Annotated in this window: 53 protein-coding genes (2 of these 53 only partly in view); 32 read left to right on the top strand and 21 right to left on the bottom strand. The window is 62.7% G+C overall.

Going from position 1 to position 56,136, the window contains the following annotated elements:
* The 3 genes from J7655_RS14500 to J7655_RS14490 all read left to right on the top strand — a co-directional run.
* Positions 1–4, top strand: partial view of a K+/H+ antiporter subunit F gene (locus J7655_RS14500; protein WP_017361639.1) — the final stretch only. It extends 266 nt beyond the left edge of the window; the window shows 4 of its 270 coding nt (coding positions 267–270); its start codon lies off the left edge, out of view; it ends in the stop codon at positions 2–4.
* A 12-nt stretch (positions 5–16) separates the two neighbouring features.
* On the top strand, positions 17–355 hold the full coding sequence (locus J7655_RS14495) for a Na+/H+ antiporter subunit G (RefSeq protein WP_004423845.1): 339 nt from the start codon (positions 17–19) through the stop codon (positions 353–355).
* A gap of 73 nt (positions 356–428) precedes the next feature.
* A complete protein-coding gene (locus J7655_RS14490) occupies positions 429–833 on the top strand; it encodes a hypothetical protein (RefSeq protein ID WP_230925044.1) in 405 nt (134 codons plus the stop codon).
* Here J7655_RS14490 and J7655_RS14485 read toward each other — a convergent pair.
* Positions 830–2,443, bottom strand: coding sequence for an NAD(P)/FAD-dependent oxidoreductase (locus J7655_RS14485; protein ID WP_230925043.1), 1,614 nt, complete (start codon positions 2,441–2,443; stop codon positions 830–832). The two genes, J7655_RS14490 and J7655_RS14485, sit on opposite strands and share 4 nt — an antisense overlap.
* A 101-nt stretch (positions 2,444–2,544) precedes the next feature.
* Complete coding sequence (locus tag J7655_RS14480; RefSeq protein ID WP_230925042.1) at positions 2,545–3,216, bottom strand: COG3650 family protein; 672 nt, start codon at positions 3,214–3,216, stop codon at positions 2,545–2,547.
* Positions 3,217–3,470: 254 nt separating this feature from the next.
* Between J7655_RS14480 and J7655_RS14475 the strand changes: the two genes are divergently transcribed.
* Complete coding sequence (locus tag J7655_RS14475) at positions 3,471–4,352, top strand: RluA family pseudouridine synthase (RefSeq protein WP_230925041.1); 882 nt, start codon at positions 3,471–3,473, stop codon at positions 4,350–4,352.
* Between the two features lie 54 nt (positions 4,353–4,406).
* Here the strand turns inward: J7655_RS14475 and J7655_RS14470 are convergent, their stop codons facing one another.
* The 5 genes from J7655_RS14470 to J7655_RS14450 form a co-directional block, all read right to left on the bottom strand.
* Entirely contained in the window at positions 4,407–5,441 is a 1,035-nt protein-coding gene (locus J7655_RS14470) for an AbrB family transcriptional regulator (protein WP_230927733.1), read from the bottom strand.
* Positions 5,442–5,456: 15 nt separating this feature from the next.
* Entirely contained in the window at positions 5,457–6,974 is a 1,518-nt protein-coding gene (locus J7655_RS14465) for a tripartite tricarboxylate transporter permease (protein ID WP_230925040.1), read from the bottom strand.
* Positions 6,975–6,976: 2 nt separating this feature from the next.
* Positions 6,977–7,432, bottom strand: coding sequence for a tripartite tricarboxylate transporter TctB family protein (locus tag J7655_RS14460; RefSeq protein WP_230925039.1), 456 nt, complete (start codon positions 7,430–7,432; stop codon positions 6,977–6,979).
* Positions 7,433–7,572: 140 nt separating this feature from the next.
* Complete coding sequence (locus tag J7655_RS14455; RefSeq protein ID WP_230927732.1) at positions 7,573–8,544, bottom strand: Bug family tripartite tricarboxylate transporter substrate binding protein; 972 nt, start codon at positions 8,542–8,544, stop codon at positions 7,573–7,575.
* Positions 8,545–8,588: 44 nt separating this feature from the next.
* Positions 8,589–9,854, bottom strand: coding sequence for an OprD family porin (locus J7655_RS14450; RefSeq protein ID WP_230925038.1), 1,266 nt, complete (start codon positions 9,852–9,854; stop codon positions 8,589–8,591).
* A 262-nt stretch (positions 9,855–10,116) separates the two neighbouring features.
* Between J7655_RS14450 and J7655_RS14445 the strand changes: the two genes are divergently transcribed.
* Both J7655_RS14445 and J7655_RS14440 read left to right on the top strand, forming a co-directional pair.
* Entirely contained in the window at positions 10,117–10,788 is a 672-nt protein-coding gene (locus J7655_RS14445; protein ID WP_230927731.1) for a response regulator, read from the top strand.
* The gene (locus tag J7655_RS14440) at positions 10,785–12,182 is read left to right on the top strand and encodes a sensor histidine kinase (protein WP_230925037.1); all 1,398 of its coding nucleotides are present in this window, start codon (positions 10,785–10,787) and stop codon (positions 12,180–12,182) included. Before J7655_RS14445 ends, J7655_RS14440 begins: the two co-directional genes overlap by 4 nt.
* Here the strand turns inward: J7655_RS14440 and J7655_RS14435 are convergent.
* From J7655_RS14435 to ygfZ, 3 genes are all read right to left on the bottom strand, one after another.
* The gene (locus J7655_RS14435; RefSeq protein WP_230925036.1) at positions 12,165–12,920 is read right to left on the bottom strand and encodes a substrate-binding periplasmic protein; all 756 of its coding nucleotides are present in this window, start codon (positions 12,918–12,920) and stop codon (positions 12,165–12,167) included. The genes J7655_RS14440 and J7655_RS14435 overlap by 18 nt on opposite strands.
* A 138-nt stretch (positions 12,921–13,058) precedes the next feature.
* The gene (locus tag J7655_RS14430) at positions 13,059–13,895 is read right to left on the bottom strand and encodes an HDOD domain-containing protein (RefSeq protein ID WP_230925035.1); all 837 of its coding nucleotides are present in this window, start codon (positions 13,893–13,895) and stop codon (positions 13,059–13,061) included.
* Between the two features lie 45 nt (positions 13,896–13,940).
* Positions 13,941–14,882 carry a CAF17-like 4Fe-4S cluster assembly/insertion protein YgfZ gene (gene ygfZ, locus J7655_RS14425; protein WP_230925034.1) on the bottom strand — a complete coding sequence of 314 codons (942 nt, stop codon included), beginning with the start codon at positions 14,880–14,882 and terminating at the stop codon, positions 13,941–13,943.
* Positions 14,883–15,071: 189 nt separating this feature from the next.
* Between ygfZ and J7655_RS14420 the strand changes: the two genes are divergently transcribed.
* Both J7655_RS14420 and J7655_RS14415 read left to right on the top strand, forming a co-directional pair.
* Positions 15,072–15,326 carry an FAD assembly factor SdhE gene (locus tag J7655_RS14420; RefSeq protein ID WP_147810491.1) on the top strand — a complete coding sequence of 85 codons (255 nt, stop codon included), beginning with the start codon at positions 15,072–15,074 and terminating at the stop codon, positions 15,324–15,326.
* Positions 15,310–15,777: a protein YgfX gene (locus J7655_RS14415; RefSeq protein ID WP_230925033.1), complete on the top strand. Its 468-nt coding sequence runs from the start codon at positions 15,310–15,312 to the stop codon at positions 15,775–15,777. Before J7655_RS14420 ends, J7655_RS14415 begins: the two co-directional genes overlap by 17 nt.
* Here the strand turns inward: J7655_RS14415 and nadB are convergent.
* On the bottom strand, positions 15,731–17,362 hold the full coding sequence (gene nadB, locus J7655_RS14410; protein ID WP_230925032.1) for an L-aspartate oxidase: 1,632 nt from the start codon (positions 17,360–17,362) through the stop codon (positions 15,731–15,733). The genes J7655_RS14415 and nadB overlap by 47 nt on opposite strands.
* Before the next feature lie 367 nt (positions 17,363–17,729).
* Between nadB and rpoE the strand changes: the two genes are divergently transcribed.
* The 12 genes from rpoE to pdxJ all read left to right on the top strand — a co-directional run bounded on the left by rpoE (position 17,730) and on the right by pdxJ (position 28,116).
* Entirely contained in the window at positions 17,730–18,311 is a 582-nt protein-coding gene (rpoE, locus tag J7655_RS14405) for an RNA polymerase sigma factor RpoE/AlgU (RefSeq protein WP_230925031.1), read from the top strand.
* A gap of 29 nt (positions 18,312–18,340) precedes the next feature.
* Positions 18,341–18,913 carry an RseA family anti-sigma factor gene (locus J7655_RS14400; protein WP_230925030.1) on the top strand — a complete coding sequence of 191 codons (573 nt, stop codon included), beginning with the start codon at positions 18,341–18,343 and terminating at the stop codon, positions 18,911–18,913.
* 15 nt (positions 18,914–18,928) lie between these two features.
* A complete protein-coding gene (locus tag J7655_RS14395) occupies positions 18,929–19,876 on the top strand; it encodes a MucB/RseB C-terminal domain-containing protein (RefSeq protein WP_230925029.1) in 948 nt (315 codons plus the stop codon).
* Positions 19,873–20,328 (top strand): SoxR reducing system RseC family protein, encoded by a 456-nt coding sequence (locus J7655_RS14390; protein ID WP_230925028.1) that lies wholly within the window; start codon positions 19,873–19,875, stop codon positions 20,326–20,328. Before J7655_RS14395 ends, J7655_RS14390 begins: the two co-directional genes overlap by 4 nt.
* A gap of 35 nt (positions 20,329–20,363) precedes the next feature.
* Complete coding sequence (locus J7655_RS14385; protein ID WP_230925027.1) at positions 20,364–21,788, top strand: DegQ family serine endoprotease; 1,425 nt, start codon at positions 20,364–20,366, stop codon at positions 21,786–21,788.
* A 143-nt stretch (positions 21,789–21,931) separates the two neighbouring features.
* A complete protein-coding gene (lepA, locus tag J7655_RS14380; RefSeq protein ID WP_169971060.1) occupies positions 21,932–23,731 on the top strand; it encodes a translation elongation factor 4 in 1,800 nt (599 codons plus the stop codon).
* Between the two features lie 6 nt (positions 23,732–23,737).
* On the top strand, positions 23,738–24,592 hold the full coding sequence (gene lepB / locus J7655_RS14375; RefSeq protein WP_230925026.1) for a signal peptidase I: 855 nt from the start codon (positions 23,738–23,740) through the stop codon (positions 24,590–24,592).
* An 88-nt stretch (positions 24,593–24,680) separates the two neighbouring features.
* Entirely contained in the window at positions 24,681–25,058 is a 378-nt protein-coding gene (locus tag J7655_RS14370) for a DUF4845 domain-containing protein (protein WP_074855621.1), read from the top strand.
* Complete coding sequence (gene rnc / locus J7655_RS14365) at positions 25,055–25,744, top strand: ribonuclease III (RefSeq protein WP_074855623.1); 690 nt, start codon at positions 25,055–25,057, stop codon at positions 25,742–25,744. Before J7655_RS14370 ends, rnc begins: the two co-directional genes overlap by 4 nt.
* Positions 25,737–26,636, top strand: coding sequence for a GTPase Era (gene era / locus J7655_RS14360; protein WP_104727095.1), 900 nt, complete (start codon positions 25,737–25,739; stop codon positions 26,634–26,636). The genes rnc and era overlap by 8 nt, the downstream gene beginning before the upstream one ends.
* A gap of 51 nt (positions 26,637–26,687) precedes the next feature.
* Positions 26,688–27,377: a DNA repair protein RecO gene (gene recO / locus J7655_RS14355; protein WP_147810478.1), complete on the top strand. Its 690-nt coding sequence runs from the start codon at positions 26,688–26,690 to the stop codon at positions 27,375–27,377.
* Positions 27,370–28,116, top strand: coding sequence for a pyridoxine 5'-phosphate synthase (pdxJ, locus tag J7655_RS14350; RefSeq protein ID WP_147810477.1), 747 nt, complete (start codon positions 27,370–27,372; stop codon positions 28,114–28,116). Before recO ends, pdxJ begins: the two co-directional genes overlap by 8 nt.
* A gap of 6 nt (positions 28,117–28,122) precedes the next feature.
* Here pdxJ and J7655_RS14345 read toward each other — a convergent pair whose 3' ends face one another.
* The 5 genes from J7655_RS14345 to rapA form a co-directional block, all read right to left on the bottom strand.
* A complete protein-coding gene (locus J7655_RS14345) occupies positions 28,123–28,911 on the bottom strand; it encodes a substrate-binding periplasmic protein (protein ID WP_230925025.1) in 789 nt (262 codons plus the stop codon).
* 67 nt (positions 28,912–28,978) lie between these two features.
* The gene (gene cmoB / locus J7655_RS14340; RefSeq protein ID WP_230925024.1) at positions 28,979–29,947 is read right to left on the bottom strand and encodes a tRNA 5-methoxyuridine(34)/uridine 5-oxyacetic acid(34) synthase CmoB; all 969 of its coding nucleotides are present in this window, start codon (positions 29,945–29,947) and stop codon (positions 28,979–28,981) included.
* Positions 29,944–30,687: a carboxy-S-adenosyl-L-methionine synthase CmoA gene (cmoA, locus tag J7655_RS14335; RefSeq protein ID WP_230925023.1), complete on the bottom strand. Its 744-nt coding sequence runs from the start codon at positions 30,685–30,687 to the stop codon at positions 29,944–29,946. Before cmoA ends, cmoB begins: the two co-directional genes overlap by 4 nt.
* A 98-nt stretch (positions 30,688–30,785) precedes the next feature.
* Positions 30,786–31,424, bottom strand: a complete 639-nt coding sequence (locus tag J7655_RS14330) for a lysoplasmalogenase (protein WP_230925022.1) — start codon at positions 31,422–31,424, stop codon at positions 30,786–30,788.
* A 140-nt stretch (positions 31,425–31,564) separates the two neighbouring features.
* Positions 31,565–34,408, bottom strand: a complete 2,844-nt coding sequence (gene rapA / locus J7655_RS14325) for an RNA polymerase-associated protein RapA (RefSeq protein WP_230925021.1) — start codon at positions 34,406–34,408, stop codon at positions 31,565–31,567.
* A gap of 166 nt (positions 34,409–34,574) precedes the next feature.
* Between rapA and J7655_RS14320 the strand changes: the two genes are divergently transcribed.
* The 4 genes from J7655_RS14320 (at position 34,575) to ccoM (ending at position 35,981) form a co-directional block, all read left to right on the top strand.
* On the top strand, positions 34,575–34,868 hold the full coding sequence (locus tag J7655_RS14320) for an aspartate-semialdehyde dehydrogenase (RefSeq protein ID WP_230925020.1): 294 nt from the start codon (positions 34,575–34,577) through the stop codon (positions 34,866–34,868).
* A 34-nt stretch (positions 34,869–34,902) separates the two neighbouring features.
* Complete coding sequence (locus J7655_RS14315; RefSeq protein ID WP_230925019.1) at positions 34,903–35,502, top strand: alpha-ketoglutarate-dependent dioxygenase AlkB family protein; 600 nt, start codon at positions 34,903–34,905, stop codon at positions 35,500–35,502.
* Positions 35,499–35,660, top strand: a complete 162-nt coding sequence (locus tag J7655_RS14310) for a hypothetical protein (protein WP_004423904.1) — start codon at positions 35,499–35,501, stop codon at positions 35,658–35,660. The genes J7655_RS14315 and J7655_RS14310 overlap by 4 nt, the downstream gene beginning before the upstream one ends.
* A gap of 204 nt (positions 35,661–35,864) precedes the next feature.
* A complete protein-coding gene (ccoM, locus tag J7655_RS20825; protein WP_017361612.1) occupies positions 35,865–35,981 on the top strand; it encodes a cytochrome c oxidase subunit CcoM in 117 nt (38 codons plus the stop codon).
* A 956-nt stretch (positions 35,982–36,937) separates the two neighbouring features.
* Here ccoM and codA read toward each other — a convergent pair.
* The 3 genes from codA to J7655_RS14295 all read right to left on the bottom strand — a co-directional run bounded on the left by codA (position 36,938) and on the right by J7655_RS14295 (position 39,726).
* Positions 36,938–38,173: a cytosine deaminase gene (gene codA, locus J7655_RS14305; protein ID WP_230925018.1), complete on the bottom strand. Its 1,236-nt coding sequence runs from the start codon at positions 38,171–38,173 to the stop codon at positions 36,938–36,940.
* 135 nt (positions 38,174–38,308) lie between these two features.
* Entirely contained in the window at positions 38,309–38,779 is a 471-nt protein-coding gene (locus tag J7655_RS14300; RefSeq protein ID WP_024307460.1) for a MaoC family dehydratase, read from the bottom strand.
* Complete coding sequence (locus J7655_RS14295; RefSeq protein WP_230925017.1) at positions 38,776–39,726, bottom strand: alpha/beta hydrolase; 951 nt, start codon at positions 39,724–39,726, stop codon at positions 38,776–38,778. The genes J7655_RS14300 and J7655_RS14295 overlap by 4 nt, the downstream gene beginning before the upstream one ends.
* Before the next feature lie 232 nt (positions 39,727–39,958).
* Between J7655_RS14295 and fadD2 the strand changes: the two genes are divergently transcribed.
* Both fadD2 and fadD1 read left to right on the top strand, forming a co-directional pair.
* Entirely contained in the window at positions 39,959–41,647 is a 1,689-nt protein-coding gene (fadD2, locus tag J7655_RS14290) for a long-chain-fatty-acid--CoA ligase FadD2 (RefSeq protein WP_230925016.1), read from the top strand.
* Positions 41,648–42,038: 391 nt separating this feature from the next.
* Positions 42,039–43,727: a long-chain-fatty-acid--CoA ligase FadD1 gene (gene fadD1, locus J7655_RS14285; RefSeq protein WP_230925015.1), complete on the top strand. Its 1,689-nt coding sequence runs from the start codon at positions 42,039–42,041 to the stop codon at positions 43,725–43,727.
* Between the two features lie 127 nt (positions 43,728–43,854).
* Here the strand turns inward: fadD1 and J7655_RS14280 are convergent, their stop codons facing one another.
* Complete coding sequence (locus J7655_RS14280; RefSeq protein ID WP_230925014.1) at positions 43,855–44,757, bottom strand: DMT family transporter; 903 nt, start codon at positions 44,755–44,757, stop codon at positions 43,855–43,857.
* A 533-nt stretch (positions 44,758–45,290) separates the two neighbouring features.
* Between J7655_RS14280 and J7655_RS14275 the strand changes: the two genes are divergently transcribed.
* Positions 45,291–46,595 carry a CitMHS family transporter gene (locus J7655_RS14275; RefSeq protein ID WP_230925013.1) on the top strand — a complete coding sequence of 435 codons (1,305 nt, stop codon included), beginning with the start codon at positions 45,291–45,293 and terminating at the stop codon, positions 46,593–46,595.
* A gap of 51 nt (positions 46,596–46,646) precedes the next feature.
* On the opposite strand, the gene J7655_RS14270 is transcribed toward J7655_RS14275, so the two are convergent.
* The gene (locus tag J7655_RS14270) at positions 46,647–47,792 is read right to left on the bottom strand and encodes a GGDEF domain-containing protein (protein WP_230925012.1); all 1,146 of its coding nucleotides are present in this window, start codon (positions 47,790–47,792) and stop codon (positions 46,647–46,649) included.
* A 358-nt stretch (positions 47,793–48,150) separates the two neighbouring features.
* Here J7655_RS14270 and hrpA point away from each other — a divergent pair, with 358 nt between their 5' ends.
* The 5 genes from hrpA to cyoB all read left to right on the top strand — a co-directional run.
* Entirely contained in the window at positions 48,151–52,194 is a 4,044-nt protein-coding gene (hrpA, locus tag J7655_RS14265) for an ATP-dependent RNA helicase HrpA (protein WP_230925011.1), read from the top strand.
* Between the two features lie 61 nt (positions 52,195–52,255).
* The gene (locus tag J7655_RS14260; RefSeq protein WP_230925010.1) at positions 52,256–52,519 is read left to right on the top strand and encodes a hypothetical protein; all 264 of its coding nucleotides are present in this window, start codon (positions 52,256–52,258) and stop codon (positions 52,517–52,519) included.
* The gene (locus J7655_RS14255) at positions 52,516–53,091 is read left to right on the top strand and encodes a DUF6436 domain-containing protein (RefSeq protein WP_230925009.1); all 576 of its coding nucleotides are present in this window, start codon (positions 52,516–52,518) and stop codon (positions 53,089–53,091) included. The genes J7655_RS14260 and J7655_RS14255 overlap by 4 nt, the downstream gene beginning before the upstream one ends.
* A gap of 756 nt (positions 53,092–53,847) precedes the next feature.
* A complete protein-coding gene (cyoA, locus tag J7655_RS14250; protein WP_230925008.1) occupies positions 53,848–54,765 on the top strand; it encodes a ubiquinol oxidase subunit II in 918 nt (305 codons plus the stop codon).
* 2 nt (positions 54,766–54,767) lie between these two features.
* Positions 54,768–56,136: the 5' portion of a cytochrome o ubiquinol oxidase subunit I gene (cyoB, locus tag J7655_RS14245; protein WP_230925007.1), read on the top strand. It continues 620 nt past the right edge of the window; 1,369 of the gene's 1,989 nt are visible here — the first part of the coding sequence; it begins with the start codon at positions 54,768–54,770; its stop codon lies beyond the right edge, outside the window.

Here is a 56,136-nt window from a genome sequence, read left to right as displayed (position 1 = left end):
TTAAGGGAGAATGCCCATGCCTTTCTGGCTGGAACTGTTGATTTGCGCCTGCCTGATCCTCGGCAGCCTGTTCGCCCTGGTCGGTGCCATCGGGCTGTATCGACTGCCGGATTTCTTCACCCGCCTGCACGGCCCGACCAAGGCCACCACGCTGGGTGTCGGCGGTACCCTGATCGCCTCGATGCTGTTCTTTGCGCACCATACCGGCAGCCTCAGCCTGCATGAGTTGCTGATCACCCTGTTCCTGTTCATCACCGCGCCGGTCAGTGCGCACATCCTGTCCAAGGCGGCGATGCAGCAGAAGGTCGAGTTGACCGAGCGTACCCATGGCCAGCCGTGGGACGATGATCACTGAGCCACTGTCAGGCGCTTCTCGCGCCAGGCGGTAATGTGAAGCGTTCGGTGCTGTGCTGTCTGTGGGCCGGGCAATGACTCGGCGACTGCTTGCCATGGCCGTATTGGCTGCCGCGCAAATGCTGCTGGCGTGGGGGCTTTACCGCATCGCCTTCGAGGCCTATCGGCAAATGTTCGGTGGGGTTCGCCGCGATATTGCCTATGGCCTGCAGCTAGAGCACGCGTTGTATCTCTTCGGCGTTCTGGCGGTGGGCAATGCGATTTGGCTGCTGAGTTGCCGTAGCCGGCGCAGCGGTCTGATCGGTTGTGGCCTCTGCGTGCTGATCTGGGCGGCATTCTGGGCCAACGCCTTCGCCAGCATGCCGTATCGCAGCCTGCTGGTGGTGGGGATCGGTACGCTGGTGTTGGCGATGCCGTTGCTGCTTCGCTTCAGAAGGCCCAGCCAGGTAGCTGACGCTCGGCCGGGCTCCACTGCTTAGTGATTCAATCCGAGCATGTCTTTGGCCACCGCTTCGGCAACACGAATGCCGTCGACCCCGGCTGAAAGAATGCCGCCGGCATAACCGGCGCCTTCACCGGCCGGATACAGCCCTTTTAGGTTGAGACTCTGCAGGTCGTCGCCACGGGTGATGCGTACCGGCGAGGAGGTGCGTGTCTCGATGCCGGTGAGCACGGCATCGGCCAGGTCGAAGCCCTTGATCTGCTTGCCGAAAGCCGGCAGTGCCTCGCGGATTGCTTCGATGGCAAAATCCGGCAGCGACGGTGCCAGATCGCCCAGTTTCACCCCCGGCTTGTAGGACGGCTGCACTTCACCCAGGGCGGTGGACGGCTGGCCCTTGATGAAGTCGCCGACCAGTTGCCCTGGCGCCTCGTAGTTGCGCCCGCCGAGTACGTAGGCATGCGATTCCAGACGCTCCTGTAGCTCCACGCCGGCCAGCGGGCCGCCCGGATAGTCCTGCTCGGGGGTGATGCCTACGACGATGCCGGCGTTGGCATTGCGCTCGTTGCGCGAATACTGGCTCATGCCGTTGGTCACCACGCGCTCCGGTTCGGAGGTGGCGGCCACCACGGTGCCGCCCGGGCACATGCAGAAGCTGTACACCGAGCGACCATTGCTGGCGTGGTGCACCAGTTTGTAGTCGGCGGCGCCGAGTTTCGGATGACCGGCGTATTTGCCCAGGCGCGCGCGGTCGATCAGCGATTGCGGGTGCTCGATACGGAAACCGACCGAGAAGGGCTTGGCTTCCAGGTACACGCCACGGGCATGCAGCATGCGGAAGGTATCCCGCGAGCTGTGACCGAGGGCGAGCACGACATGACGGCTGAGCAACTGCTCGCCACTTTCCAGCACCACGCCGGTAAGCTGGCCGTCGTCGATCAGCAGGTCGCTGACGCGCTGTTGGAAGCGTACCTCACCACCGAGGGCCTTGATCTCTTCACGCATGGTGGCGACCACGCCGGTCAGGCGAAAGGTGCCGATGTGCGGCTTGCTGACGTAGAGAATCTCGTCCGGTGCGCCGGCCTTGACGAACTCTTCCAGCACCTTGCGCCCATAGTGGTTGGGGTCCTTGATCTGGCTGTACAGCTTGCCATCGGAGAAGGTGCCGGCGCCGCCTTCGCCGAACTGCACGTTGGAGGTCGGGTCGAGCACGTTCTTGCGCCACAGGCCCCAGGTGTCCTTGGTACGTTGGCGCACTTCCTTGCCGCGCTCCAGGACGATGGGGCGCAGGCCGGCCTGGGCCAGGATCAGCGCGGCGAAGATGCCGCAGGGGCCGAAGCCGACGACGATGGGGCGCTCATCCAGCGGCGCCTCGGCCTGGCCAACCGGCTTGTAGGTGATGTCCGGCGCCGGGCCTACGTGCTTGTCATCACGCAGGCGGGCGAGCAGGGCGGCTTCGTCCTTCACTTCGCAATCGACGGTGTAGATGAACGGCATGTCGCCGAACTTCTTCCGTGCATCGTAGCTGCGCTTGAACACGCTGAAATTCAGCAGATCGGCATCCGTGATGCCCAGGCGCTGGACGATGGCCGGGCGCAGTGCATCATCGGCATGGTCGAGGGGCAGTTTCAGTTCGGTCAGGCGTAGCATGGGCAGTGTCCTGGTAGGCCGGTGGTGATCCGGCAAGGTGGCAAAGGGCGGCGATTGTACAGGATCACCGTCCCGCTGGCCCGTGCGTCCGGTCGGGCTCGTCAGTTGCGCATGGCACCGAAATGCGCGCAACCGCGCAGCACCTGGCCGTCGAGGCGCAGCTCGGCGCTGAGGTGGTTGACCGCGCCGCTCATGCCGTCAACGCAGCGCTGCGGTGCCAGCCACAGCTCGAGGCGCTGACCGTTGGCTTCGCTGCTGAAGTTGAGGCGGCCGTCCGGCAGCTGTTCTTCCAGGTAGGGCAGGGCCAGTGGCTCCTGATCGGGGCGGTTGAGCACCAGCCCCTTGCTGCCGACTTCCAGTTGCCAGAACGGCTCATTACCGCTGGCGCGCAGGCTCAGGCGCTTGAAGTTGAGATCGTCACAACCATGCCCCTCACCCTGCAGGCGGTAAATCTGGCTGACCTCGAAGCGGCCATCATGGCCTTTGCCCTGGCTGCCGCCCAGGCGTCCGGCCAGGTCGGCGAACAGGCTGCTGTGGCCATCGTTGCCGAGTTGTGTGACTTCACGCTCGATGCTGGTGTTGCCAGCATCGGCCAGCACGAAGCGGCGCTGTTCCAGGCAGGGCATGAACACCAACTGCCCATTATCGACCTGTATCTGGCCTTGCAGGCGGGTGGCCGGGGGCGGACCTTCCGGCTTGCCGGTGTAGACCTGGCAGGCAGCCAGAAGGGGGAGCAGGGCGACGCTGGTCAGCAGGGAGCGGGTGATGGACATGAGTCTCTCCAGATACGAGCGGCCACCATAGCTACAGCGCGACCTTGGCTCAAGCCGTGAGTATGAAAGTCGCGCAGCGACTTCCTCCCTGCTGTCCTTCTCCCTCTGGGAGAAGGTGGCGCGAAGCGCCGGATGAGGGGGCATACCACGCAGGCTTTCATTGTTCGGCTGCTGTTGCGGCATGCCCCGGCTTTGACTGAGCGGCACGAGTGCGGCCTAATTCGCCCGTCCAATCTCATTGAGCACCTTCTGCAATGCCCAGCCCTGCCATGCGCCCCAGCACCCTTCACCTGCCACAGGGTGATTGGGCGACGGTACTCGATTGTCTGTGCGATCACTTTCCTGCCATAGACCGCACCACCTGGCTGCAGCGTATGGCGCGCGGCCGGGTGCTGGATGCTGACGGTGCGGCCATCGATGCCACGCATCCCTATCGGGTCGGGCTCAAGGTGCGCTATTTCCGTGAAGTGCCGAACGAGACGCCGATTCCTTTCGTCGAGCAGGTGCTCTGGCAGGACGAGCACCTGCTGGTCGCCGACAAACCGCACTTTCTGCCGGTGATGCCGGCCGGTGAGTACGTCGAGCAAACGCTGCTGGCACGGCTGATCAAGCGTACCGGCAACCCCGATCTGGTGCCGATCCACCGCATCGACCGGCTGACCGCCGGGCTGGTGCTGTTCTCGGTCAACCCGGCCAGTCGTGGCCAGTATCAGGCGTTGTTTCGTCAGCGCGCGGTGGAAAAACGCTACGAGGCCATCGCACCGGCATTGGCGCAGTTGCAGTTTCCCTACCTGCACCGTTCGCGCATGGTCGATGGCGAGCCGTTCTTTCGCATGCAGGAGGTTGTCGGTGAGGCCAACAGTGAAACGCGCATCGAGGTGCTGGAACGCCGGGGTGAACTGTGGCGCTATCAATTGTCGCCAGTGACCGGGCGCAAGCATCAGTTGCGCGTGCATCTGGCCGGGCTTGGCGCACCTATCGTTGGCGATGACTTCTATCCGCAGTTGCTGGAGTCGCGCAATCAGCCGGATGACTACAGCAAGCCGCTCAAGCTGCTGGCGCGCGGTTTGTGCTTTGTCGATCCGCTGAGTGGTCAGGTGCGCGAGTTCGAGAGCCAATTGCAGTTGCGGTGGTAGCGCCGTTGCGTATGGCGTACCCAAGGCAAGATAAAAAAGCCCGCACGAGGCGGGCTAAGCGTGGCTCTTGCACCAGAGCTTGAATAAGGGTTCGGCGAGAAACATCACCAGAAACAGCCGCAGCACCTGCAATGCAGTCACCAGCGCTACCGAAAGCTGCAGGGCTTCTGCGGTCAGGCACAGCTCGGTGATGCCGCCGGGCATCATGCCCAGCATCAGTGACAGGTGGTCTTCGCCGGCCAGCCAGCCCAGCACTTCGCCGAGACCGGCCGCGGCCAGCATCGCCAGCAGGGTGAACAGCAGGACGCGGGCGAGGAAGGCTGGCGCGCTGCGGAAGAAAGCGCGGTCGAAGTGGCAGCCCAGTGCACAGCCGATCAGCCACTGGCCGAACTGACCGAGGCCCTGCGGCAGGCCCAGATGCAGGTCGAAGCTGGCGCTGGCTATGGCGCAGACGCTCAGCGGGCCGAGCATCCAGGGGTTGGGTTGGTTCAGCCGGCCCCAGAGTATTGCCAGCAGAGCGCCAGCAGCGAGCAGACCGGTTAGCCACAACCAGTCCACTGGCGCCGGAGGGGGCGCGCTGACATCGGACAGACCCCAGGTGAACAGTGCCGGAATCAACAGCAGCACCAGCAACAGGCGCAGGCTGTGCGCCGCTGCCACTCTTGCGGGCTGGGCATCGTGGCGCAGGGCCAGGTTGACCATTTCGCTGGCACCGCCAGGCATGCTGGCAAAGAAGGCCGTGGCGCGGTCGACGCCGGCACGGCGCAGAATGACGATACCGATCAGGCTCAGCATCAGCGTGCCGATGGCCCCCATGATGATCACCGGCAGATGGCTGAGCACCTGCTGCAGCACCTCACTGGTGAAGTGCAGGCCGATGCCGCTGGCGACCAGCCATTGGCCGGCCTTGCGCCCGCCTGGCAATTCACTGAAGGCACGATTGGCCAGGCAGCGTAGGACGATTACCGCCAGCAAGGAACCGACCATCCACGGCAAAGGCCAGTCTGCAAGACTGGCCAGGTAACCACCCAACGCACCGGCCAGTGGCGTAGGCCACCAGCCGCGTGGGTTAAAGGATGAAATGCTCAGGGACACGCCTCATCCTCAGGCCGCGTCAGCCACTTCAGCCTGACGCTGGTTACGCTTGCGCCAGTTGCGGTAGAAGGGCAGGGCGATCATGCCGACGATCAGCGTCCACACGCCCCAGGTGATCGGGCTGGAGAACAGGATGCCGAGATCACCATTGGAGATCGACAGGGCGCGGCGCAGGTTCTGCTCCATCAGCCCGCCGAGAATGAAACCGAGCAGAATGGCCGACAGTGGGAAATCCAGTTTGCGCAGAATGTAGCCCGCGATACCGATACCGATCATCAGGAACAGGTCGAAGGTGGTGGCATGCACCGCATAGACGCCAATCGAGGTGATGATGGCGATGGCCGGCACCAGCGCCCAATAGGGCACGGCGAGGATCTTGGTGAAGATCTTGATCATCGGTACGTTCATCACGATCAGCATGATGTTGGCGACGAACAGCGAGGCGATCAGGCCCCAGACGATGTCCGGCTGATTCTGGAACAGCAGTGGGCCGGGAGTGATGTTGTACAGGGTCAGCGCACCGAGCATCACTGCGGTGGTGCCCGAGCCAGGAACGCCCAGAGTCAGCATTGGCACCATGGAGCCGCAAGCCGAGGCGCTGTTGGCGGTTTCCGGGGCGGCCAGGCCGCGCAGGTCGCCATTGCCGAACTTGTTGTCCTTGTGTGCCAGGCGTTTTTCGCTCATGTACGCCACGGCACTGGCCAGGGTCGCGCCAGCACCCGGCAGGATGCCCAGGCCAAAGCCCAGTGCGCCGCTGCGCAGATTGGTGGCCAGCACCGACAGACCTTCTTTGAGGTTGAACAGCATGCGGCCCTTGGCTTCGATGGCCTTCTGGCCATGGTGAGTGCGCTCGAGCAGCACGAGAATCTCGCTGACCGAGAACAGACCTAGCACCAGCACCACGAACTGGATACCGTCAGCCAGACCGAGGCTGCCGAAGGTGAAGCGATACACGCCACTGTTGGAGTCGATGCCGACGCAGGACAGGAACAGGCCGATGCAGCAGGCGATGGCGGTTTTCATCGGCTTGTTGCCGGCCATGCCGGCCAGGCAGACGATGGCGAATACCATCAGCACGAAGTATTCCGCAGGGCCGAAGGCCACGGCCCATTTGGCCAGCATCGGGGCGAAGATGACCACGCCGCAGGTGGCGATCAGGCCGCCGACGAAGGAGCTCCAGGCGGAGATGGACAGAGCCACGCCAGCCTTGCCCTGACGCGCCAGCGGGTAGCCGTCGAGGGTGGTCATCACGGCCGAGGCTTCGCCCGGGATGTTCAGCAGAATCGAGGAAATACGGCCGCCATACTCGCAGCCCAGGTACACGGCCGCCAGCAGGATCAGCGCGGTTTCCGGCGGCAGACCGAGGGCGAAGGCGATGGGGATCAGCAGCGCCACGCCGTTGATCGGGCCCAGGCCTGGCAGCAGACCGACCACTGTGCCAATCAGGGTGCCACACAGGGCGGTAAGCAGGTTGTAGGGGCTCAGGGCAACACCGAAGCCCTGACCGAGGTAGCTGAGGGTATCCATGATCAATTCTCCAGCGCGGCGAGAATGCCGAGCGGCAGGGGGACGTCGAGGGCTTTGTCGAACAGCAGGTAGAGGCCGATGCCGAGTGCCACGCCAGCGATCACGCTGACCTTCCAGGAGCCTTCATACAAGCGGGCCATGGCGATGGCGAAGAGGATGCTGGCTGGAATAAATCCGAGTAGTTCGAACGTGGCAGCGTAGGCGCTGAGCATCACCACGCAGCCAACGACCTTACTCAGTACGTGTCGATCCAGGGGCGGCTCGTCATGCTCAGCCGTGGCGCTGGCCGGCTTGGCGATGAGGTAGATGGCACCGAGGCCCATCAGCGTCAGCAGCAGCAGCGGATAGGCGCGAGGCCCGACGGGCTCGTAGGAAAATGGTGCCTGGTAGCCCCAGGCCGTAGCCGCCAGGCCCAGGCAGCAGAGCAACAGCACGATGCCGAAGATGCGTTGGTACATGAGGAAATCCTCGTTATTTCAACAATGCCTACCGGGTTTCCTGGTGCGAATGACGCCAGCCCGTGAGCACACGGCTCCAGGCAGTTAGGGGAGTGGGAATGGCCTTGAACCGCCCCGGGCTGGGGCGGTTATTCGGCGGGTTACTGCTGGATCAGGCCGAATTCCTGAGCCAGTTGCTTGTACTGAACGACCTGCTGTTTGACGTAGGCATCCAGTTCATCGCCGGTCATGGCGAAAGGGTAGAGCTCGCGTTGCTCGCGCAGATGGGCGAAGTCTTCGGAAGCCAGGAGCTGGTCGAAGGCGCTCTTCCACCAGGCGAAGGCTTCATCGCTGACTTTCGGGCCGACGTAGAAACCACGAATCACCGGCCAGGTCACGTCATAGCCCTGCTCCTTGGCGGTCGGGATCTTGGAAACCACTTCGCCAGGCAGACGCTCGTCGGAGAACACCGCAAGGATGCGCATGTCGCCACTCTCGATGTGCGGCACGGAGTCGGAGATGTCGGTACTGGCGACCTGAATGTGCCCACCGAGCAGCGAGGTGGCCAGCTCGCCGCCCCCTTCCATGGCCACATAGCGCAGTTGCCGTGGGTCGATGCCGGCCGCGCGGGCGATCAGTGCGGTCTGCATCCAGTCCTGGCTGCCGACGGTACCGCCGGAGCCGATCACGACCTTGCCCGGCTCGGCCTTGAGTGCCGCGACCAGGTCATCAAGGGTCTTGTAGGGTGAGTCGCTGCGTACGGCCAGGGCGCCGTAGCTGGTGCCAATGCCAGCCAGCCACTTCACGGCATTTTCGTCGAAACGACCGAACTTACCCTGGGCCAGGTTCAGCAGCGAGCCGCTGGAGAAGGCTGTGATGGTGCCGGCATCGGCCGGACGCTGTGCGACCACGGCGTTGTAGGCGACGGCGCCGACACCGCCCGGCATATAGGTCACGCGCATCGGTGAGGACAGCAGCTTGCTGTCCACCAGCGCACTTTGCGCCAGCTTGCAGGTGAGGTCGAAGCCGCCGCCGGGGGCAGCCGGAGCGATGCATTCGGGGCGCTTGGGTTCTGCGGCCAGCAATTGGCCGGCAAAGGCCAGGCAGGAGGCGGCGACAGCGGCACGGATCATGGCAGTGTTCATGGTTGGGTTCTCCTCGCGAATCTTATTGTGGGTTACCAGATCGGCAGCGTGTAGCCGACGATGACACGGTTCTCGTCCGCATCACGGGCGAAGTCGGAGCGGAAGCTGGCATTGCGCACGCGAACGTAGAGATCCTTGAGCGGGCCGCTCTGCACCACGTACTTGAATTCGATGTCGCGTTCCCATTCGCCGCCACGTTCGTCGGAGCCGGCAACACGAGCGTCATCACCCCGGATGTAGCGGGTCATGAAGGTCAGCCCGGGCACCCCGATGCTGGCGAAGTTGTAATCGTAGCGAGCCTGCCAGGAACGCTCGTCGGCGTTGGCGAAGTCATTGATCTGCACGAAGTTGATCAGGAACGGATCGCTGCCATCGATATAGGCGAAACCGGTGTCGCCGCTCATGTCCTGGAAACCCAGGCCGAACTTGTGAGCGCCCAGGCCGTAGCTGACCATGGCGTTGAGGGCCTGGTTGTCGACCTTGCCGGCGTTGGCTGCGCCGCTGTCGCGGCTGACAATGTAGCGTACGTCGCTGCTCAGGGTGCCTGCACCGACCTTGTGGCTGCTGAGCAGACCGAAGAAATGCTGGCGATAGACGTCATCCAAGTCGGCGAAGTAGTAACGGCCGGTGAAACCGGGGGCGAACTTATAGTCGACACCGGCGAGGTCGAGGTGATCGGCTTCGACGCCGCCGGCGAAGCGGCCGTTCTTGGCGTTGAGCAGCATCTTCTCGGAGTCGGTCGAGGCACGGTCGATGACCTTGTCCAGGCGTCCGCCGGTGAAGGTCAGGCCTTCGAGTTCGGAGGAGGTCAGCAGGCCGCCTTCGAAGACCTGCGGCAGCAGTCGGCTGTCACTGGCCTTGACTACCGGCAGCTCGGGCACATGCGAGCCATAGCGCAACTCAGTGGCAGAAACCTTCACCTTGGCGGTCAGGCCCAGGCGGCTGAAATCATCGGCGGAACGGCCATCGTCATGCACAGGCAGCAGGTCGGTACCGGTGCGACCTTTGCCCGAGTCAAGCTTGATACCCAGCAGCCCCATGGCGTCGATACCGAAGCCGACGGTGCCTTCGGTGAAGCCGGACTGCAGATCGAGGCGGAAACCCTGGCCCCACTCTTCACGCTTGTTCTGGCCGTCGAACTGGCGGAAGTCACGATTCAGGTAAATGTTGGTGGCCGTGAGGCTGGCGGTGCTGTCTTCAATGAAGGCGGCGTTGGCAAGGGGGGCTGCGCCGGTAGCGGCGATGGCCAGGCAAAGCAGGCGAACAGGCGGCAGAGCCTGGCGTGAGGCTGCGAGCATCGTGTGGTCTCCATTCTTGTTCTTGTCGCCACCTGGCACCACTGCCAGGTCGCTTGAGCAGGTGGGTCGAGCCACCTTCTGCCGATGCTATGAGGGCAAGCTTTCATTAACCTTTCATGCGGCAAGTTTTTCGTCAGTGCGCGAGGTGTAGAGTCTGCCGGCGTCGACGAATGACCTCATCGTTCTGCTAATTGAGCCATTCACAGCCGCTGCAGGAGCGCTAAACTGCGCGCCTCACATGATCTTGCAGCTGGAGGTGGCAGTGCGGATTCTGCTGGTCGAAGACCATCCGCAGTTGGCGGAAAGCGTGGCTCAGGCGCTGAAGGGGGCCGGCTGGACGGTGGACGTGCTGCATGATGGCGTCGCTGCCGATCTGGCACTGACCAGCGAGGAATACGCTCTGGTGATTCTCGATATCGGCCTGCCACGTCTGGATGGTTTCGCTGTGTTGGCACGCTTGCGCGACCGTGGCCAGACGCTGCCGGTGCTGATGCTGACCGCGCGTGGTGAGGTCAGGGACCGTGTGCATGGCCTCAACCTCGGTGCCGATGACTACCTGGCCAAGCCTTTCGAATTGGCCGAATTGGAGGCTCGGGTCAAGGCCTTGCTGCGGCGTAGTGTCCTGGGAGGCGAGCAATTGCAACAGTGCGGTGACCTAGTCTATGACCTGGGGGCACGCCGCTTCAGCCTCAAAGGTGAGGCGCTCAGTTTGACGGCTCGTGAACAAGCGGTGCTGGAAGCGATGATCGCGCGGCTCGGACGGGTGATGAGCAAGGAGCAATTGGCGGCGCAGGTCTTTGGTCTTGATGAGGATGCCAGTGCCGATGCGATTGAAATTTACGTCCATCGTCTACGCAAGAAGCTCGAAGGCAGTGCCGTGCGGATCGTCACCTTTCGTGGGTTGGGCTATTTGCTGGAAGCGATCGAAGCATGAGCCGCGGTGCCAGTCTGCGCGGCCGGCTGCTGCGGCGCCTGGCACTGCTGCTGTCGGTGATCCTGCTGGCCAGTAGTTTGAGCGCCTACTGGAGTGCCCGGCACGCGGCGGATACGGCCTATGACCGTACCCTGCTGGCTTCGGCGCGCACGGTGGCTGATGGTCTTTACAGTACCGACGGGCTATTGCGTGCCAATGTGCCTTATCTGGCGCTGGACACCTTCGCTTATGACAGCGCCGGGCGTATCTATTATCAGGTGCTGGGGGTCGATGGCGAGCTGGTATCGGGTTACGAAGACCTGCCGGCCGCGCCGCCCAACACCCCGCGTACCGAGGATTATCCCGCTTTGGCGCACTTTTATGATGGCGTTTACCGTAATCAGGGTGTGCGCGTTGTCAGTCTGCTGCAGCCAGTCAGCGAGCCGCAGCTCAATGGCATGGCTGAAATTCGTGTGGCAGAAACTCAGGGCGCGCGTGAGCGCATGGCGCGCGCATTGCTGATTGGCACCTTATGGCGCATGGGGCTGCTCTCGGTCAGTGCGCTGTTATTGGTCTGGTTGGCGGTGAATCTCGCCCTGCGGCCGCTGGAGGCGCTGCGGCGTGAGGTGGCTGAGCGTGCCAGCAACGATTTGCACCCGCTAGCCGATGCCGGTCTGCCGCGTGAGGTACAACCACTGGTAGAGGCTTTGAATCAGTTCAATGAACGGTTACGTGGTGTGTTCGAGCGACAATCGCAGTTCATCGCCGATGCTGCTCATGAGCTGCGAACGCCGCTGGCAGCGCTCAAGGCGCGCATTACCCTGGGCTTGCGCGCCGAGGAGCCCGAGCAATGGCGCAGCACGCTCGAGCAGGTAGCCCTGCAAGGAGACTGGCTGACGTTGCTGGCCAACCAGTTGCTGTCGCTGGCACGTATCGAGAGCGGCGCGCGCGCCATCACCGAGGGCGGTGCGCAGCGTATCGACCTCGCCCAGCTGGCGCGTGAGCTGGGGCTGGCCATGGCGCCACTGGCCCATGCGCGAGGTGTGTCACTGGCGCTGGAGGCGGATCAACCGATGTGGATCGACGGTGAGCCGACGCTGCTCAACGAGTTGCTGAACAACCTGCTGGATAACGCACTGGCACACACACCAGCCGGTGGCAACCTGATCATTCGCGCACTGGCGCCATCGGTGCTGGAGGTCGAAGACGACGGCCCGGGTATTCCCGAGGCCGAGCATGAAAAGGTTTTCGAGCGTTTCTACCGGCGCAGCAATCTGGGCAGCGGTGCAGGGCTCGGCCTGGCCATCGTCGGCGAAATCTGTCGCGCCCATCAGGCCCGAATCAGCCTGCATCAGGTACAGCCGCATGGCCTGCGCGTACGCGTCGAGTTTCCGCTGTCAGTGGCTGAGACTTAGCGGCTGTTGAATCTCCAGCAGGTACTGGGAAACCTTGCCGCTGTCGCGCAGTTGCTTCAGACCACGATTGAAGCGCTGCATCAGTTCGGCATTGCCCGGTACCTCTCGTGACAACAGCAGATGCAGGCTGTCGCTGCGCAAGGGTTTGCCATGAAAGCTCAGGCGCTGGCGTTCGGCAGCGCTGAATTTCTGATAGAGCAGGTCGAAGCCCACCACCTTGTCCACGGGAAACAGATCGATGCGTCCGGCCAGCAACTGGCGCAGGCCCTGTTCATCACCGGTTACTCGCGTCACCTTGAGTTCTCTGGCGGCTTCGGCGCGTTGAAAGGCATCTCCGTAGTCATAGCCACGAGTGCCGGCAATGCGCAGGCCGCGTAGATCCTCGACATCGCTCCAGTCAAACGCATGGATCTTGCGGTGAAACAGGTAGTAGCCACTTTCGACCACCGGCTCGCTGATATGAAAGTGCTGCTCGCGTTCGGGGCTGGCAAGCCAAACGGCGCTGCCGTCGCGCAGACCCTGTTCGGCCATTTTCAGCGAGCGGGCCCAGGGATGGAATTCCCACCGTACTTCGACACCCTGTAACGCGAACGCCTCGGTGACGATGCGTGATGCTACGCCATGGTGGGGCAGGGCTTCACCGAGGTAGGGCGGCCATTCGCCGTTGGTCAGACGTACCTGTTGGGCAGCGTGGGCGCTGCCGAACAACAGGATGAGCAGGATGAATGCGTTACGCATGGCTCTACTTCCTCAAGCGAGTCGTTTGAGTGTAGAGGCATTTTGTGATCTGCATCCCTGTAGATCACCCTTCGGGCCGTCGCGCAGCGACGTCAAAAATTGCTCCCGACAATTTTTGCCATCCGTGGCTAGGTGCTTTTATTGCAGCATGCCCATGGCCGCTTCCATGGCGGCGGAGAGGTCTTCGTCAGCCTGCATGTCGACCTGCGGATCCAGTCCCAGCTTGGCGAACGCTGGCACCTTGCTCCAGTCCAGCTGGGTGTAAGGGTGCTCGCTGCCCAGGTAGCTTTGCAGCGTTGCGACCTGGACGATGTCGACGTAGTCGACCTTGGCCGAGTCGCGGGTGAAGTTGAGGTACTGGCTGGGCACGATGGCGATGGGCTCGGGAAATTCCCAGGTGCGCAGGATCTTGTCGCCGATGATCGGGTGAATCTGCTCGATCACGTGGTTGAGGCTGATGGAGTCGGCCAGCAGTTCATTGTGTTCTTCGGCGTAGGTGAGAATCGGCAGCACGCCAATCTGGTGCACCAGGCCGGCGAGCGTGGCCTGATCGGGCATCAGGCGGGTGTAGTGGCGGCACAGTACATGGCAGATGCCGGCGATCTCGGTGCTCTTGTTCCACACTTCGCGCATCTTGCGGTCGACCACGTCGCTGGTGGCCTGGAACATCTGCTCCATGGCCAGGCCGGTGGCCAGGTTGCAGGTGTAGTTGATGCCCAGGCGGCTGACCGCCATCTGCAGGTCGGTGATTTCCTTGTTGCTACGCAGCAGCGGGCTGTTGACCACCTTGATGATGCGCGCGGTCAGTGCGGCATCGTTACCGATCACCTTGCTGATCTGCGGGATGCCCACGTCCGGGTCTTCGGCTGCTTCGCGAACCCGCAGTGCGACTTCGGGCAGGGTGGGCAGAACCAGTTCATCGTTCTCGATGGCCTGGATCAGCTCCTGTTGGACTTTTTCGGCAAGCTTGCTCATGAAATGGCTCTCTTAGGCGATCCGGTGCGGCGCCGTGAAGTGTAGTCAGCGCTGGATTTCCTTGTCGGCATCCAGCTGATAGGGCAGTTCGAGCAGATCAAGGGTTGGCCCCTCGCTGCTGGCGAGATGAATGCGGCCGTCGTCCACGGCATCTTCCTGCAATACGGCGAGCAGTTCCACGGTGTCACCGGCTTGTGCCGCCACGACCACTTCGCCAACGCTGGAGCCATGAACGGGCGAGAACAGTTCGACGCCGACGGCCGGCACAGCCGCGCCGACCAGGCGCAGGCGTTGCAGACGACGCTTGAGTTTGCCCAGGTATTGCATGCGCGCGACGATTTCCTGGCCGGTATAGCAGCCTTTCTTGAAACTGACGCCGCCCAGTGCCTGTAGATTGATCATCTGCGGAATGAACCGCTCACGCGTCGCGCCGAACACCTGGCCCACGCCCGCACGGATCTGAGCCAGCAGCCAGTCGTTCAGTGGCGCGTGTGGCAGGCGTGCGGCCAGCTTGGCTTGTAGTGCTTGCGCGTCCTCTGTTGGTGCCCAGAGTTCGGCACGGCCATCGCTCAGGCGTACGGCAAGCAACGAGTCGGTGCGGGTGATGGCGTCGCTGGCAGCTCCCAACTGCAGGCCAAGCTCGTTCAGTACGGCATCACCGCCAGCCAGGCCGAAACGCACCCAGGCGCTGCTTTCATCGCTGAGCCTGGATTTGGAGAACACCGCATATTTCTGCAGGTCGGCCTGCTGCGACTCGATCAGCTCACGGGCCATGGCCAGCAGGTAGCCGTCTTCCACCGGGACGATGCGAAAGCTTGAGAGCATGCGGCCCTTGGGCGTGCAGCGGGCGCCAAGGCTGGAGTGGTTGTCATTCAGGTAATTGAGGTTGCAGGTCACTTGGCCCTGCAGGAATTTGGCAGCATCCTCGCCGCGTACGGCGAGCAGGCCTTCGTGATCGAGAAGGGTGAAGTAAGCGCTATCGGCCATGGTGCAAGTCGAATCACTGGATAAAGGTCAGGGGTCTCATCATAAGATCAGCCGCAAGTCGCAAGCTACAAGCTTCAAACAAAAGCGTGGAAAAAGCCCCTACGTTGCCTTGTCATACGGGCTCGCGTATGGCCTCCAGTATGCTGTCGCTACTGCTATACTGCCGGCCTCGTTCGAGGAGTCCGTTGCATGGTTGAGCAAAGTGAACTGAATCGCCTGTTCTGGCATAGCCGTCGTGGCATGCTGGAGCTGGATGTATTGCTGGTGCCGTTCGTCCAGGAGGTCTACGCGACCCTGGATGCCGAGAACCAGGCGCGTTACCGCAAGCTGCTGGAGTGCGAGGATCAGGACATGTTCGGCTGGTTCATGCAGCGCGGCGAGCCTGAGGATGCTGACCTGCGCCATATCGTGCGCATGATCCTGGACCGTGTCCAACCCAAGTGATGCCTTCGAGTGCCGTTGGCAGCCCTCACGCTGGCTGCTGAGGCTCTACCTGTCGGTCTTGGCGCTGGCCTTGCTGGCGCCCTGGCTGGCTGACATTCCCCTCTGGTCAAAGCTGCTGTCACTGGTGGCATGCCTGGCGCATGCAGCCTGGGTGCTGCCGCGACACGTCTTATTGACTGCGCCACAGGCCATCACGGGTTTGCGTCGTGATGGATTCGGCTGGCATATGTACAGCGTTGCAGCAGGCTGGCAGGCAGTGCAACTGCGCCCGGACAGCCTGGCGTTGCCGCTGACGGTGGTGCTGCGCTATCGCCTGCCAGGCCAGCGTTTCAGTCGAGGGCTGTGCATTGCCCGTGATGCGTTGGCGCCCGAGCAGCACCGGCGCCTGCGCTTGCGGCTGAAGTTCAGCCGGCGGCGCTGGGCTGAGCCTGGGGCGCCGGGGTCAGGATAGTGTCACGTGCTTCGGCCAGCTGCTCCGGATAGTCGAGGGTGTAGTGCAGGCCGCGACTCTCACGGCGCTGCATGGCCGAGGTAATCATCAGTTCAGCCACCAGCGCCAGATTGCGCAGTTCGATCAGGTCGCGACTGACCTTGTAATTGCTGTAGAACTCATCGATCTCGTCGAGCAGCAGGCGCACGCGATGCTGGGCGCGCTGCAGGCGTTTGTTGGTGCGCACGATACCGACGTAGTCCCACATGAAGCGCCGTAGTTCATCCCAGTTGTGGGCGATGATCACATCTTCGTCCGAGTCGGTTACCTGGCTGGCGTCCCAGCCGGGCAGGTTGGCCGGCATGCCGACGGTGTCCAGCTGTTCGCTGATATCGGCACAGGCCGAGCGTGCATAGACGAAGCACTCGAGCAGCGAATTGCTGGCCATGCGGTTGGCGCCATGCAGGCCGGTAAAGCTGGTTTCACCGATGGCGTACAGGCCGGGCACGTCGGTGCGACCGTGCTGATCGACCACGACGCCGCCGCAGGTGTAATGTGCGGCCGGCACCACCGGTATGGCCTGTTGGGTGATATCGATGCCAAAGCCCAGGCAGCGTTCGTAAACGGTGGGGAAGTGGCTCTTGATGAACTCGGCCGGCTTGTGGCTGATATCCAGATAGACGCAGTCGATGCCCAGACGCTTCATTTCATGGTCGATGGCGCGGGCGACGATGTCGCGCGGCGCCAGTTCGGCGCGCTCATCGAAGCGCTGCATGAAGCGTTCGCCATTGGGCAGTTTGAGCAGGCCACCTTCGCCGCGCACGGCTTCGGTGATCAGGAAACTCTTGGCCTGCGGGTGATACAGGCAGGTGGGATGGAACTGATTGAACTCCAGGTTGCCGACGCGGCAGCCGGCGCGCCAGGCCATGGCGATGCCATCGCCACAGGCGCCGTCCGGGTTGCTGGTGTAGAGATAGACCTTGGCGGCACCGCCGGTGGCGAGAATCACGAAGCGCGCGCTGAAGGTATCCACCTCGCCGCGAGCACGGTCGAGTACGTAAGCCCCAAGGCAGCGCTCACCGTCCAGACCGAGCTTGCGTTCGGTAATCAGGTCGACGGCGACGCGCTGCTCCAGCAATTCGATGTTCGAGCGTTGCCTGGCCTGTTCCAGCAGCGTGTTGAAAATCGCTGCGCCGGTGGCATCGGCGGCGTGAATGATGCGTCGATGACTGTGGCCACCCTCGCGAGTCAGATGAAATTCGAAGCCGCCATCCTCGCGTGCGGTTTCGTCATCGCGGGTAAAGGGTACGCCCTGGTCGATCAGCCACTGGATGGCTTCGCGGCTGTGTTCCACGGTGAAGCGCACGGCGTCTTCACGACACAGGCCGGCGCCGGCTATCAGGGTGTCGGCGACGTGGGATTCGACCGTGTCGGTGTCGTCCAGTACGGCCGCTACGCCGCCTTGCGCCCAGTAGGTGGAGCCGTTGGCCAGGTTGCCTTTGCTCAGCACTGCAATGCGCAGATGGCTGGGGAGTGTCAGGGCGAGGGTCAGGCCGGCAGCACCGCTACCGATGATCAGTACGTCGTGCTGGAAATGTTGGCTCATGTCCGAGTTCCGCAGGTAAGCGAGCCCTAGTATATAGAGAGGGGCATCGGCACAATAGACGACTTATGACCGACTGCTGTGCTCAGGAACTTTTTTAGGCATTAAGGTTCCATAGAGGGTCGCCCATATAAGGGAGAGCGTTTGCGCGTGCCTGCATCTGACGTCAGCGACAGGTGTGGAGATGGGCGGCGATAAGATTATTTGCACGAGCGGAGAGGTTCCGCTGGTGCCGTTCCTGGCAGAGGGCAGAAAAACTCTGCAGGAAGCTTGCTTGGAGGGGAGAACTTTTGCGTAAGGCCCGAGTCTATCTTTGCAAGTTGATTGGCCTTCGGCTGCAGGCCTCCTCCAGGCGTCATGAGGAGAATCCATGCTAACCCAGGAAGACGATCAGCAACTGGTCGAGCGAGTGCAGCGCGGCGACAAGCGTGCCTTCGATCTGTTGGTGCTGAAGTATCAGCACAAGATCCTCGGTCTGATCGTGCGATTCGTGCACGACACTCACGAGGCTCAGGATGTCGCTCAGGAAGCGTTCGTAAAAGCTTACCGAGCGCTTGGAAACTTTCGCGGTGACAGCGCGTTCTACACATGGCTGTATCGCATCGCCATCAACACGGCGAAGAATTACCTGGTATCGCGCGGCCGTCGGCCGCCGGATAGCGATGTCAGCAGCGATGATGCGGAGTTCTACGATGGCGATCATGGCCTCAAGGACATCGAGTCACCGGAGCGGGCATTGCTGCGAGATGAGATCGAGGCCACCGTGCATCGAACCATCGCCCAGCTGCCAGACGACTTGCGCACGGCCCTGACCTTGCGCGAGTTCGAAGGCTTGAGTTATGAGGACATTGCCAATGTGATGCAGTGTCCGGTAGGTACGGTGCGTTCACGGATCTTCCGTGCGCGTGAGGCAATCGATAAGTCCCTGCAGCCTCTGTTGCAGGAAACCTGAGACAGCGGCGACAGCCAAGAGAGGACGCCATGAGTCGTGAAACCCTGCAGGAATCGCTGTCCGCGGTGATGGATAGCGAAGCGGACGAACTGGAACTGCGGCGAGTGCTGGCAGCGAGCGAGGATGGCGAGTTGCGTGGTACCTGGTCGCGTTACCAGATTGCCCGTGCTGCCATGCATCGTGAGTTGCTGGTGCCGCAATTGGATATCGCGTCGGCGGTTTCCGCAGCGCTGGCCGAGGAGGCCGCTCCGGCCCGCAAGACACCAATCTGGCGTAGCGTCGGGCGTGTGGCTGTCGCTGCTTCGGTAACCGTTGCAGTGCTCGCAGGTGTGCGTTTCTACAACCAGGATGACCTGGCGGGTGCTCAACTGGCTCAGCAGGGCGCTTCTCCGGTACTCTCGATGCCGCAAGTGCAAGGCCCCGCATTGCTCGCCGGCTACAACGCAAGCGAGGAAGCTGCTGAGTCGGCCCAGGTTGGGACTGCCAGCTGGCATGAGCAGCGTCTGCCCAGCTATCTGCGTCAACATGCGCAGGAAGCTGTGATGGGTGCCGGTGAAACCGCTCTGCCTTATGCCCGGGCTGCGAGTCTGGAAAACCGCTAAGCGCTAAGGAGTCTCATGCGCGCAATCCCCCTCTACGTTCTCGGAGGTCTGCTGGCTCTGCCGGTTCAGGCCTCCGATGTGCAGGATTTGCTCGGTCGCCTTGCTGTGGCTGAGCGTCAGCAAAGCTTCCAGGGCACGTTCATTTATGAACGCAACGGAAGCTTCTCCACTCATGCGGTATGGCATCGGGTGGATGAGGGGGGCGAGGTTCGTGAGCGCCTTCTGCAGCTCGACGGCCCTGCGCAGGAGGTGTTGAAAGTCGATGGACAGGCGCAGTGCATCACCGGAGCACTGGCCGAACAGATCAGTGACGGGCAGTCATGGCCTGCGCGTCATCTGGATGCAGAGCAGCTGGGTAACTGGTATGACATGCGTATCGTCGGCCAGTCACGCATCGCCAATCGACCGACCATTGTCCTGGTGCTGACGCCCAGGGATCAGCACCGATACGGCTTTGAGTTGCATCTTGACCGGGACACCGGTCTGCCGCTGAAGTCGCTCTTGCTCAACGAGCGTGGCCAGCTCCTCGAGCGCTTCCAGTTCACTCAACTGGATATTTCCACGCCTGTTGCGGATGCCATGCAGCCAAGCTCGAATTGCAAGCCGGTGCGCCTAAAACCTGCTGACAGCATGGCAGACGGTCGCTGGCGCTCGGATTGGCTGCCGCCGGGGTTTGTCCTGAATACGGCGCAACTGCGTCGTGGCTCTGCTGCAGATGCCCCTGTCGCCTATCTGATGTACGGCGACGGGCTGGCGCGGTTCTCGGTGTTCATCGAGCCTTTGCAGGGCGCCGGTGTCGAAGATGCACGCAGTCAGCTGGGGCCGACGGTCGCCGTTTCCAGGCGCATGAGTACAGAGTCCGGTGATGTGATGGTCACGGTCGTAGGTGAGATTCCTCTGGGCACTGCCGAGCGCATTGCGTTGTCAGTACGTGCCGGAGCCCCTGAACAGGCCAGTCAATGATCGAGGAGCAGGGGCGTGTCGTGTCGCTCGAGCCTGGCGCTGTCTGGGTCGAGACCCTGCGCAAGAGCACCTGTTCCAGTTGTTCGGCCAATGCAGCCTGTGGTCAGGGGCTGATGGATCGTCTCGGCGTGGGGCGTCAGCGTGGTTATGTTCGCGCGCTGACCCAGGTGCAACTGGCCGTTGGTGATACCGTGATCATCGGGGTGCGCGAAGATCTGTTGGTGCGCAGCTCGATTCTTGTCTACCTACTTCCTCTTCTTGGTCTGTTCGCTGCTGCGCTGCTGGCGGATGGCTTGATGCTGCCTGAGCCGTTGGTGATTGTCGCCGGCCTGAGTGGTCTGTTGCTCAGTTGGCTGCTGGTGCGCTGGCACGCTGCCCGCGTTGCCGAGAACCCTGCCTTGCAACCCGTTGTCCTACGTACGCTGCTGGTGCCTGCGCCGGTGGTGTGTTGAGTGTGTTCGCGTTTTACATGGGGAGTTGTCGTTCGATGAGAAAGCTCAAGTCCATTGCGCCGTTGTTGGCGGTTGCCTTGCTCTGGGGACAGAGCTTGTTGGCTCAGGCCAGCCTGCCTGATTTCACTGATCTGGTAGAGGAAGCCTCGCCTGCGGTGGTCAATATCAGTACCCGGCAGAAGATGCCCGAGCGCGCCGTTGCCGGCCATCCGGCGCTGCCTGATCTGGAAGGCCTGCCGCCGATGTTCCGCGAGTTCTTCGAGCGCAGCATTCCGCAGGCGCCGCGTAATCCGGGCGGCCGCCAGCGTGAGGCGCAGTCGTTGGGCTCCGGCTTCATCATTTCCCCCGATGGCTACATCATGACCAACAATCATGTGGTTGCCGATGCCGATGAGATCATCGTGCGTCTGTCCGACCGTAGCGAACTGGAAGCCAAGCTCATCGGCGCAGACCCGCGCAGTGACGTCGCGCTGCTCAAGGTCGAGGGCAAGGATTTGCCCGTGGTGCGCCTGGGCAAGGCCGATGACCTCAAGGTTGGCGAGTGGGTGCTGGCCATCGGTTCGCCGTTCGGTTTCGATCATTCGGTGACGGCCGGTATCGTCAGTGCCAAGGGGCGTAACCTGCCAAGCGACAGCTACGTGCCGTTCATCCAGACCGATGTGGCGATCAACCCCGGTAACTCCGGCGGCCCGCTGTTCAACCTGAAGGGTGAAGTGGTCGGTATCAACTCGCAGATCTTCACCCGTTCCGGCGGTTTCATGGGATTGTCCTTCGCCATTCCGATGGAAGTGGCCATGCAGGTGGCCGACCAGCTCAAGGCTGACGGCAAGGTCACGCGCGGCTGGCTCGGTGTGGTGATTCAGGAAGTGAACAAGGATCTGGCCGAGTCCTTCGGTCTCGACAAGCCGGCTGGCGCGCTGGTCGCGCAGGTGCTTGAAGATGGCCCTGCGGACAAGGGTGGCCTGCAGGTCGGTGACGTGATTCTCAGCCTCAATGGCAAGCCGATCATCATGTCGGCTGACCTGCCGCATCTGGTCGGTGGCTTGAAGCCCGGTGAGAAGGCCGAGCTGAACGTGGTTCGCGACGGCTCCCGCAGGAAGCTCGATGTGACGGTCGGCACGCTGCCGGAAGAGGGGCAGGAGCTGGCCTCATCCGGCTCGGCTCAGGGTGGCGAGCGCAGCAGTAATCGTCTGGGGGTGAGCGTCGTTGAGCTGACGGCCGAGCAGAAGAAGGGCCTCGACCTCAAGGGCGGCGTGGTGGTCAAGGAAGTGCTCAGCGGCCCGGCAGCGATGATCGGCCTGCGCCCTGGTGACGTGATCACGCACCTGAACAATCAGGCCATCGATTCCACCGCCACCTTCGCTGCAGTAGCTCAGGAGTTGCCGAAGAATCGTTCGGTGTCCATGCGCGTGCTGCGTCAGGGGCGTGCCAGCTTCATCACCTTCAAGCTGGCCGAGTAATCCTCCGGCAATACCGCAGAAGGGCGCTTTCGAGCGCCCTTCTGCGTCTCTGCGCCAGACGTGACGTGGTCGCGAGGGATCGGGTACAATCCCCGGCTATTTTCGGCAAGCGTCTTGCCCGTGCCTTCTTTGAGTGTTGATCTGTGAGTGACCTGAGTCATATCCGCAATTTTTCCATCATTGCCCACATTGACCACGGCAAGTCCACCTTGGCTGACCGTTTCATCCAGATGTGCGGCGGCCTCACCGCGCGTGAAATGGAGGCTCAGGTTCTGGACTCCATGGATCTGGAGCGTGAACGCGGCATTACCATCAAGGCTCACAGCGTCACGCTGCATTACAAGGCGCAGGACGGTAAAACCTATCAGCTGAACTTCATCGATACCCCCGGTCACGTGGACTTCACCTATGAAGTCTCGCGCTCGCTGGCGGCGTGCGAAGGTGCATTGCTGGTGGTCGATGCCGGCCAGGGCGTCGAGGCGCAGTCGGTTGCCAACTGTTACACCGCCATCGAGCAGGGGCTGGAAGTGATGCCCGTGCTGAACAAGATGGACCTGCCGCAGGCCGACCCGGATCGCGTCAAGGACGAGATCGAGAAGATCATCGGCATCGATGCCACCGACGCCGTGGCCTGCAGTGCCAAGAGCGGCATGGGCGTGGACGAGGTGCTCGAACGCCTGGTGCAGACCATTCCGGCGCCGACCGGCGAGATCGATGCGCCGCTGCAGGCGCTGATCATCGATTCCTGGTTCGACAACTACCTGGGCGTGGTCTCGCTGGTGCGTGTGCGCCAGGGGCGGGTGAAGAAGGGCGACAAGATTCTGGTCAAGTCCACCGGCAAGGTGCACCTGGTCGACAGCGTCGGTGTCTTCACCCCGAAGCACACCGCCACCGCTGATCTGAAAGCCGGTGAAGTGGGCTTCATCATCGCCAGCATCAAGGACATTCACGGTGCGCCGGTCGGTGACACCCTGACCCTGTCCTCGACCCCCGAGGTCGAAGTGCTGCCGGGCTTCAAGAAGATCCAGCCGCAGGTCTACGCGGGCCTGTTCCCGGTCAGCTCCGATGATTTCGAGGACTTCCGCGATGCCCTGCAGAAGCTGACCCTCAACGATTCGTCACTGCAATATGCGCCGGAAAGTTCCGATGCGCTGGGCTTTGGCTTCCGTTGCGGTTTCCTCGGCATGCTGCACATGGAGATCATCCAGGAGCGCCTGGAGCGCGAGTACGACCTGGACCTGATCACCACTGCGCCGAGCGTGATCTACGAGATCGAGCTCAAGACCGGTGAAACCATCACCGTCGACAACCCGTCCAAGCTGCCGGACGTCTCGGCTGTGGCTGACTTCCGCGAACCGATCGTCACCGCCACCATTCTGGTGCCGCAGGAGCACCTGGGTAACGTGATTACCCTGTGCATCGAGAAGCGTGGTGTGCAGCGTGACATGCAATTCCTCGGTTCGCAGGTTCAGGTTCGCTACGACCTGCCGATGAACGAAGTAGTGCTGGACTTCTTCGACCGTCTGAAGTCGACCAGCCGCGGTTATGCCTCGCTGGACTATCATTTCGACCGCTACCAGTCGGCCAATCTGGTCAAGCTTGACGTGTTGATCAACGGCGACAAGGTCGATGCCCTGGCGCTGATCGTGCACCGCGACAACGCCGCCTACAAAGGCCGCGCGTTGACCGAGAAGATGAAGGAACTGATTCCTCGGCAGATGTTCGATGTGGCGATCCAGGCAGCCATTGGCGGCCAGATCATCGCGCGCACCACTGTCAAGGCGCTCAGAAAGAACGTACTGGCCAAATGTTACGGTGGCGACGTGAGCCGTAAGAAGAAACTGCTCGAAAAGCAGAAGGCCGGTAAGAAACGCATGAAGCAGGTCGGCAACGTGGAAATTCCACAGGAAGCCTTCCTCGCGGTGCTCAGGTTGGATAGCTAAGGCTCTATGTCGATCAATTTCCCGCTCCTGTTGGTTATCGCGGTCGCCGTTTGCGGCTTCCTGGCCCTGATCGATCTGATTCTGCTGGCTCCGCGCCGCCGTGCGGCGATTGCGGCGTACCAGGGGCGGGTCGACGATCCCGACGACAGGGTGCTGGAGCGCCTGAGCAAGGAACCCTTGCTGGTCGAGTACGGCAAGTCCTTTTTCCCGGTGCTGGCCATCGTGCTGGTGTTGCGTTCGTTCCTGGTCGAGCCGTTCCAGATTCCGTCCGGGTCGATGAAGCCGACCCTGGAAGTGGGCGACTTCATTCTGGTCAACAAGTTCGCCTACGGCATTCGCCTGCCGGTGATCGACCAGAAGATCATCGAAGTGGACAACCCGCAGCGCGGCGATGTGATGGTATTCCGCTACCCCAGCGATCCCCGTATCAACTACATCAAGCGTGTGGTGGGGTTGCCGGGGGATCGCATCGAGTACACCCAGAGCAAGCGTTTGCTGGTCAATGGCGAGCCGGTGGCCGAGACGCTGATCAGTGAAGAGCCGGGTAGCCTGGGTGGCGCGATGCTCTACCAGGAGCGCCTGGGCCAGGCCGAGCACACCATCCGCAAGGAAATGACCCGCATGCGCCGTGAGCCCGGTGGCCAATGGGTGGTGCCCGAAGGGCACTACTTCATGATGGGCGACAACCGCGACAACTCCAACGACAGCCGTTACTGGCGTGACCGCCATATCCCTCAGGAACTGTGGGGCATGGTTCCGGACGATCATATCGTCGGCAAGGCCTTCGCCATCTGGATGAGCTGGCCGGAACCCAAGACCGGCAATCTGCCCAATTTCTCGCGGGTCGGCCTGATTCATTGAGCACTGGCGCGCTGTTCAATACAGCGCCACAGGCTATAAATAGCGTAGCCGTCAGGCTTTCCGACAAGACCGTTCATTGGGGATACACATGACTTTCGCGCGCTCGCAGCAGGGGCTTTCCATTCTGGGTTGGCTGGTGGTTCTGGCCGTGGTGGCATTTTTTGCCAGCACCGCGTTCAAGATGTTGCCGCACTATATGGATTACATGTCGCTGGAGAAGATCATCACCTCGGTCGAAACCGACAAGGCTGCAGATGTTCGTACCGTCGGCGAGTTTTACAACCACGTCAGCAAGGGGATGCAGGTCAACAATATCCGTGATCTGAACCTGCGTGATGTGCTCAAGGTGACGCAGGAGAACAATGAATTCCGCGCTCACCTCAAATATGAAAAACGTGAGCCGCTGATCGAGAACCTCGATCTGGTGGTCAATTTCGATAAAGAATTTCGTGTACGAATGCCGTGAACCCTGACCTTTCCCGCCTCGAGCGCAAGCTCGGCTATCGCTTCAAGGACCAGGACCTGATGGTTCTGGCCCTGACCCATCGCAGTTTCGCCGGCCGCAACAATGAGCGGCTGGAATTTCTCGGTGATGCCATCCTCAATTTCGTAGCAGGTGAAGCGCTGTTCGAGCGTTTCCCGCAAGCCCGTGAGGGCCAGTTGTCGCGCCTGCGTGCGCGCCTGGTCAAGGGCGAGACGCTGGCCGTGCTGGCCCGTGGTTTTGAACTTGGCGAATACCTGCGCCTGGGCTCCGGTGAGCTGAAGAGCGGTGGTTTTCGTCGTGAGTCGATCCTCGCCGATGCGCTCGAAGCGCTGATCGGTGCCATCTACCTGGATGCCGGCATGGACGCCGCGCGTGAGCGCGTGCTGGACTGGCTGACCGGCGAGCTCGATGGCCTGACCCTGGTCGACACCAACAAGGATCCGAAAACGCGGCTGCAGGAGTTTCTGCAGTCACGTGCCTGTGAACTGCCTCGTTACGAGGTGGTGGACATTCAGGGTGAGCCGCACTGCCGTACCTTCATGGTCGAGTGCCAGGTTTCCCTGCTTAATGAAAAGACCCTGGGCCAGGGCGGCAGCCGGCGTATCGCCGAGCAGGTCGCTGCGGCTGCGGCGCTGATCGCCCTCGGGGTGGAGAATGGCAATGACTGATGCACCTGTAACGCGCTGCGGCTACGTCGCCATCGTCGGCCGGCCCAACGTGGGCAAGTCGACGTTGCTCAACCACATCCTAGGGCAGAAGCTGGCGATCACTTCGCGCAAACCGCAGACCACCCGTCACAACATGCTCGGGATCAAGACCGAAGGCAACGTGCAGGCTGTCTACGTCGATACGCCGGGTTTGCACAAGCACAACGACAAGGCGCTCAACCGCTACATGAACCGCAGCGCCTCGAGCGCACTGAAGGACGTCGATGTGGTGGTGTTCGTGGTCGACCGTACGCGCTGGACCGATGAAGATCAGCTGGTGCTGGAAAAGGTGCAGCACGTCAAATGCCCGATCCTGCTGGCGGTGAACAAGGCCGACCGTCTGGAAGACAAGAGCGAGCTGCTGCCGCACCTGAACTGGCTGGCCGAGCAGTTGCCGCAGGCCGAGATCGTGCCGATTTCCGCGTTGCAGGGGCAGAACCTAGACACTCTGGAGAAGCTGGTGGGTGAGCGCCTGCCGGAGTCCGAACACTTCTACCCGGAAGACCAGATCACCGACCGCTCCAGCCGCTTCCTCGCAGCCGAACTGATCCGTGAGAAGATCATGCGTCAGCTCGGTGCCGAGTTGCCGTACCAGATCACCGTGGAGATCGAAGAGTTCAAGCAGGAAGGCCGCATTCTGCACATCCACGGCCTGATCCTGGTAGAGCGCGACGGACAGAAGAAGATCATCATCGGCGACAAGGGCGAGCGCATCAAACGCATTGGTGCCGATGCGCGCAAGGACATGGAAACCATGTTCGACTCCAAGGTGATGCTAAACCTCTGGGTCAAGGTCAAAGGCGGTTGGTCCGACGACGAACGCGCCCTGCGTTCATTGGGTTACCTGGATTGAGTCATCTGCCGCCAGCTCAGTGCTGCGCGGCTTTTGCCTGAGGCTTGCAACGTGCAGCTTGCCGCTTATGTCTTGCATAGCCGTCCCTACAAGGAAAGCAGCGCCCTGGTGGATTTCTTCACTGCCCAGGGCCGTATTCGCGCGGTGCTGCGCGCCGCGCGCGGCAAGGTCGGCAGCATTGCCCGGCCGTTCGCCCCGCTGGAGCTGGAACTGCGCGGGCGCGGCGAGCTGAAGAGCGTTGGGCGCCTGGAAAGCGTCGGTATACCCTTGCTGCTCACCGGCGAAGCGTTGTTTTCCGGGCTTTACCTCAACGAGTTGCTGATCCGTCTGCTGCCCGCCGAAGACCCGCATCCATCGATGCTCGAACACTACGCCCTGACTTTGCAGGCGCTGGCTGCCGGGCGGCCGCTGGAGCCGCTGCTGCGTGCGTTCGAATGGCGTTTGCTGGATGACTTGGGCTATGGTTTCGCCCTGGATCGGGATCAGTACGATAGTCCCATCGATCCGGCCGGGTTGTATCGCTGGCAGCAGGACATCGGCCTGGTGCCGGTACTGCAACTGCAACCCGGGGTATTTCAGGGCCGCGAACTGCTGGCCATGGCCGAAGCCGACTGGCAGACGCCGGGCGCGCTGGCTGCGGCCAAGCGCCTGATGCGCCAGGCGCTGGCACCCCATCTTGGCGGTAGGCCCCTGGTCAGCCGCGAACTTTTCATGACGCTCAAGGAGTCCAAGCGTGACTGAGGCCAATCGTATTCTGCTCGGCGTGAACATCGACCACGTCGCCACCCTGCGTCAGGCTCGCGGTACGCGCTACCCGGACCCGGTCAAGGCCGCGCTGGACGCCGAAGAAGCCGGTGCTGACGGCATTACCGTGCACCTGCGTGAAGACCGTCGGCACATCCAGGACCGCGATGTGCGCGTACTGGCTGACGTGTTGCAAACGCGGATGAACTTCGAGATGGGCGTTACCGACTTCATGCTCGGTTTCGCCGAGCAGATTCGCCCGGCGCATGTCTGCCTGGTGCCGGAAACCCGCCAGGAGTTGACCACCGAAGGCGGTCTGGACGTGGCTGGCCAGGAGGCGCGCATCGCCGCAGCGGTGGAGCGCTTGTCACTGGCTGGCTGCGAAGTGTCGCTGTTCATCGATGCCGAGGAACGGCAGATCGAGGCGGCCATGCGCGTCGGCGCGCCGGCCATCGAGCTGCACACCGGGCGCTACGCCGACGCCCACACGGCGGAAGAGGCGGCGCAGGAGCTGGCGCGGATTCGTGACGGAGTGATCTGCGGCCTCAACCACGGGCTGATCGTCAACGCCGGTCACGGCCTGCACTACCACAACGTCGAGGCGGTGGCAGCGATCACGGGGATCAACGAGCTGAACATCGGCCATGCGCTGGTCTCTCACGCTCTGTTCGTCGGCTTCAAGCAGGCTGTCGCCGAGATGAAGGCGCTGATCGTCGCCGCTGCCGAGCGCGGCTAAGCGCTTTCAGGGCGCTTGGGGAGCGCCGGGCCGCTCAGGTTCGCGCAATCCCGGTTCCTCGGCGCCCGGCAGCCAGTGTTGATGGATGCGGCTGAAACTGCCGTCACGCTTCATGTCATCCAGGGCGTCCTGCCAGCGGCGGATCAGTGCATCGTCGGTGTCGAGTGAGAAGGTGATGTAGCCATAGGAATCTCGGTACGGGAAGGCGACCTCGATTTCGTCCGGACGCAGGTGATCGACCTGTTCCGCCGCTTCCCCGCGTGCGTAGAAGCTCAGATTGTCCGCCACGATCAGGGGTACCCGGCCGCTGCGCAGCAGGCGGAACATCTGCACCGGTTCGTTCACCCCCAACAGATTTTTCATGCCGGCGGCCTGTAGCTCCTGATAGCTGAACCAGTCACGTGGGACGGCAATGTCGCGAAAGGCTGCCAGCTCCTTGCTGTCCCGGATGACGATGCCTGAGCCCCGCAGAGCATAGAAGTTGTCGCGCGCCAGAATGATCGGGCCGACCCATTTGAACAGTGGTTGGCGCTGGCTGTTACGTATGGTGGGGAAGATGGCAGTGTCGGGTGTGGTTTGGACGATGCGATAGGCCCTGGCCCAGGGAACTACCTGCAAGCTGGCTGTCTGGTCGACACGCCGCAGCAGTTCCTCGACCACCTCGACGGCCATACCGGCGGGCTTGCCCTGATTGCTGAAACTGACGGGTGGATATTCCTCGGTATAGAGCTGCAGGGCCTGCACCGTGGAGGGCAAGAGCCATGAAAACAGCAGGAGTAGGGTGGCCGTTCTCATCATTTGACTCGCAAGTTGACGCGAGCCGTGAGCATATCCTATTGCGTAACCGGAGAGTTGATTCAGCTCAGGGCTTGCGCGCCACCAGCACGGCGCGGGTCGGTGCCGGCAGGCCTTCAACGGTGCGGCTGTGATCGGCCGGATCGAGAAATTCGGGCAGCGACTGGAAGCGCATCCACTCGGTCGCACGTTGTTCCTCCACCGAGGTGCGACTGACGTCGACGCAGCGCACGTCCTCGAAACCGGCGCGGCGCAGCCAGCGCTCCAGCGCCGGCACCGAGGGTAGGAACCAGACGTTGCGCATTTGCGCGTAGCGATCTTCCGGCACCAGCACCTGCTCGGCATCGCCTTCGATCACCAGGGTTTCCAGCACCAGTTCGCCGCCCTTGACCAGCGCGTCCTTGAGGTCGAGCAGGTGGTCGATGGGCGAGCGACGATGATAGAGCACGCCCATGGAGAACACCGTGTCGAAGCCCTGCAGCTTGGCTGGCAGTTCCTCGAAGGCCAGCGGCAGGTGCCAGACAGGGTAATCAGGCAGGTAACGCTTCATCGCCAGGAACTGGCAGAGAAACAGCCAGTTGGGGTCGATGCCGACCACGCTGTCGGCACCGGCGCCGAGCATGCGCCACATGTAGTAGCCGTTGCCGCAGCCGACGTCGAGGATACGCTTGCCATGCAGGTCGAGATGCGGGGCGACGCGCTGCCATTTCCAGTCCGAACGCCATTCGGTGTCGATATGCACGCCGAATAGCTCGAACGGGCCCTTGCGCCAGGGAATCAGCCCCTGCAGTGCGGCTTTCAATTGCGCGCGCGTGCCGTCATCACAGGCGCCGCCGAAGGCGAAGCGTTGCACCAGCTCTACCTCGCTCACCGGCAACTCCGGTAGCGCCTGCACGGCACCGTACCAGCGCGGCAGATCGCCGTGACCGATGGCCAGTTTGGCGTCGAGCTGACCGGGCAGCTCACACGCCCAGTCTTGTAGCGGAGTACCGGCCAGTTGCGCCTGCAGGGCGTCGAGATCCAGGTCGCGCATCATGGCAGGGCCACCAGCGAGGCGAAGTTCAGGCACTGGAACCACGGCAGTACCTTGCTGAAACCGGCGGCCAGCAGGCGTTCGCGGTGCTGCTCAAGGCTGTCGGGCAGCATCACCTTTTCGATGGCGCTGCGCTTTTGCGCAATCTCCAGCTCGCTGTAGCCGTTGGCGCGTTTGAAGGCAACGTGCAAGTCGGTCAGTAGGTCGTGCTCGGCGGCATCCTCGAAGCGCAGCTTCTCCGAGAGGATCAGCGCGCCGCCGGGCAGCAGCGCCTGGCGAATGCGCGTGAGCAATTCCAGGCGGCGCTCCGGGGGGATGAACTGCAGGGTGAAGTTGAGCGTGACCAGCGAGGTGGGGTGCAGGTCGAGGGCCAGGATGTCGGCTTCGATCACCTGCACCGGCAGCAGCTCTTGGAACATGGCGTCCTGGGCGTGCAGGTATTCGCGGCAGCGTTCGACCATGGCCGGCGAGTTGTCCACCGCGATCACCTGGCAGCCGTCCGCTTTTACATGGCGGCGCAGTGCCTGGGTCACCGCGCCGAGCGAGGCGCCGAGGTCATACAGCCGGGTATGGGGCTGCGCGAACTGGCCGGCGAGTACGCCGATGTTCTCGACGATGGTCGGGTAGCCGGGCACCGAGCGCTTGATCATGTCGGGGAAGACCCGCACCACGTCCTCGTTGAAGACGAAATCGGGCACCTCGGGCAGAGGCTGGGCGAACAGACGATCAGGTTCTTGGCTCACGGCAATCGCAACGGGTAGCGGTAAAGGCCGGCATTTTAGCCAAGTGCGCGCCTGCCGTCAGGGCTTTCCCGCTGCCTGGCAGGGGTATCAATCGCCTGCTAGGTCTTGGTGCGTTCGAAGGCCGAAGCGGCAATACCCCACTGGCCGAGCCAGTAGGTGAGGATGATGGCATAGGGTGCGGCGTCGAAGCTGACGACGAAGCGATCGATGCCGATCAGGCTGTCGGAGAGCATGAACAGCGTCGCACCGCCGACGGCCAGCCAGGCCGAACGTGTTTGCAGTCCAGGCTGACCGAGACGCGCCAGGGCCCGCCAGAGCATCAGGCAGATTGCCATGGCATAGCAGGCCACCGGAATCAGCAGGCTGCCTAAGCCGCCGCTCGCCAGTACGGCGAACATCGTTGTGCCTGCCAGCAGTGCCAGCAGCAGGGCGGGCAAGGCAAGTCGGCGGCTGTCGGAGCAGTAGGCGCACAGGTAGGCCAGGTGAGCCAGCAGGAAGGCGCCGAGGCCGAATACGAAGAGGTCTTGCGGCCAGTCGAGCAGAATGTCGCCGACCAGTGAACACAGCAGGCCAATGCCGATCCAGCGCCGGTAGGTGCCGGCGGGAGCCTGGCGTAGCCAGAGCAGCAGGGCGATCACCGGGATGCCTTTGCTCAGCAGGCTGAGTTGCACATCACCACTGATCCGGCCGTAGATAAAGACCGCAGCACCCACCAGACCGAGCAGCAACCAGCGCATGATAAGACTCCCTGTGTTATCGGAGGCGCAACTATGGCCAGTGGCCGGACGCTTGCCAATGCGAGAGGTGCCAAAGCGAGTGGCAGATCGTGCCGCCGTACAGTGGGTGAGGGCGATACCTGCACCCACTGCGTTCAGCGTCAGCCTGCAACCAGTACGCGGATGGCTTCCAGGCGCAGGGCAGCCTTGTCGAACATTGCCAGGCTCTGTTCGCGCTGCTCGCGCAGGGCGTTGATCTCGCTGTCGCGCACGCTCGGGTTGACCGCCTGCAGGGCGACCAGGCGCGCCAGTTCCTCGTCCAGTTCAGCGATCAGACGGCGCTTGGCTTCGCTCACGCGCTCGACATGACGCGGCATGACCTTGGCTTCGGCGTCGTTGATCTGCTTGGCCAGCACGTCGCGCTGGGCCTGAACGAACTTGTTGGCGCTGGCGCGCGGCACGCTTTCCAGCTGGTCGTTGAGGGTTTCGAAGCCGACCTTGGCGGCCAGGTCGTTGCCATTGGCATCGAGCAGGCAGCGCAGCGCGGCCGGCGGCAGGAAACGACCCAGTTGCAGCTTGCGCGGGCCGACCACTTCGCTGACGTAGAGCAACTCCAGCAGCACGGTACCGGGCTTGAGCGCCTTGTTCTTGATCAGCGCGACGGCGGTGTTGCCCATCGAGCCGGACAGCACCAGGTCCATGCCGCCCTGCACCATGGGGTGTTCCCAGGTGAGGAACTGCATGTCCTCGCGGGCCAGCGCCTGCTCGCGGTCGTAGGTGATGGTCACCGCTTCGTCGTCACCCAGGGGGAAGCTGGCATCCAGCATCTTCTCGCTGGGGCGCAGAATCAGGGCGTTGTCGGAGTGGTCTTCGCTGTCGATGCCGAAGGCGTTGAACAGCTCTTCCATGTAGATCGGCAGGGTGAACTGGTCGTCCTGCTCGAGGATGGCCTCGACCAGCGCTTCGCCTTCACCGGCGCCGCCGGAGTTCAGCTCCAGCAGGCGGTCACGGCCGCTGTGCAGCTCGCCTTCGAGGCGGATACGTTCGGCGGTGGCTTCATCCACCAGTTGCTGCCACTGGCCATCGTCGCCGTTTTCCAGCAGCGGCAGCAGGCGCGGGCCGAACTGGTGCTGCAGGGCGTTGCCGGTGGGGCAGGTGGCCAGGAAGGCATTCAGCGCCTGGTGGTACCACTGGAACAGGCGCTCCTGCGGGCTGTTCTCCAGGTACGGCACGTGCAGCTGGATGCGGTGTTTCTGGCCGATGCGGTCGAGACGGCCGATGCGCTGTTCGAGCAGATCCGGGTGGGCCGGCAGGTCGAACAGCACCAGATGATGAGCGAACTGGAAGTTGCGGCCTTCGGAGCCGATTTCCGAGCAGATCAGCACCTGGGCGCCGAATTCTTCATCGGCGAAGTAGGCCGCGGCACGGTCGCGCTCGAGGATGCTCATGCCTTCATGGAACACCGTAGCCGGGATGCCGGAACGCACGCGCAGGGCGTCTTCCAGATCCAGCGCGGTCTCGGCGTGGGCGCAGATCACCAGCACCTTGAATTTCTTCAGCATCTTCAGGGTGTCGATCAGCCACTCGACGCGCGGGTCGATGCGCCACCAGCGCTGTTCGTCGTCGATTTCTTCCTGCGCCTGGTAGCTGACTTCCGGGTACAGCTCGGCATGCTCGCCCAGCGGCAATTCCAGATATTCATCGGGGCTTGGCAGCGGGTAGGGGTGCAGTTCGCGCTCGGGGAAGCCCTGCACGGCGGCGCGGGTGTTGCGGAACAGCAGGCGGCCGGTGCCGTGGCGATCCAGCAGTTCACGCACCAGGCGCGCACGGGCGTCTTCATCGCCGCTGTCGATAGCATCGAGTAGCTCGCGCCCTTCGTCGCCGAGGAAGCCGCCGATGGCGTCGCGCGCCTGAGTGCTGAGCGTGCCCTGGTCGAGCAGTTCCTGCACGGCTTCGGCCACCGGGCGGTACTGGCTGCTTTCGGCGCGGAAGGCTTGCAGGTCATGGAAACGGGCCGGGTCGAGCAGACGCAGGCGGGCGAAGTGGCTGTCCTGGCCGAGCTGTTCCGGGGTGGCGGTGAGCAGCAGCACGCCGGGGATGACCTCGGCCAGTTGCTCGACCAGCGCGTATTCGGCGCTGGCCTGCTCCGGGTGCCAGACCAGGTGGTGGGCTTCGTCGACCACCAGCAGGTCCCAGCCGGCGGCGAACAGCGCGTCCTGGGCCTTGTCGTCGTCCTTCAGCCACTCCAGGGCGACCAGTGCCAGCTGGCAATCCTCGAAGGGGTTACTGGCGTCGCTTTCCATGAAGCGTTCGGCGTCGAACAGGGCGACGTCGAGGTTGAAACGCCGGCGCATTTCCACCAGCCACTGGTGCTGCAGGTTTTCCGGCACCAGGATCAGCACGCGGCTGGCGCGACCGGAGAGCAACTGGCGATGAATCACCAGGCCGGCTTCGATGGTCTTGCCCAGACCCACTTCGTCGGCCAGCAGTACGCGCGGGGCGATACGGTCAGCCACTTCACGGGCGATGTGCAGCTGGTGTGCAATCGGTTGCGCGCGCGCGCCGCCCAGGCCCCAGAGGGACGACTGCAGCAGGCGGCTGTTGTGTTCCAGGCTGTGGTAGCGCAGGGCGAACCAGGCCAGCGGGTCGATCTGGCCGGCGAACAGGCGGTCACTGGCCAGGCGGAACTGGATGAAGTTCGACAGCTGGGTTTCCGGCAGGGTCACCGGTTTATGCTGGGCATCGAGGCCGTGGTAGACAAGCAGGCCGTCGATGTCCTCGACTTCCTGTACGGTGAGCTTCCAGCCCTCGAAATGGGTGATTTCGTCGCCCGGGGCGAAGCGCACGCGGGTCAGCGGGGCATTGCGCGTGGCGTACTGGCGGGTTTCGCCGGTGGCCGGGTAGAGCACGGTGAGCAGGCGGCCTTCCTCGGCGAGGATGGTGCCCAGACCCAATTCCGCTTCGCTGTCACTGATCCAGCGTTGCCCCGGTTGATATTGCGCCATGCCTGTCTGTCTCCCGCGTGAAAAAGCCGGCTATGGTAACGGATGCCGCGCCATGGCCAAAGCGGTCATGGCACTATCAGCGTGTCCGCCAGTCGAAAGTGTAGCGAGCACAGGCTAAAGTCGCTGATGACGGGGCCGACAGCCTGACCAAAGGAGGTGCCGTTGCATGTTGCCACCGATCCCCCATAGCCTGGTGCCGGTTACGGCCACGCAGGACGTGATCAAGCCCAAGCCCGAGATCCCTCCGGTGACCCCGGCCGAGGAGAGCGCCAAGGAAAGTGCGCTGAGCCTGGACAAACGCCACCCGCAGGAAACCGAGGAGCTGCTGCGCGACGAGCAGCGCCGCCGCCAGCGGCGTGGCTACACCCCCGAACAACTGGCCGAGGCCGAGCCGCAAGAGGTGGAACAGGCACTGGGTGATCTGCCCAGGCAGGGGCTGTGGGTAGACGTTGAAGTCTGAGACACTCCTTTTATTCTCGTTCATGTAGACCGTCATGCTGTTCGCCGACCCCTTGCCCGCACTTGCCGATGCCGAGCTGGATTATCTGCCCGGCTGGGTCGACGCTGCCCTGGCCGAGCGCTGGCTGCACGCACTGGTCGAGCAAACGCCCTGGCAGCAACCTGAATTGTTCATTCATGGGCGTTACCACCGCACGCCACGGCTGACCGCCTGGTACGGCGACCCCGAGGCGCGTTATCGCTATTCCGGGAGAGTGCACGAACCGTTGCCCTGGACACCTCTGCTCGACGAAATTCGCCAGCGTGTCGTGAAGCAAGTCGGCCAGCCGCTCAATGCCGTACTGCTCAACCATTACCGCGATGGCCAGGACTCCATGGGCTGGCACAGTGATGCCGAGCCGGAGCTGGGGCGCAATCCGTTGATCGCCTCGCTCAATCTGGGCGGCAGCCGGCGCTTCGATCTGCGCCGGGTTGGCAGCACGCGCATCGAGCACTCGCTGACGCTGGAGCACGCCTCGCTACTGGTCATGCGTGGGCCAACCCAGCATCATTGGCAACATCAAGTGGCGAAGACGCGCCAAGCCTGCGCACCCCGCCTGAACCTGACCTTTCGCCTGATCCGGTTTCCGCTATGAGCAACGATGACAAGCTGATCGATTTCGCCGCCGAGCGCGACAAGCGTATCCACGATCTCAACGACAAGCGCCTCAACGAGATGCGTCAGGTGTTCGAGCAGGTATTGCCGCTGGGCAAGGGCAGGAAGAAGTCCAAGAGCAAACCCAAGAAGCGCTGAAACTCCCGCCGTTTGCGTGTCAGGCACAGCTACCAGGCTGTGCTTCGCGCCCCGTACCCCCCCCCCGATTTCTTGACCTGGGTCAGTATTCCCCAAGGCCTGGTCACGCCTGCTCTCCAGCCATTGATCCAGGTCAATTTTCCCGCCGCCCGTGCTGATAACGTGAAGCCATCCCAGACAGACAGGCACAACAGGAGGCAGCCCATGTTCGTCGATACAGTGGTTCTCGCCGGAGTCGGCACCGTTCTTCTGATGGTCGCGTTCTTCGGGGGCGTTGGTTACTTCATCTGGAAGGATGCGCACAAGCGCAAGCAGAGCTGATCCTTCCGGTTCACAGGGCACGCAAGGCAATTCGGGCGACTTCGGTCGCCCTTTTTTTGTTGTGCGCCAGGCATGGCGCGTAGCGCCGTGACTGGCGCTGTTCGGTTCACAGTGGTGGTGGACTGGACGACTTGGAGGTGAAAGTCCTCTACACACCCGGCAAGGGGAAGTGTTAGCCAGAGGCAAGGGTGTCGCGGGCGACTGCGAATCTGAAGGAAGCCCGAGGCAAAATGCTGGCCTGACGAACAGGAAGCGGATAGAGGCGGCGTAGCGGGGTGAGGTAGCAACGATTGCCAAAGCCCGATACTTGCACGGAACGCTACGACGTAAATCCGACAGGCATAAGCAGGAAGGTCGCGCGAATTACCCTGGGAGATCTGTTTGGCCTGCCATGTGCTACCGGCCCCGAGAGGTGACGGGATGGGCGAACAGAAGTCAGCAGAGGCCGTAGTAGTTGCTCGAAACCGGAGCGATGAAGGGCTGAACCTGTCATGAGTGGATAGTCAGGTGTGCTCTCTGTTGGAGCGTAAAGCAGAAACGCCGTGAACAGCGGTGGTCGAGACCATCAGGAGGTAGGAGTCGGAAGCTCCGAGGGCCGGTCTGGGCGCTTAGCTACCGCAGGCGACACATCAACGGAACCAAGCTCGCTGATGCTGTTTGTCAGTAGGCAGGAACCGCCGTATACGGAACCGTACGTACGGTGGTGTGGGAGGACGGCGGGGGTGACCCCGCCTCCTACCCGATTGCGCGTTGCTACCTGAAAGCGCGCTGTCATCTGCATGTGGCTGATTGGCGAGTCAGTAATGTGCAGTCGCCGGCATGACCGCCTGCGTAAGGGTGGAGTAGGGCGTTTTCGATGCCGTGGGCGGGTGGACAACGCGAAGCTTGTCCAACGCTTGGACTCGCGCAAGGGTGGATGAAAAAAGCGTCATCCACCCGACGACCAATGAAGGTGATCAGGCGCGCTCGATCTGCGCCGGTGTGCGGCGCATCAGCACCTTGCCGTGACGGATGGATACCAGCGCATGACCCTGGCTGCGCAGCATCTCGTAGTCGTCCGGCGCCGAGAGGATCAGCAGGTTGGCCGGGCGACCCACTTCCAGCCCATACCCTTCACCCAGGTTCAGCGCGCGCGCCGAGTTGTCGGTGATCAGGTCCAGGCAGCGCTTGAGGTCTTCGTAGCCGAGCATATGGCAGATATGCAGGCCGGCTTCGAGGATACGCAGGATGTTGCCGTTGCCCAGCGGATACCAGGGGTCGACGATCGAATCCTGGCCGAAGCAGACGTTCATCCCGGCGCGGTCGAGCTCCGCCACGCGGGTCAGGCCGCGGCGTTTCGGGTAGGTGTCGAAGCGGCCCTGCAGGTGGATGCTCTCGGTGGGGCAAGAGATGAAGCTGATACCGCTCATCTTCAGCAGGCGGAACAGCTTGGAGCAGTAGGCATTGTCGTAGGAGCCCATGGCCGTGGTGTGGCTGGCGGTGACCCGTGCGCCCATGCCGCGCACGCGGGCTTCCTCGGCCAGCACTTCGAGAAAACGCGACTGCGGGTCGTCGGTCTCGTCGCAGTGCACGTCCACCAGGCAGCCGCTGCGCTCGGCCAGGTCCATGAGAAACTTGATCGACGCCACACCCTGCTCGCGGGTGTTCTCGAAGTGCGGGATACCGCCGACCACATCGGCGCCCAGTTCGATGGCCTGTTCCATCAGTGCCCGGCCACCGGCGTAGGACTCGATGCCCTCCTGCGGGAAGGCGACGATCTGCAGATCGATCAGATGGAGGGTTTCCTCGCGCACTTCGAGCATGGCTCTGAGCGCGGCCAGGGTCGGGTCGGTGACGTCGACGTGGCTGCGCACGTGCTGGATGCCATGGTCGACCAGCATGTCGATAGTCTTCCTGGCGCGGGTCTTGGTGTCTTCATGGGTGACCAGCGCCTTGCGCTCGGCCCAGCGTTCGATGCCCTCGAACAGCGTGCCGCTCATGTTCCAGGCCGGCTCGCCAGCGGTGAGGGTGGCATCGAGGTGGATGTGCGGCTCGACGAAGGGCGGCACGACGAGATTGCCGGCTGCGTCCAGATCGCCCTCGGCGATGGGCTGCAGGGCGTGCTGGACGTCGATGGCGGCGATGCGCTGGCCGTTCAGGGTGATGCGGTGCAGGCCATCGCGGCCACGCAGGCGTGCGTTATGGATGATCATCGGATCTCCTCTCAGGCAGGCGACGACGCGATGCGGGTGTGCCTGCGTTCGTGCGACTCTTCTAGCGAGCAGCCGGTCAGCGCTTCGATCCTGGCTGGCGCGCGACCTTGAGGCCGCACACCCGCGTGCAGCGCCTCAGTTGACGGTCACCTGCGGCATCGGCGGCATGGTCACGGTCTGCTCGGCGCTGGGGGCGAGCACTTCGGCTTCGCCGTCGACCACCTGCTTGCCGTCCTGGTTGAATACGCGGGTGGCGATGCGCACGCGGTTCTTCGGCAGTTTTTCCAGCACTTCCAGCTTCACGGTGAGGGTATCGCCGAGTTTAACCGGGCGGGTGAACTTCAGTTGCTGGCCCAGGTAGATGGTGCCCGGGCCGGGCAGGTTGCAGGCGATGGCGGCGCTGATCAGCGCGCCGGTGAACATGCCGTGGGCGATGCGCTCTTTGAACATCGTCTCGGCGGCGAAGGCGGCGTCCAGGTGCACCGGGTTGTTGTCGCCGGATACCGCAGCGAACAGTTGCACGTCGCGTTCTTCGACCTGCTTTTCGAAGCTCGCCTGCTGGCCGACTTCGAGAGCTTCGTAGGGGATATTGGTGACCTGGGTCATGGACACTCCTTGATTGGGCTTCGACCCTGGCTCAGCGCCTGCTGCAGCCAGTCGATCAGGTGGGTGGTGACCTCGTCGCGATTGCTCTCGTTGAGCAGCTCATGACGGGCCTCGGGATAAATCTTCAGTTGCACGTCGCGTACGCCGCCCTCTCGCAGGGCGCCCGCCAGATCACCCAGACGCTTGCCGTCGCTGACCGGGTCGCGCGAGCCGCCGATCACCAGCAGCGGCAGGTCGGCATCGATCTGTGCGAGGTTCTCGACCGGGGTGATGTACTGCAGGCCATCGAGCAGGTCGCACCATAGCTGCGTGGTGCAGACGAAACCGCACAGCGGATCGGTCACGTATTTGTCCACTTGCGCCGCATCGCGGCTGAGCCAGTCGAAGGCCGTGCGGTTGGGTTTGAAGGCCTTGTTGAACGAGCCGAAGGAAAGAAAATCGATGACCTTGCTGCGCCCCTTCGGCCCCAGGCGCCAGCGCTCGAAGCCGGCGATCAGCCGGGCGGCTCTGTACAGCGCCACGGGTTGGTAGTTGGAGCCGGAGAGCACGGCGCCCTGCAGGCTGCAACTGTGCCCCAGCAGATAGGCCATGCCGATATAGCTGCCCATGCTGTGGCCGAACAGGAAGATCGGCGTCTGTGGGTAGCGCTGGCGGATATGGTGATTGAGCGAAGCCAGGTCACCGACCACCTTGTCCCAGCCGCCTTCGTCGGCGTAGTGGCCGAGCACGCCTTGAGTGGCGCTCTGGCCGTGGCCGCGCTGGTCCAGCGCATAGAGGTCGAAACCAGCAGCCACCAGGCTTTCGGCCAGGTGCGCATAGCGCAGGCCATGCTCGGCCATGCCATGGGACAGCATGACCACCGCGCGCGGCGGTTGATCCGCGTGCCAGTGGTTGACGTGCAGGTGCAGACTGTCCCGGGTGGCCAGGGGAAAGGTGTTGTGGCGCATGGCGAATCCTTGTGCCGGAGATTGGCGGCATTGTGCACCCAGACGGGTGACAGGCAAAGCATGGGCGAATTTCCCGTGAGTCGTAAAGATCGGTTACGAATCACTGCATTTATTACGAAATTCAGCCCATCAATGACGCCTTCGAGCTATTTGCGCCGCACCTCTAAACTGCTACTTTCCGGGCAGTCCCGCATTGCGGGCCAGATCACTTCAGGGGAAGAGGACAAGAACAATGCAACCTGATTTCTGGAATGACAAACGCGCCCCTGGCGTGCCCAACGATATCGACCTGTCCAGCTACAAGTCGGTGATCGAAGTATTCGAGCGTTCATGCAAGCGCTTTGCCGACCGCCCGGCCTTCAGCAATCTCGGTGTCACGCTGACCTATGCCGAGCTGGATCGCCTGTCGGCGGCCTTCGCCGCCTACCTGCAGAAGCACACCGACCTCAAGCCGGGTGATCGCATCGCGGTGCAGATGCCCAACGTGCTGCAGTATCCGATTGCCGTGTTCGGCGCCATGCGCGCCGGGCTGATCGTGGTCAACACCAACCCGCTGTACACCGCCCGCGAGATGCGCCACCAGTTCAAGGATGCCGGCGTACGTGCGCTGGTGTACCTGAACATGTTCGGCAAGCTGGTGCAGGAAGTACTGCCGGATACCGAGATTGACTACCTGATCGAAGCCAGGATGGGTGACCTGCTGCCAAGCCTCAAGGGCTGGCTGGTCAACACCGTGGTGAAGAAGGTCAAGAAGATGGTGCCTGACTACCATCTGCCGCAGGCCATCGCCTTCAAGCAGGTGCTCAAGCAGGGCCATGGCCAGGCGCTGACGCCGGTCAAGGCCAGCCATGACGATATCGCCGTGCTGCAGTACACCGGCGGCACCACGGGCGTGGCCAAGGGCGCCATGCTCACCCATGGCAACCTGGTGGCCAACATGTTGCAGGTCGACGCCTGCCTGTCACAGCTCGGCCCGGATGGCACGCCGCTGATGAAGCAGGGCCAGGAGATCATGATTGCGCCGCTGCCGCTCTATCACATCTATGCCTTCACCGCGAACTGCATGTGCATGATGGTCAACGGCAACCACAACGTGCTGATCACCAACCCGCGCGACATTCCCGGCTTCGTCAAGGAGCTGGGCAAGTGGAAGTTTTCCGCGCTGCTGGGTCTCAACACCCTGTTCGTTGCGCTGATGGATCACCCGGAGTTCAAGAACCTGGATTTCTCCAGTCTCAAGGTCACCAACTCCGGCGGTACCGCGCTGGTCAAGGCGACTGCCGAGCGCTGGCAGCAGATGACCGGCTGCACCGTGGTCGAAGGTTACGGCCTGACCGAGACCTCGCCGGTGGCCAGCACCAACCCCTATGGCGACAGGGCGCGCCTGGGTACGGTCGGTATTCCGGTGCCGGGCACGGCGTTCAAGGTGATCGACGACGACAGCAACGAGCTGCCGCTGGGCGAACGCGGCGAGCTGTGCATCAAAGGCCCGCAGGTGATGAAGGGCTACTGGCAACGCGAGGAGGCCACTGCCGAGGTGCTCGATGCCGAAGGCTGGTTCAAGACCGGCGACATCGCGGTGATCGACCCGGATGGCTTCGTGCGCATCGTCGACCGCAAGAAGGACATGATCATCGTCTCCGGCTTCAACGTGTACCCCAACGAGATCGAGGACGTGGTCATGGCTCACCCGAAAGTCGCCAGCTGTGCGGCCATCGGTGTGCCGGACGAAAAGTCCGGGGAAGTGGTCAAGTTGTTCGTGGTGCCGCGCGACGGCGGCGTGACCGCCGAAGAGCTCAAGGCCTACTGCAAGGAAAACTTCACCGGCTACAAGGTGCCCAAGCACATCGTCTTCAGGGATTCGCTGCCGATGACCCCGGTCGGCAAGATCCTGCGTCGCGAGCTGCGCGACATCGCCTGAGCCCAAGGCCCCTTCCCGTTGCCGGGCAGGGGCCTTCCCGCCTCTGCTGCCGCATGGCAGTCCAATTGTTGTGATTTCGTAACCACCTTCGCCCGCTCAGGCCGTTCCGGCCCTGCACCGGGTATTGATTCGCGCTAGGCTGAATGCCCTGTAACGTGCGAGTTAGAGGCCTTTCGTGCGTGCTTTCGAGTAGATGGTGCGTGTGACTAATATTTGTATATCGGTCACTTTTTAGGCTCTTTGGCCGGTTTCAGGTGCTGGTGGGCCTCTGGCAAAGCTGCTACTCTCGGCGCGCTTCCGGGCCTTGGGCCAGCGGGAAAGCGAGCTAAATACACAACAAACAACCGCCTTCGCGCGGTGAAGATCAGCTGTTGCTTAGGAGTGGGCTTCCATGACCGAACATTTCTGGAAGGACAAGTATCCCGTTGGGGTCGCTGCCGAAATCAATCCCGACCAGTACCCGAACATCCTCGCGGTACTGAAAGAGTCCTGCCAACGCTTCGCCGACAAGCCTGCTTTCAGCAACCTGGGCAAGACGCTCACCTACGGCGAGATCTACAAGCTCTCCGGTGACTTCGCCGCCTACCTGCAAAAGCACACTGATCTCAAGCCCGGCGACCGCATTGCCGTACAACTGCCCAACGTGCTGCAATATCCCGTCGTGGTATTCGGCGCCATGCGCGCCGGCCTGGTGGTGGTCAACACCAACCCGCTGTACACCGCGCGGGAAATGGAGCACCAGTTCAACGACTCCGGCGCCAAGGCGCTGATCTGCCTGGCCAACATGGCCCACCTGGCCGAGCAGGTCGTGCCCAGGACCGGCGTCAAGACCGTGATCGTCACCGAAGTCGGCGACATGCTGCCGACCTTCAAGCGTTTGCTGGTCAACGCCGTGATCAAGCACGTGAAGAAGATGGTGCCGGCCTACAACCTGCCGCAGGCGGTCAAGCTCAACGATGCCCTGGCCAAAGGCCGTGGTCAGAGCGTGGTCGAAGCCAACCCGAGCAATGCCGATATCGCCGTGCTGCAATACACCGGCGGCACCACCGGCGTGGCCAAGGGCGCCATGCTCACCCATCGCAACCTGGTCGCCAACATGCTGCAGGTCAAGGAGCTGATGGGCGCCAACCTCGATGAAGGCTGCGAAGTGCTGATCGCACCGCTGCCGCTCTATCACATCTATGCCTTCACCTTTCACTGCATGGCGATGATGCTGATCGGTGGTCACAACATTCTGCTGACCAACCCGCGCGACCTGCCGGCGGTGGTCAAGGATCTGGCCAAATACCGCTTCACCGGCTTCGTCGGCCTCAACACCCTGTTCGTCGCCCTGTGCAACAACGAAGACTTCCGCAAGCTGGACTTCTCCAGCCTGAAACTCACCGTCTCCGGCGGCATGGCCCTGCAACTGGCCACCGCCGAGCGTTGGAAGGAAGTCACCGGCTGCGCCATCTGCGAAGGCTTCGGTATGACCGAAACCAGCCCGGTGGCCACGGTCAACCCGTTCAGCGCCATCCAGCTCGGCACCATCGGCATTCCGGTGCCCTCGACCCTGTGCAAAATCATCAATGACGACGGCCAGGAGCTTCCCATCGGCGAGATCGGCGAGCTGTGCGTGAAAGGCCCGCAGGTGATGAAGGGCTACTGGCAGCGCCAGGAAGCCACCGACGAAATCCTCGATGCCGACGGCTGGCTGAAGACCGGCGACATCGGCCTGATTCAGGAAGACGGCTACCTGCGCATCGTCGACCGCAAGAAGGACATGATTCTGGTGTCCGGCTTCAACGTCTACCCGAACGAGCTGGAAGACGTCATGGCGACCCTGCCGGGCGTGCTGCAATGCGCTGCCATCGGCATCCCGGACGAGAAATCCGGCGAGGCGATCAAGGTGTTCATCGTGGTCAAACCGGGCGAGAGCCTGACCAAGGAGCAGGTGATGGAGCACATGCGCGCCAACCTCACCGGTTACAAGGTGCCCAAGGCCGTCGAGTTCCGCGACGTGCTGCCGACCACCAACGTCGGCAAGATCCTGCGCCGCGAACTGCGCGACGAAGAGCTGAAGAAACTGGGCAAGAAGTGAATCGAGCCTGTTGATGAAAACGCCACCTCCGGGTGGCGTTTTTCGTTGTATCGCCTTCCGCAGGATGCACTGCGCGCCATCGCGCCCTTGCAGGAAGCGCATCCGTGCATGCGGCGCAGCCCAGGGCTCAGCCTCTGGCCGACTTTGCCCCGCGCCAGGCCACCAGCAGCACACCGCCGACGATGCACAATGCCGCCAGCAGCATGCTCAGGCTGCCGCGCTCGCCAAGCAGGCCAATGGCGATGGCGGCGCCGACTATGGCGGCTACTGAGCCGATCTGGCTGAGGAACACGGCCCCCGCCAGTTTCTGCAGCATGAAGAACAGTGCGTAGATCATGCCGAACAGCAGCGTCTGCAGGGCCAGCAGAGCGAGTGCCGCTGTGCTGTCCAGGCGTGGTTCCAGGTGTATGCCGAACCCTGCCATGGGCACCAGCAGCAGGGCGCCGCCCAGCAGCATGCCCGGCGCCAGCGACAGCGGGCTGGCGCCATGTGGCCAGTAGCGCGAGCGGTAGATATTGCCCAGTGCCAGGAACACCGGCACGCACAACGCAGCGAGTATCCAAAGGGTCGGGCTATCGCCGCCATGCAGTTTGCCCAACGCCAGTATCAGGCTGCCGGACAGGCCGATGCAGATACCCAGCAGGCGGATGCGACTGAGTCCCTCCATGCGCAGAGCCAGGGCCAGCAGATAGGTGATCAGCGGGGGAAAGGCCAGGCACATCGAGGCGAAACCAGCGCCGACATGTCCAACGGCGCTGAACAGCAGGGCATTCGGTACCGCGATGCTGAGCAGCCCGGATGCCAGGTAGTAGCGTTGCTGAGGCAGGCTCATGCTGGGTCGCTCGCCACGTAGCCAGGCCAATAGCAACAGCAGCAAGCCGCCACCAAGCAGGCTCCAGAACAGATAGGCCAGCGGCTGCCAGCCGGCATTGCCGGCCAGCTTCACCAGATTGCTGGTCAGCCCCATCATGACGCCGATAGCCATAAGCAGCGACAAGGCAAGAAAAGGCCGAGAACGGGAGCCAGGCATGCAGCGTCTTCCTCAAGGTGGTATGCAAAACCAGGCGCAATCAATTGCCGGGCAGTGCTTTGACTGTGATCCATCGCGGATGATCCAGTAAGGCGCGCAGCGCCTGTCAGGGATCACGCGCTCATTCTACGAGGGTGCAGCCCCGGATGCCGGTGGTCTGAAAGCACCTACGTGCTGCGCGGTCAGACCCGCAACGCTTCAGCATGCATATGCTGTGTGACAGACGCGAAACGTATCCAAGGCTGAATGGTCGGGCCGGGCGCGCAGAGCGTAAATCCGCAGCATGAAATATTTTGCGACAAGCTTCGCAATGAAAGCTGCCAGAAAGCTTCTGCGCCTATGTTCTTGCCCACGGCAGGCGCAGACCTGCCACAGCGTCGTGACCGCTCTGCGGCCGACCATTACCAACAAGAACAAAACGGTATACATCCATGTCTCTGACAGGCCTTGCATTCCCTCTCTCCGTCCGTTCGTTGCCCAACCCTAGCTGACCCTCTCCAAGCCCCCAGCCGAATTCCGTCCGGAGAATCTCCATGCTCACATTCCTTGGCTTCGCCATGGTCTCGACGTTCATGTACCTGATCATGAGCAAACGCCTGTCGGCGCTGATAGCCCTGATCATCATCCCCATCCTCTTCGCTCTGATTGGTGGCTTCGCCACCCAGATCGGCCCGATGATGCTCGAAGGCATCGGCAAGCTCGCGCCCACTGGCGTGATGCTGATGTTCGCCATCCTCTACTTCGCCATCATGATCGACTCGGGACTGTTCGATCCACCCGTGCGCCTGATCCTCAAGCTGGTCAAGGGCGACCCGCTGAAAGTCGCGGTCGGCACCGTGGCCCTGGCGCTGATCGTCTCGCTCGATGGCGACGGTTCGACCACCTACATGATCTGCGTCGGCGCCATGCTGCCGCTGTACAGCCGCCTGAAGATGAGCCCGACCATCATGGCCGGCCTGATCATCATGGCCGGCGGCATCATGAACATGACCCCCTGGGGCGGCCCGACTGCCCGCGCTGCCAGCGCCCTGCACGTCGACCCGTCGGACGTCTTCGTGCCGATGATTCCGGGCATGATCGTCGGCGCCATTGCGCTGTTTGGCGTGGCCTATCTCTACGGTCTGCGTGAGCGCAAACGCCTGGGCGTGTTGCACCTGCCAGACGACCAGAGCGTCCGCGAAGAAATCAGCGTGTCGCAGTTCCCCGAGGCGCGCCGGCCGAAGCTGTTATGGATCAACGCCATCCTCACCGTGGTGCTGATGACCGCCCTGATCGCCGGCCTGCTGCCAATGCCGGTGCTGTTCATGATCGCCTTCAGCATCGCCATGATCATCAACTGCCCCTGCCTGCAGCAGCAGAAGGAGCGCATCGCCGCCCATGCCGGCAACGTCCTGGCGGTGGTCGGGCTGATCTTCGCGGCCGGTATCTTCACCGGCATTCTCAGCGGTACCGGCATGGTCGAGGCCATGTCCAAGAGCCTGCTGGCGGTCATCCCCGACGCGCTCGGCCCTTACCTGGCGGTGATCACCGCACTGGTGAGCATGCCGTTCACCTTCTTCATGTCCAACGATGCCTTCTACTACGGCATCCTGCCGGTGCTCAACCAAGCCGCCTCCAGCTACGGCATCAGCGCCGTGGAAATGGCCCGCGCGTCCATCGTCGGCCAGCCGGTGCACCTGCTCAGCCCGCTGGTGCCCTCGACTTACCTGCTGATCGGCCTGGCCAAGATCGAATTTGGCGACCTGCAACGCTTTACCCTCAAATGGGCGGTGATGGTGTGCATGGTCATCCTGGCGGCGGCCTTGCTGCTGGGCGTGTTCCCCCTGATCAGCCGCTGACGGGTCGCGGCCTGCCTGAACACGAACGCCCGCCTATGCGGGCGTTCCTGCTCAGGCGAGGCCGCCGTGCACCTGATTACGGCCATTGGACTTTGCCTGGTACATGGCCGCATCGGCTTGAGTCAGCAGGGCCGTGGCGTCGGGGCAGGCCGTGTCCGCTTCGGCAACCCCGATGCTGATGGTCACATTCAACGTGCTGTCGTTGATCGGCAGCACGATGGCCTGTATGGCCAGGCGCAGCTTTTCAGCGATCGCCAATGCTTCATGCCGCTCCGTGCCGGCAAGCAGCACTGCAAACTCCTCGCCGCCCAGTCGGCCGCAGAGGTCGGTTTCGCGCAAGGTTGCCTGCAGCCGTGTCGCCACTGCGTGCAGCACCCGGTCCCCCGCAGCATGACCGTGAGTGTCGTTGATCTGTTTGAAGTGATCGATGTCGAGCATCAGCGCGCAGAGCAGTAAACCGTGGCGGCGGGTGTAGGCGAACATCGCATCGGCCTGTTCCTTGAAGGCGCGCAGGTTGTTCAGCCCGGTCAGCTCGTCGGTGCGCGCGGCGTTGCTGGCGATGCGGTGCTGGATCTCCAGTTCGCGGCGCAGCCGCAGCAGAGAGCCCAGTGCATCGGACAGCTCGCGGGTGGCGCGCATGACGAAGATGGAAAAGGCCAGGGTGGTCACGGCCAGCAGCCGTTGTTCGTTGCCCGGTTCGGTGAGCAGCCACAGCGTTGTGGGCAGCAGCACCAGCCCCACGGCGGCCAGGGTCATGGAGCGATAAGCCGAATAGGCCGAAATGGCACTGCCGGCCATGCCGATCGCAAAAAACAGGGTCATGACCTGTGACAGCAGACTGTCGCGGGACATCAGCAGAAAAGCGCCGATGCCCCAGATTGCGGACGTGATTACCAGCGTCACCCAATACACGCCTTCCCAGCGGGCAGGCGTGCGGTTGTGCGGGGCGCTGCGGTGGTAAGCCCAGAACAGACTGAGCCGAACCATGCCGGCCAGGCACAGGGCAATGAGCCAGGGGGCGATAACGGCGCGGTTGCCCAGATCATGCTGCAACCAGGACAACACCGTTGCTCCCCCCACACTGCCAAATGTGGCGAGGAAAGACTGGCGAAACAGCAGTTGCAGCCGGTCGGTGCGTACCTGCAGGGCAACCGAACTGCTGGAGGGAGACTCAGGCAAGGGAGGCGGAAGAGGCATGAGCCACCTAAGGTCTGGGTTAAGGGCAGGCTTCAGTCGGCCCCCGTGAGCGAAACGAAAGACTTGCGTGAGATATTAGGCTGCCCGGCCAGACGCCGGAAGTGAAACCTGAAAAAGCACATAGTCTCGCTCCTCCCAAACCCTGGAAATGCTGTGGGCGCTCCCAAGCGTGGAGACTGACCGAATCGCACCGATGACGCATTCAGGTTTCAATAGCGGGTCTGAAACAGCCCGGTTATGGCCGAAAACCGCCGTGCTATTACGCCCTAACCTCGCGCTCTTCCACTGCGTTACGGCCTGCCCGCCATGAGCCGTAATCTGCGACAATCCCGCCTTTGCCCTGATTGCCTCGATCCAGATGACTGACCTCGCCACGCTGCAGAAGAAACTCGACCACGTCATGATCGCCGAGCGCCATCGCTTGCGCCGGCAGTTGCATGAGCTGCAGAAGCACCCCGACGAGGCCAAGCTGGCGCAGTGGTTGGCGCGTTTCCAGGCGGCCAGCGACAAGGTGGCGGCGCGGCGCAGCAGCATCCCGGCGATGCGTTACGACGATGCGCTGCCGATTGCCGCCAAGCGTGACGAGATCAAGGCCGCGCTGGAGAAGAGCCAGGTGGTGGTGATCGCCGGTGAGACCGGTTCGGGCAAGACCACGCAGTTGCCGAAGATCTGCCTGGAGATCGGTCGGGGCGTGCATGGCCTGATCGGTCATACCCAGCCGCGCCGTTTGGCGGCGCGTAGCGTGGCGACGCGGGTGGCGGAAGAGATCGGCACGCCGCTGGGTGAGCTGGTCGGCTATCAGGTGCGGTTCGAGGATCAGAGCAAGGACGGCACGCTGATCAAGCTGATGACCGACGGCATCCTGCTCGCCGAAACCCAGCACGACCGCTTTCTGGAAAAATACGACACCATCATCGTCGACGAGGCGCACGAACGCAGCCTCAACATCGACTTCCTGCTCGGCTACCTGAAGACCCTGCTGCCGCGCCGCCCGGATCTGAAGCTGATCATCACCTCGGCGACCATCGATCTGGAGCGCTTTTCCAAGCATTTCAACGACGCGCCGATCATCGAGGTGTCCGGTCGCACCTATCCGGTGGAAACCTGGTATCGCCCGCTGGCGGCCGAGGTGGACGAGGAGGGCGAGCGTCTGCTCGATGACCTGTCCATCGACCAGGGCATTCTCGCTGCGCTGGACGAGATCGCCGAGCACGAGCGCAGCGTGGGCCAGCGTCCTGGCGACGTGCTGGTGTTCCTGCCCGGCGAGCGCGAGATTCGCGAGGCCGCCGAGGTGCTGCGCAAGGCCAATCTGCGTTTTACCGAGGTGCTGCCGCTGTATGCGCGGCTGACGCCGGCCGAGCAGCAGAAAATTTTTGCGCCCATGCCGGGGCGCAAGATCGTGCTGGCCACCAACGTCGCCGAGACCTCGCTGACCGTGCCGGGCATCCGCTATGTGATCGATTCGGGGACGGCCAGGATCAGCCGCTACAGCTACCGCGCCAAGGTGCAGCGCCTGCCCATCGAGCCGGTGTCGCAGGCCAGCGCCAACCAGCGCAAGGGCCGTTGCGGGCGGGTCGAGCCGGGCATCTGCATTCGTCTGTACAGCGAGGAGGATTTTCTCGGGCGCCCTGAATTCACCGACCCGGAGATTCTGCGTACCAACCTCGCGGCGGTAATCCTGCAGATGCTGCACCTGCGCCTGGGCAGCATCGAGGACTTTCCCTTTATCGAGCCGCCAGACGGCAAGGCCATCAGCGACGGCTTCAACCTGTTGCAGGAGCTGTCGGCGGTCAACCGCGAAAGCCAGCTCACGCCCATCGGTCGGCAATTGGCGCGCCTGCCCATCGACCCGCGCCTGGGGCGCATGGTGCTGGAAGGTGCCAAGCAGGGCAGCCTGGAGGAAATCCTCATTGTCGCCGCCGCGCTGTCGGTGCAGGACCCGCGCGAACGACCGATGGATCGCCAGCAGGCTGCCGACCAGGCCCATGCGCAGTGGAAGGATGTGGATTCGGACTTCGCCGCGCTGATCAACCTGTGGCGCGGCTTCGAGGAGAAGCGCCAGGAGCTGGGCAGCAACCCGCTGCGTACCTGGTGCAAGAAGAACTTCCTCAACTACATGCGCCTGCGCGAATGGCGCGATGCGCACCGGCAATTGGTGTTGATCGCCCGTGAACTGCAGTTGAGCGGCAATGCTTCCCGTAGGAGCCCGCTTGCGGGCGATGATGGTCAGGCGGATCGCCCGCAAGCGGGCTCCTACAAAGAATCGGTTGTCCCTACCAAGGATACCCGCGTCAACGCCATCGCCCGTCAGCAGGCCGAGGCCAGTGAGGCAGCGGTGCGGGCGAAGAACTACGCCGCCGTGCACAAGGCGATTCTCGCCGGCCTGCTCAGCCAGATCGGCCAGAAGACCGAGGAGGGCGACTACCTCGGCGCGCGCCAGCGGCGTTTCTGGATTCACCCGTCGAGCGTGATCGGGCGCAAGAAGCCCAACTGGATCATGGCCGCCGAGCTGGTGGAAACCACCAAGCTGTTCGCCCGCATGGTGGCGAAGATCGAGCCGGACTGGATCGAGCCGCTGGCGGCGCATCTGGTGAAGAAGAACCATCTGGAACCGCACTGGGAGAAGAAGCGCGGCCAGGTGGTGGCGTACGAGCAGGTCACCCTGTACGGCATGATCATCGTCGGCCGCCGCCCGGTGCATTACGGCCCCATCGACCCGCCGGTGGCGCGCGAGATGTTCATTCGCGAGGGCCTGGTGCGTGGCGAGATCAACAGCCGCGTGCGCTGCCTGACCGCCAACCGCCAGTTGCTCGAACGCCTCGACGAGCTGGAGGCCAAGTCGCGCCGCCGCGACATTCTCGCCGACGAGGAAACCCTGTTCGGCTATTACGATGCGCGCATCCCGCAGGACATCTACCAGGCCGCCAGTTTCGAGAGCTGGTACAAGAAGGGCAGCGCCGCCGACGCGCAGCTTCTGATCATGCGCGAGGAAGATGCCCTGGCCCGCGATGCCAAGGAGGTCACCGCCGCGCAGTACCCGGACACCCTGCGCATCGGCGAGCTGCAATTGCCGCTGAGCTATCACTTCGAGCCCAACCACCCGCGTGACGGCGTGACCTTGCGCGTGCCGGCGCCGCTGTTGCCGCAACTGCAGCCCGAGCGCCTGGAATGGTTGGTGCCGGGGCTGCTGGAGGCCAAGTGCATTGCCCTGGTACGTGGCCTGCCCAAGGCGCTGCGCAAGAACTTTGTACCAGTGCCGGATTTCGTCGGCGCAGCGCTGGACAAGCTGGTGTTCGGCCAGGGCTCGCTGCCGCAGGCGCTGGGGCATGAGCTGCTACGCATGACCGGCGCACGGGTATCCGACGAGGCCTGGGCGGAAGCGGCTGAAGGCATCGAAAACCACCTGAAGATGAACATCGAGGTGGTGGATGCGCGCGGCAAGTTCCTCGGTGAAGGCCGCGACCTCGCCGAGCTGACCGCACGTTTCGCCGAGGCCAGCCAGGCCGCACTAGCCATCCCGCAGCAGAGCGACAAGCCGAAAGCGGTGGAGGCCAAGGCCTTCGCCCAGGTGGCGGAAAAGACTCAGCAGAAGATCGCCGGGCTGTCGATGACGGTCTATCCGGCGCTGGTGGAGGAGGCCGGTGTGGTCAAGGAAGGGCGCTTCCCGACCCAGGCCGAGGCCGAGTTCCAGCATCGCCGTGCTCTGCAACGCCTGCTGTTACAGCAACTGGCCGAGCAGGCCAAGTTCCTGCGCGGCAAGCTGCCGGGGCTGACCGAGCTGGGCCTGCTGTATCGCGACATTGGCCGTATCGAGGTGTTGGTCGAGGACATTCTGCTGGCCAGCCTGGATGCCTGCATCCTCGAAGGCGAAGCCACGCTGCCACGCGACGGCGCGGCCCTGGCGCAACTGGCCGAGCGCAAGCGCGGCGACTGGACGGCGCATGCCGAGCGCATCGCCCGCCAGGTGCTGGAAATCCTCAAGCTCAACCATGGCCTGCAGAAGCGCTTCAAGGGCAAGATCGACCTGGCCCAGGCCATGGCGCTCAACGACATCAAGCTGCAACTGGCCAATCTGGTCTATGCCGGCTTCGTGCGCGAAACGCCGGGCGAGTGGCTCAAGGAAATCCCGCGTTACCTCAAGGCCATCGAGCAGCGCCTGGACAAGGTGGGCGCTCAGGTGCAGCGCGACCGCGTGTGGACGGGCGAGCTCACAGGCTACTGGGAACAGTACAAGACGCGCACTGCCAAACATGCCCAGGAAGGCAAGCGTGACCCGCAACTCACGCTGTATCGCTGGATGCTGGAGGAGTACCGCGTGTCGCTGTTCGCCCAGCAACTGGGCACGAAGATGGCGGTATCGGACAAACGCCTGAGCAAGCAGTGGACGCTGGTTGAAGGTTGATGATCGGCGCTCGCCCCGGTACTGGGGCGAGCCCCACTGATGAATGCGGAAACCGAGATAAATGAGCGCAAGTGAAGAAAACTCTGGGCTGGGGCGCCGAGGCTGCCTGGGCCTGTTTCTGACCGGCCTGGCCTTTGTCGTGCTGATTTTCGCCGGGCTGATCTACATCATGACCCGCCCGCAGGACGCCGAGATCGAAGCTGGCGAGCGCGCGGCCATCGAGGCCTGCTGGAAGAGCGCGCAGGCCACCGAGCGCAGTTTCACCGAGGAAAGTTGCCAGGAGATGGAGAAGCAGTTCCTGCGCAAGTTCGGCCATCAGCCATGAACCTGCTGCAACGCCTGAGCTTCAAGCACTTGGTGGTGGGCTTCTGCGTGTTGGCGCTTGGCCTGGTGGTGCTGATCTGGTGGCTCAGCGGCGCGGCGTATCTGCGGCCCTATGCCGAGCAGACGGTGATCTTCGGTCAGGGCGAGTTGAAGCTGCCGCCTGAACTGGCTGGCCCTGGCCCGATTCGTGTGGTGCATTTCTGGGATCCGAACTGCCCCTGCAACGCGGAAACCGACGCGCACCTGCGCTATCTGATCGGCCTGCATCGCAATGCTGATGTGGTGTTCTACAGCGTGCAGAGGCCGGGCAGCACAGGTGAGATCGCGCCGTTCCTGCGCGGGCGGATGAAGCCCTTGCCGGGGATCGAGGGCATGGAATCGCTGCCGGCCAGCCCGGCCCTAGCGATCTGGGATCGCGACGGCAAGCTGGCTTATGCCGGGCCTTACAGTGAGGGGTTGGTGTGCAACTCCAGCAACAGCTTTGTCGAGCCCGTGCTCGATGCGCTGACTCAGGGGCGTCAGGTGTCGCTGGCCAGCGGGTTGGCGGTGGGGTGTTATTGCGCCTGGAAGTAGTGAAGTAGGCTGATCTGCCCGCAGGCGCCTCGCTTACCCGGATGTTTGACCGTCTTGGCGAGCGCTCTGTGTAGGAGCCCCGCCTCGGGGCGAAGCGCTCGCCTGGATGACCGGGGTTGTGGTCGATTCGCCGCGAGGGCGCGGCTCCCACAGGATGGTCGCATGTCCGGGGTTTCAGTTGCGTAGCCCGGATGCAATCCGGGGCACATATCGAATCGTTCCGGGTTGTATGTGGTTTAGGTGAAGCTATCGCGGCCACGCTCGATTGCCCCGGATTGCATCCGGGCTACAACAACCAACTGTCCTCTGCCTCTCCTTGACCCCGCTCTGCGCTCGGCTTTTGCGCATCTTGAAAACTCGAAATCTCCTAAATGTCAAGACAGTTGTGCTATTAGGGTGAGGGCATCTTTTCTTGCATTGATTCCTGTCAATTTGCTGACAAATAGCTCTAAAACGGGGCTGTGATCATTTGTCGCACCCCTGCGAATCTTTGCCGGGTTCTTGTCGCAAAGTGTTTCAAATCATTGCTTAAATGTTTTGAAACATCTGGAAACAAGGCTGTAAGTTCGCTCATAAGTAGGCCGCTAATGAATTGTGCGGCGCAGTCATAGCCTTCACCATCGCGCTATCCCTCGGTTCTACCGCTTCGCTTGCATGGATGCTCAAGCTCAGAGTTTCCGCTGCCGGCCTTTTACTCGATGGGCCGCACGGCGAGCGAAGCCGGCTGTGGGACATCACTCAGTTGAAGGTCGTGACATGAAAGAAGAGAAATACCATCGTTGTGTGCGCTGGCTGGTGATGGCGATTGCCTTCTCGGCGCTCGGTGGATGTGACTGGGCACTGTTCAACTCGAAAGGGCAGGTCGGTGTCGAGCAGGGCAACCTCATCCTGATCTCCATTGGTCTCATGCTGATCGTGGTCATTCCCGTGATCGTCATGACCTTCTGGTTTGGCTGGCGTTATCGCGAGTCGAACGAGAAGGCCACCTACATGCCCGACTGGGCACATTCGCACAAGATCGAACTGGTCGTCTGGGGCGTTCCGCTGATCATCGTCGCGGTTCTGGCGGTCATCATCTGGCAAACCTCGCATTCGCTCGACCCCTATCGCCCGATCGAATCAGACAAGCCGGCGCTGAACATCGAGGTGGTCTCGCTCGACTGGAAATGGCTGTTCATCTACCCGGACCAGGGCGTTGCCGTGGTCAATGAGCTGGTGATTCCGGAGAAGACCCCGGTGACCTTCCACATCACCTCCGACACGGTGATGAACGCGCTGTCGATCCCGCAACTCGGCGGGATGATCTACGCCATGGGCGGCCAGCGCACCCACCTCAACCTGATCGCCAACGAGCAGGGCGAGTTCTTCGGCCAGTCCGGCAACTTCAGCGGCGAAGGCTTCTCGGCCATGCGCTTCACCACCCACTCGGTCAGCGATGAAGGCTTCGCGCAGTGGGTCGACAAGGTCAAGCAGTCGCCCGAGGTCATGGACTTCGCCGCCTTCAAGCAGGTGGGCGAGCCAGGCGAGATGGTCCATCACCGTTACCCGATCTACCCGATCCGTTACTTCGGCCAGGTCGAGGCGAACCTGTTCAACAAGGTGATCGGGCAGTACGTGACCCTGAAAGATTCCCACAGCACGGCCATGCACGAAGCAGCGGAGGTGCAGGAGTGAATATGTTTGGAAAACTGACTCTGGACGCGATTCCGTACCACGAGCCAATCATCATGATCACCCTCGCCATTGTGGCGCTGGGTGGTCTGGGGCTGTTCGCGGCGGTGACCTACTTCAAGAAGTGGGGCTATCTGTGGCGCGAGTGGCTCACCTCGGTGGACCACAAGAAAATCGGCGTGATGTACATCCTCGTTGCGCTGGTCATGCTGGTGCGTGGCTTCGCCGACGCCATCATGATGCGTACCCACCTGGCGATGGCCCACGGTGACGGGCAGGGCTACCTGCCGCCCGAGCACTACGACCAGATCTTCACCGCGCACGGCATCATCATGCTGATCTTCGTGGCCATGCCCTTGGTCACCGGCCTGATGAACATCGTCGTGCCGCTGCAGATCGGCGCGCGTGACGTGGCCTTCCCCTATCTGAACTCGCTGAGCTTCTGGCTGTTCGTCGGCGGCGCGCTGCTGATCAACCTGTCGCTGGGCCTGGGCGAGTTCGCCAAGACCGGCTGGGTGGCTTATCCGCCACTGTCAGGGATTCAGTACAGTCCCGGCGTGGGGATGGATTACTACATCTGGAGCATGCAGCTATCAGGCTTGGGCACGACGCTGACCGGGGTCAACTTCATCGCCACCATTCTCAAGATGCGCGCACCGGGCATGAGCCTGATGAAGATGCCGATCTTTACCTGGACCATCCTCATCACCTGTGCCCTGATCTGTGGCGCCTTCCCTCCGCTGACCGCTGCTTTGGCGATGCTGTCGCTCGACCGTTATCTGGATTTCCACTTCTTCACCAGTGAGCTGGGTGGCAACCCGATGATGTACGTCAACCTGTTCTGGATCTGGGGTCACCCGGAGGTGTACATCCTGATCCTGCCGGCGTTCGGCGTGTTCTCCGAAGTGGTGGCGACCTTCTCGCGCAAGACCCTGTTCGGTTATGCCTCGATGGTGTGGGCGACCGCGGCCATCGGCGTGCTGTCGTTCGTGGTGTGGTTGCACCACTTCTTCACCATGGGCTCGGGTGCCAGCGTCAACGCCTTCTTCGGCATCATGACCTCGATCATCGCGATCCCGACCGGAGTGAAGATCTTCACCTGGCTGTTCACCATCTTCCGTGGCCGTCTGCAACTGAACGCCATGACCTGGATGACCCTGGGCTTCCTCGTGACCTTCTCCATCGGCGGCATGACCGGCGTGTTGATGGCGGTGCCGGCGGCGGACTTCGTGCTGCACAACAGCCTGTTTTTGATCGCCCACTTCCACAACGTGATCATCGGCGGTGCGGTGTTCGGCTACCTGGCCGGCATCATCTACTGGTTCCCGAAAGCCTTCGGCTTCAAGCTGCTCGACCGCTTCGGCCGTTACTCCT

It is taken from the genome of Pseudomonas wenzhouensis, assembly GCF_021029445.1.
Lineage (GTDB): Bacteria > Pseudomonadota > Gammaproteobacteria > Pseudomonadales > Pseudomonadaceae > Aquipseudomonas > Aquipseudomonas wenzhouensis.
The sequence above is the reverse complement of the archived record's forward strand: the minus strand, read 5'-3'. Positions and strand labels throughout refer to the sequence as shown.

Coding starts and splice junctions, on each gene's coding strand:
- J7655_RS14495 (WP_004423845.1), top strand. CDS start 17: ATGCCTTTCTGGCTGGAACTGTTGATTTGCGCCTGCCTGATCCTCGGC.
- J7655_RS14490 (WP_230925044.1), top strand. CDS start 429: ATGACTCGGCGACTGCTTGCCATGGCCGTATTGGCTGCCGCGCAAATG.
- J7655_RS14485 (WP_230925043.1), bottom strand. CDS start 2,443: ATGCTACGCCTGACCGAACTGAAACTGCCCCTCGACCATGCCGATGAT.
- J7655_RS14480 (WP_230925042.1), bottom strand. CDS start 3,216: ATGTCCATCACCCGCTCCCTGCTGACCAGCGTCGCCCTGCTCCCCCTT.
- J7655_RS14475 (WP_230925041.1), top strand. CDS start 3,471: ATGCCCAGCCCTGCCATGCGCCCCAGCACCCTTCACCTGCCACAGGGT.
- J7655_RS14465 (WP_230925040.1), bottom strand. CDS start 6,974: ATGGATACCCTCAGCTACCTCGGTCAGGGCTTCGGTGTTGCCCTGAGC.
- J7655_RS14460 (WP_230925039.1), bottom strand. CDS start 7,432: ATGTACCAACGCATCTTCGGCATCGTGCTGTTGCTCTGCTGCCTGGGC.
- J7655_RS14455 (WP_230927732.1), bottom strand. CDS start 8,544: ATGATCCGTGCCGCTGTCGCCGCCTCCTGCCTGGCCTTTGCCGGCCAA.
- J7655_RS14450 (WP_230925038.1), bottom strand. CDS start 9,854: ATGCTCGCAGCCTCACGCCAGGCTCTGCCGCCTGTTCGCCTGCTTTGC.
- J7655_RS14440 (WP_230925037.1), top strand. CDS start 10,785: ATGAGCCGCGGTGCCAGTCTGCGCGGCCGGCTGCTGCGGCGCCTGGCA.
- J7655_RS14435 (WP_230925036.1), bottom strand. CDS start 12,920: ATGCGTAACGCATTCATCCTGCTCATCCTGTTGTTCGGCAGCGCCCAC.
- J7655_RS14430 (WP_230925035.1), bottom strand. CDS start 13,895: ATGAGCAAGCTTGCCGAAAAAGTCCAACAGGAGCTGATCCAGGCCATC.
- ygfZ (WP_230925034.1), bottom strand. CDS start 14,882: ATGGCCGATAGCGCTTACTTCACCCTTCTCGATCACGAAGGCCTGCTC.
- J7655_RS14420 (WP_147810491.1), top strand. CDS start 15,072: ATGGTTGAGCAAAGTGAACTGAATCGCCTGTTCTGGCATAGCCGTCGT.
- nadB (WP_230925032.1), bottom strand. CDS start 17,362: ATGAGCCAACATTTCCAGCACGACGTACTGATCATCGGTAGCGGTGCT.
- rpoE (WP_230925031.1), top strand. CDS start 17,730: ATGCTAACCCAGGAAGACGATCAGCAACTGGTCGAGCGAGTGCAGCGC.
- J7655_RS14400 (WP_230925030.1), top strand. CDS start 18,341: ATGAGTCGTGAAACCCTGCAGGAATCGCTGTCCGCGGTGATGGATAGC.
- J7655_RS14395 (WP_230925029.1), top strand. CDS start 18,929: ATGCGCGCAATCCCCCTCTACGTTCTCGGAGGTCTGCTGGCTCTGCCG.
- J7655_RS14390 (WP_230925028.1), top strand. CDS start 19,873: ATGATCGAGGAGCAGGGGCGTGTCGTGTCGCTCGAGCCTGGCGCTGTC.
- J7655_RS14385 (WP_230925027.1), top strand. CDS start 20,364: ATGAGAAAGCTCAAGTCCATTGCGCCGTTGTTGGCGGTTGCCTTGCTC.
- lepB (WP_230925026.1), top strand. CDS start 23,738: ATGTCGATCAATTTCCCGCTCCTGTTGGTTATCGCGGTCGCCGTTTGC.
- J7655_RS14370 (WP_074855621.1), top strand. CDS start 24,681: ATGACTTTCGCGCGCTCGCAGCAGGGGCTTTCCATTCTGGGTTGGCTG.
- era (WP_104727095.1), top strand. CDS start 25,737: ATGACTGATGCACCTGTAACGCGCTGCGGCTACGTCGCCATCGTCGGC.
- J7655_RS14345 (WP_230925025.1), bottom strand. CDS start 28,911: ATGAGAACGGCCACCCTACTCCTGCTGTTTTCATGGCTCTTGCCCTCC.
- cmoB (WP_230925024.1), bottom strand. CDS start 29,947: ATGATGCGCGACCTGGATCTCGACGCCCTGCAGGCGCAACTGGCCGGT.
- J7655_RS14330 (WP_230925022.1), bottom strand. CDS start 31,424: ATGCGCTGGTTGCTGCTCGGTCTGGTGGGTGCTGCGGTCTTTATCTAC.
- rapA (WP_230925021.1), bottom strand. CDS start 34,408: ATGGCGCAATATCAACCGGGGCAACGCTGGATCAGTGACAGCGAAGCG.
- J7655_RS14320 (WP_230925020.1), top strand. CDS start 34,575: ATGTTGCCACCGATCCCCCATAGCCTGGTGCCGGTTACGGCCACGCAG.
- J7655_RS14315 (WP_230925019.1), top strand. CDS start 34,903: ATGCTGTTCGCCGACCCCTTGCCCGCACTTGCCGATGCCGAGCTGGAT.
- J7655_RS14310 (WP_004423904.1), top strand. CDS start 35,499: ATGAGCAACGATGACAAGCTGATCGATTTCGCCGCCGAGCGCGACAAG.
- ccoM (WP_017361612.1), top strand. CDS start 35,865: ATGTTCGTCGATACAGTGGTTCTCGCCGGAGTCGGCACCGTTCTTCTG.
- codA (WP_230925018.1), bottom strand. CDS start 38,173: ATGATCATCCATAACGCACGCCTGCGTGGCCGCGATGGCCTGCACCGC.
- J7655_RS14300 (WP_024307460.1), bottom strand. CDS start 38,779: ATGACCCAGGTCACCAATATCCCCTACGAAGCTCTCGAAGTCGGCCAG.
- J7655_RS14295 (WP_230925017.1), bottom strand. CDS start 39,726: ATGCGCCACAACACCTTTCCCCTGGCCACCCGGGACAGTCTGCACCTG.
- fadD2 (WP_230925016.1), top strand. CDS start 39,959: ATGCAACCTGATTTCTGGAATGACAAACGCGCCCCTGGCGTGCCCAAC.
- fadD1 (WP_230925015.1), top strand. CDS start 42,039: ATGACCGAACATTTCTGGAAGGACAAGTATCCCGTTGGGGTCGCTGCC.
- J7655_RS14280 (WP_230925014.1), bottom strand. CDS start 44,757: ATGCCTGGCTCCCGTTCTCGGCCTTTTCTTGCCTTGTCGCTGCTTATG.
- J7655_RS14275 (WP_230925013.1), top strand. CDS start 45,291: ATGCTCACATTCCTTGGCTTCGCCATGGTCTCGACGTTCATGTACCTG.
- J7655_RS14270 (WP_230925012.1), bottom strand. CDS start 47,792: ATGCCTCTTCCGCCTCCCTTGCCTGAGTCTCCCTCCAGCAGTTCGGTT.
- hrpA (WP_230925011.1), top strand. CDS start 48,151: ATGACTGACCTCGCCACGCTGCAGAAGAAACTCGACCACGTCATGATC.
- J7655_RS14260 (WP_230925010.1), top strand. CDS start 52,256: ATGAGCGCAAGTGAAGAAAACTCTGGGCTGGGGCGCCGAGGCTGCCTG.
- J7655_RS14255 (WP_230925009.1), top strand. CDS start 52,516: ATGAACCTGCTGCAACGCCTGAGCTTCAAGCACTTGGTGGTGGGCTTC.
- cyoA (WP_230925008.1), top strand. CDS start 53,848: ATGAAAGAAGAGAAATACCATCGTTGTGTGCGCTGGCTGGTGATGGCG.